At 67.0% G+C, this 57,161-nt stretch carries 50 protein-coding genes (1 of these 50 only partly in view); 26 read left to right on the forward strand and 24 right to left on the reverse strand.

The genetic code is table 11. The features are described 5' to 3' along the window. Positions 1-100: 100 nt before the first annotated feature. From efeO (PM1_RS30695) to PM1_RS30735, 9 genes are all read right to left on the reverse strand, one after another. On the reverse strand, positions 101-928 hold the full coding sequence (efeO, locus tag PM1_RS30695; RefSeq protein WP_009614341.1) for an iron uptake system protein EfeO: 828 nt from the start codon (positions 926-928) through the stop codon (positions 101-103). 29 nt (positions 929-957) lie between these two features. Continuing rightward, on the reverse strand, positions 958-2,235 hold the full coding sequence (gene efeB, locus PM1_RS30700; protein WP_009614338.1) for an iron uptake transporter deferrochelatase/peroxidase subunit: 1,278 nt from the start codon (positions 2,233-2,235) through the stop codon (positions 958-960). A 15-nt stretch (positions 2,236-2,250) separates the two neighbouring features. Next, complete coding sequence (efeO, locus tag PM1_RS30705; protein WP_009614337.1) at positions 2,251-3,438, reverse strand: iron uptake system protein EfeO; 1,188 nt, start codon at positions 3,436-3,438, stop codon at positions 2,251-2,253. After that, on the reverse strand, positions 3,435-4,265 hold the full coding sequence (efeU, locus tag PM1_RS30710) for an iron uptake transporter permease EfeU (RefSeq protein ID WP_009614336.1): 831 nt from the start codon (positions 4,263-4,265) through the stop codon (positions 3,435-3,437). The genes efeO (PM1_RS30705) and efeU overlap by 4 nt, the downstream gene beginning before the upstream one ends. 701 nt (positions 4,266-4,966) lie before the next feature. Continuing rightward, positions 4,967-5,896, reverse strand: coding sequence for an alpha/beta hydrolase (locus PM1_RS30715; RefSeq protein ID WP_009614335.1), 930 nt, complete (start codon positions 5,894-5,896; stop codon positions 4,967-4,969). Between the two features lie 2 nt (positions 5,897-5,898). Then, positions 5,899-6,369: a thioesterase family protein gene (locus PM1_RS30720; protein WP_009614333.1), complete on the reverse strand. Its 471-nt coding sequence runs from the start codon at positions 6,367-6,369 to the stop codon at positions 5,899-5,901. 222 nt (positions 6,370-6,591) lie between these two features. After that, positions 6,592-7,557: an L-carnitine dehydrogenase gene (locus PM1_RS30725; RefSeq protein WP_009614331.1), complete on the reverse strand. Its 966-nt coding sequence runs from the start codon at positions 7,555-7,557 to the stop codon at positions 6,592-6,594. Between the two features lie 109 nt (positions 7,558-7,666). Then, positions 7,667-8,554, reverse strand: a complete 888-nt coding sequence (locus tag PM1_RS30730) for a 3-keto-5-aminohexanoate cleavage protein (protein ID WP_009614330.1) — start codon at positions 8,552-8,554, stop codon at positions 7,667-7,669. A 74-nt stretch (positions 8,555-8,628) separates the two neighbouring features. Then, positions 8,629-9,567 (reverse strand): choline ABC transporter substrate-binding protein, encoded by a 939-nt coding sequence (locus PM1_RS30735; RefSeq protein WP_009614328.1) that lies wholly within the window; start codon positions 9,565-9,567, stop codon positions 8,629-8,631. A gap of 209 nt (positions 9,568-9,776) precedes the next feature. Between PM1_RS30735 and PM1_RS30740 the strand changes: the two genes are divergently transcribed. Continuing rightward, positions 9,777-10,769, forward strand: a complete 993-nt coding sequence (locus tag PM1_RS30740; RefSeq protein ID WP_009614326.1) for a GlxA family transcriptional regulator — start codon at positions 9,777-9,779, stop codon at positions 10,767-10,769. 293 nt (positions 10,770-11,062) lie between these two features. Further along, the gene (locus tag PM1_RS30745) at positions 11,063-11,533 is read left to right on the forward strand and encodes a nuclear transport factor 2 family protein (RefSeq protein ID WP_009614325.1); all 471 of its coding nucleotides are present in this window, start codon (positions 11,063-11,065) and stop codon (positions 11,531-11,533) included. Between the two features lie 46 nt (positions 11,534-11,579). Here PM1_RS30745 and PM1_RS30750 read toward each other — a convergent pair whose 3' ends face one another. The 3 genes from PM1_RS30750 to PM1_RS30760 form a co-directional block, all read right to left on the reverse strand. Next, positions 11,580-12,413 (reverse strand): ABC transporter ATP-binding protein, encoded by an 834-nt coding sequence (locus PM1_RS30750; protein ID WP_009614324.1) that lies wholly within the window; start codon positions 12,411-12,413, stop codon positions 11,580-11,582. After that, positions 12,401-13,207 (reverse strand): ABC transporter permease, encoded by an 807-nt coding sequence (locus PM1_RS30755; protein WP_009614323.1) that lies wholly within the window; start codon positions 13,205-13,207, stop codon positions 12,401-12,403. Before PM1_RS30755 ends, PM1_RS30750 begins: the two co-directional genes overlap by 13 nt. A gap of 91 nt (positions 13,208-13,298) precedes the next feature. Beyond that, entirely contained in the window at positions 13,299-14,282 is a 984-nt protein-coding gene (locus tag PM1_RS30760; protein ID WP_009614322.1) for an ABC transporter substrate-binding protein, read from the reverse strand. A gap of 546 nt (positions 14,283-14,828) precedes the next feature. Here PM1_RS30760 and PM1_RS30765 point away from each other — a divergent pair. The 3 genes from PM1_RS30765 (at position 14,829) to PM1_RS30775 (ending at position 17,128) form a co-directional block, all read left to right on the forward strand. Beyond that, positions 14,829-15,533 (forward strand): sulfotransferase family 2 domain-containing protein, encoded by a 705-nt coding sequence (locus PM1_RS30765; RefSeq protein WP_009614317.1) that lies wholly within the window; start codon positions 14,829-14,831, stop codon positions 15,531-15,533. Further along, a complete protein-coding gene (gene cysC, locus PM1_RS30770; RefSeq protein ID WP_009614315.1) occupies positions 15,526-16,137 on the forward strand; it encodes an adenylyl-sulfate kinase in 612 nt (203 codons plus the stop codon). The genes PM1_RS30765 and cysC overlap by 8 nt, the downstream gene beginning before the upstream one ends. Positions 16,138-16,210: 73 nt before the next feature. After that, positions 16,211-17,128: an AEC family transporter gene (locus tag PM1_RS30775; RefSeq protein WP_009614312.1), complete on the forward strand. Its 918-nt coding sequence runs from the start codon at positions 16,211-16,213 to the stop codon at positions 17,126-17,128. 456 nt (positions 17,129-17,584) lie between these two features. Here the strand turns inward: PM1_RS30775 and PM1_RS30780 are convergent, their stop codons facing one another. After that, positions 17,585-18,421, reverse strand: a complete 837-nt coding sequence (locus tag PM1_RS30780) for an outer membrane protein OmpK (RefSeq protein ID WP_009614309.1) — start codon at positions 18,419-18,421, stop codon at positions 17,585-17,587. A 456-nt stretch (positions 18,422-18,877) separates the two neighbouring features. Beyond that, positions 18,878-20,494, reverse strand: a complete 1,617-nt coding sequence (locus PM1_RS30785) for a gamma-glutamyltransferase family protein (RefSeq protein ID WP_009614307.1) — start codon at positions 20,492-20,494, stop codon at positions 18,878-18,880. 77 nt (positions 20,495-20,571) lie between these two features. Between PM1_RS30785 and PM1_RS30790 the strand changes: the two genes are divergently transcribed. The 6 genes from PM1_RS30790 to PM1_RS30815 all read left to right on the forward strand — a co-directional run bounded on the left by PM1_RS30790 (position 20,572) and on the right by PM1_RS30815 (position 27,065). Further along, positions 20,572-21,369 carry an AraC family transcriptional regulator gene (locus PM1_RS30790; RefSeq protein ID WP_024128863.1) on the forward strand — a complete coding sequence of 266 codons (798 nt, stop codon included), beginning with the start codon at positions 20,572-20,574 and terminating at the stop codon, positions 21,367-21,369. A gap of 537 nt (positions 21,370-21,906) precedes the next feature. Next, positions 21,907-23,214, forward strand: a complete 1,308-nt coding sequence (locus PM1_RS30795) for an MFS transporter (RefSeq protein ID WP_009614303.1) — start codon at positions 21,907-21,909, stop codon at positions 23,212-23,214. A 242-nt stretch (positions 23,215-23,456) separates the two neighbouring features. Further along, positions 23,457-24,035 carry an ABC transporter ATP-binding protein gene (locus PM1_RS30800; protein ID WP_024128864.1) on the forward strand — a complete coding sequence of 193 codons (579 nt, stop codon included), beginning with the start codon at positions 23,457-23,459 and terminating at the stop codon, positions 24,033-24,035. Further along, on the forward strand, positions 24,032-24,832 hold the full coding sequence (locus PM1_RS30805; protein ID WP_009614300.1) for an ABC transporter permease: 801 nt from the start codon (positions 24,032-24,034) through the stop codon (positions 24,830-24,832). The genes PM1_RS30800 and PM1_RS30805 overlap by 4 nt, the downstream gene beginning before the upstream one ends. A 41-nt stretch (positions 24,833-24,873) precedes the next feature. Continuing rightward, the gene (locus PM1_RS30810) at positions 24,874-25,557 is read left to right on the forward strand and encodes an SDR family oxidoreductase (protein WP_009614298.1); all 684 of its coding nucleotides are present in this window, start codon (positions 24,874-24,876) and stop codon (positions 25,555-25,557) included. 155 nt (positions 25,558-25,712) lie between these two features. Further along, positions 25,713-27,065: an 8-oxoguanine deaminase gene (locus PM1_RS30815; RefSeq protein WP_009614295.1), complete on the forward strand. Its 1,353-nt coding sequence runs from the start codon at positions 25,713-25,715 to the stop codon at positions 27,063-27,065. 384 nt (positions 27,066-27,449) lie between these two features. Here PM1_RS30815 and argE read toward each other — a convergent pair whose 3' ends face one another. The 5 genes from argE to PM1_RS30840 all read right to left on the reverse strand — a co-directional run bounded on the left by argE (position 27,450) and on the right by PM1_RS30840 (position 32,387). Next, positions 27,450-28,601, reverse strand: a complete 1,152-nt coding sequence (argE, locus tag PM1_RS30820; protein WP_009614293.1) for an acetylornithine deacetylase — start codon at positions 28,599-28,601, stop codon at positions 27,450-27,452. 64 nt (positions 28,602-28,665) lie between these two features. Continuing rightward, entirely contained in the window at positions 28,666-29,340 is a 675-nt protein-coding gene (locus PM1_RS30825) for a DUF1028 domain-containing protein (protein ID WP_009614292.1), read from the reverse strand. Between the two features lie 10 nt (positions 29,341-29,350). After that, positions 29,351-29,773, reverse strand: a complete 423-nt coding sequence (locus tag PM1_RS30830; RefSeq protein WP_009614291.1) for a RidA family protein — start codon at positions 29,771-29,773, stop codon at positions 29,351-29,353. 3 nt (positions 29,774-29,776) lie between these two features. Then, the gene (locus PM1_RS30835; RefSeq protein ID WP_009614290.1) at positions 29,777-31,126 is read right to left on the reverse strand and encodes a flavin-containing monooxygenase; all 1,350 of its coding nucleotides are present in this window, start codon (positions 31,124-31,126) and stop codon (positions 29,777-29,779) included. Positions 31,127-31,466: 340 nt separating this feature from the next. Next, positions 31,467-32,387: a LysR family transcriptional regulator gene (locus tag PM1_RS30840; protein ID WP_009614289.1), complete on the reverse strand. Its 921-nt coding sequence runs from the start codon at positions 32,385-32,387 to the stop codon at positions 31,467-31,469. Positions 32,388-32,524: 137 nt separating this feature from the next. On the opposite strand from PM1_RS30840, the gene PM1_RS30845 reads away from it, so the two are divergent. The 6 genes from PM1_RS30845 to PM1_RS30870 all read left to right on the forward strand — a co-directional run bounded on the left by PM1_RS30845 (position 32,525) and on the right by PM1_RS30870 (position 40,003). Then, positions 32,525-33,871, forward strand: coding sequence for an aspartate aminotransferase family protein (locus PM1_RS30845; RefSeq protein ID WP_009614288.1), 1,347 nt, complete (start codon positions 32,525-32,527; stop codon positions 33,869-33,871). Next, entirely contained in the window at positions 33,872-34,165 is a 294-nt protein-coding gene (locus PM1_RS30850) for a cupin domain-containing protein (protein ID WP_009614286.1), read from the forward strand. It begins immediately after the preceding gene. A gap of 179 nt (positions 34,166-34,344) precedes the next feature. Beyond that, positions 34,345-35,841 carry a CoA-acylating methylmalonate-semialdehyde dehydrogenase gene (locus tag PM1_RS30855; RefSeq protein ID WP_009614285.1) on the forward strand — a complete coding sequence of 499 codons (1,497 nt, stop codon included), beginning with the start codon at positions 34,345-34,347 and terminating at the stop codon, positions 35,839-35,841. A 528-nt stretch (positions 35,842-36,369) separates the two neighbouring features. Beyond that, a complete protein-coding gene (locus tag PM1_RS30860) occupies positions 36,370-37,932 on the forward strand; it encodes a CARDB domain-containing protein (protein ID WP_009614283.1) in 1,563 nt (520 codons plus the stop codon). A 482-nt stretch (positions 37,933-38,414) separates the two neighbouring features. Next, entirely contained in the window at positions 38,415-38,702 is a 288-nt protein-coding gene (locus PM1_RS30865) for a helix-turn-helix domain-containing protein (protein ID WP_009614281.1), read from the forward strand. Next, positions 38,702-40,003 carry a HipA domain-containing protein gene (locus PM1_RS30870; protein ID WP_009614279.1) on the forward strand — a complete coding sequence of 434 codons (1,302 nt, stop codon included), beginning with the start codon at positions 38,702-38,704 and terminating at the stop codon, positions 40,001-40,003. The genes PM1_RS30865 and PM1_RS30870 overlap by 1 nt, the downstream gene beginning before the upstream one ends. Positions 40,004-40,387: 384 nt before the next feature. Here the strand turns inward: PM1_RS30870 and PM1_RS30875 are convergent, their stop codons facing one another. From PM1_RS30875 to gbcB, 4 genes are all read right to left on the reverse strand, one after another. Beyond that, positions 40,388-40,708 carry a DUF2845 domain-containing protein gene (locus PM1_RS30875; RefSeq protein WP_009614277.1) on the reverse strand — a complete coding sequence of 107 codons (321 nt, stop codon included), beginning with the start codon at positions 40,706-40,708 and terminating at the stop codon, positions 40,388-40,390. Between the two features lie 64 nt (positions 40,709-40,772). After that, positions 40,773-41,555 carry an NYN domain-containing protein gene (locus tag PM1_RS30880; RefSeq protein WP_009614275.1) on the reverse strand — a complete coding sequence of 261 codons (783 nt, stop codon included), beginning with the start codon at positions 41,553-41,555 and terminating at the stop codon, positions 40,773-40,775. Positions 41,556-41,615: 60 nt separating this feature from the next. After that, the gene (locus PM1_RS30885; RefSeq protein WP_009614273.1) at positions 41,616-42,902 is read right to left on the reverse strand and encodes an NAD(P)/FAD-dependent oxidoreductase; all 1,287 of its coding nucleotides are present in this window, start codon (positions 42,900-42,902) and stop codon (positions 41,616-41,618) included. 315 nt (positions 42,903-43,217) lie between these two features. Beyond that, positions 43,218-44,321, reverse strand: a complete 1,104-nt coding sequence (gbcB, locus tag PM1_RS30890) for a glycine-betaine demethylase subunit GbcB (protein ID WP_009614271.1) — start codon at positions 44,319-44,321, stop codon at positions 43,218-43,220. 447 nt (positions 44,322-44,768) lie between these two features. Between gbcB and gbcA the strand changes: the two genes are divergently transcribed. The 9 genes from gbcA to PM1_RS30935 all read left to right on the forward strand — a co-directional run bounded on the left by gbcA (position 44,769) and on the right by PM1_RS30935 (position 55,759). Continuing rightward, a complete protein-coding gene (gbcA, locus tag PM1_RS30895; protein WP_009614269.1) occupies positions 44,769-46,058 on the forward strand; it encodes a glycine-betaine demethylase subunit GbcA in 1,290 nt (429 codons plus the stop codon). Positions 46,059-46,777: 719 nt separating this feature from the next. Then, positions 46,778-47,755 (forward strand): dipeptidase, encoded by a 978-nt coding sequence (locus PM1_RS30900; protein ID WP_009614267.1) that lies wholly within the window; start codon positions 46,778-46,780, stop codon positions 47,753-47,755. A 105-nt stretch (positions 47,756-47,860) separates the two neighbouring features. Further along, positions 47,861-48,391 (forward strand): DUF5943 domain-containing protein, encoded by a 531-nt coding sequence (locus PM1_RS30905; RefSeq protein ID WP_009614265.1) that lies wholly within the window; start codon positions 47,861-47,863, stop codon positions 48,389-48,391. Between the two features lie 74 nt (positions 48,392-48,465). Then, positions 48,466-50,526, forward strand: a complete 2,061-nt coding sequence (gene dgcA / locus PM1_RS30910) for a dimethylglycine demethylation protein DgcA (RefSeq protein WP_009614264.1) — start codon at positions 48,466-48,468, stop codon at positions 50,524-50,526. A 103-nt stretch (positions 50,527-50,629) separates the two neighbouring features. Then, positions 50,630-52,597 (forward strand): dimethylglycine demethylation protein DgcB, encoded by a 1,968-nt coding sequence (dgcB, locus tag PM1_RS30915; RefSeq protein ID WP_009614262.1) that lies wholly within the window; start codon positions 50,630-50,632, stop codon positions 52,595-52,597. Between the two features lie 289 nt (positions 52,598-52,886). Further along, entirely contained in the window at positions 52,887-54,119 is a 1,233-nt protein-coding gene (etfA, locus tag PM1_RS30920) for an electron transfer flavoprotein subunit alpha (RefSeq protein ID WP_009614254.1), read from the forward strand. A gap of 78 nt (positions 54,120-54,197) precedes the next feature. Continuing rightward, complete coding sequence (gene etfB, locus PM1_RS30925; RefSeq protein WP_009614253.1) at positions 54,198-54,971, forward strand: electron transfer flavoprotein subunit beta; 774 nt, start codon at positions 54,198-54,200, stop codon at positions 54,969-54,971. A 261-nt stretch (positions 54,972-55,232) separates the two neighbouring features. Further along, entirely contained in the window at positions 55,233-55,463 is a 231-nt protein-coding gene (locus PM1_RS30930) for a hypothetical protein (protein ID WP_009614252.1), read from the forward strand. Then, the gene (locus PM1_RS30935) at positions 55,460-55,759 is read left to right on the forward strand and encodes a cell division protein ZapA (RefSeq protein ID WP_009614251.1); all 300 of its coding nucleotides are present in this window, start codon (positions 55,460-55,462) and stop codon (positions 55,757-55,759) included. Before PM1_RS30930 ends, PM1_RS30935 begins: the two co-directional genes overlap by 4 nt. Before the next feature lie 482 nt (positions 55,760-56,241). On the opposite strand, the gene PM1_RS30940 is transcribed toward PM1_RS30935, so the two are convergent. Next, a protein-coding gene (locus PM1_RS30940; protein WP_009614250.1) for an aspartate ammonia-lyase crosses the window boundary here: on the reverse strand, positions 56,242-57,161 show its 3' portion. It continues 505 nt past the right edge of the window; the window shows 920 of its 1,425 coding nt (coding positions 506-1,425); the start codon falls outside the window, past its right edge; its stop codon occupies positions 56,242-56,244.

Here is a 57,161-nt window from a genome sequence, read left to right on the forward strand (position 1 = left end):
TCTCGGAACAGCGCCGGCCGGGCGCAAGCACCCGGCCGGCGGAGTGTCCTTCACAGGCAAGAGCAGGTCGTTTTCCGACCGGGACGGCCCGCGACCGGCTTTAGTTCAGGCCGAGCTTGCCGCGCAGGGTCGAAAGGTCCTCGGCCAGGGTGTTGACCGGCCCGGCCAGGGCCTTGCGGTCCTTGGCGCTGAGCTTGTCGTAGGTCTGGTAGCCGCCGTCCCTGGTCTTGTACTTGGCGAGGATGCCGTCGACCGTGGCGAAGTTCTTCTCCACCTTGGCGACGAAGGCCGGGTCCTGCTTGGCCAGTTGCGAGCGGAACAGTTCGACGATCTTCTTGGCGCCGTCGACGTTGCCCTGGAAGTCGTACAGGTCGGTGTGGCTGTAGCGATCTTCCTCGCCGCTGACCTTGGTCGCGGCCACTTCCTCCATCAGCGCGGCGGCGCCGCCGACCACCTTCTCCGGCGGGAAGGGCAGGCCTTCCACGCGCTTGCGCAGCTCGTGCACGTCGGCCATCAGCTTGTCGGCCAGCGGGCCCAGGCCTTCGGTGCTGTTCTTGCTGAACAGGCCGTACTCGATGCGGTGGAAACCGGTGAAGTCCGGGGCGTCGACCTTCTTCTCGTGGTCGTCCTCGCGGGAGTCGATGGCGCTGTCCAGGTCGCTGAACAGCTCGGCCACCGGTTCGATCGACTCATAGAACACGCGGGTCGGCGCGTAGAGCTTCTTCGCCGTGGCCAGGTCGCCCTGCTTCACCGCGTCGGTGAACTGCTGGGTGCGCTTGACCAGCTCGTCGAGGTTGTCGGTGACATAGAGCTTGTAGTCGGCGATGGGGCCGACCAGGTCCAGCGGCGAGCCGGTGGCGGCGAAGGTGGCCAGCGGCGCGGCGAGCAGGCCGAGGCTGAACAGCAGGGCGAGGGAGGTGCGTTTCATGTCCGGTGGCTCCAGTGCGTTGTCGTTGTTCAGGCCAGCAGGCTGCGGCCGAGGAAGTCGTCCGGCCCGGTGACCCCGGGCAGGACGAAGAAGTAGCCGCCGCCTTGCGGCTTCAGGTATTCCTCCAGCGGCTCGCCGTTCAGGCGCGTCTGCACGGCGATGAAGCCGCGCGCCAGGTCCGCCTGGTAGCAGATGAACAGCAGGCCCATGTCCAACTGGCCGTTGCTGGCCGCGCCGTTGGAGTAGTTGAACGGCCGGCGCAGGATGAGGTTGGCCTGGCTCTGCGCGGTGCGCGGGTTGGCCAGGCGGATGTGGGCGTCCAGCGGCGTGCGCTTGCCCTCGGTGTCGCGGGCGTAGTCCGGCACGTCGGTTTCCACCCGGCCGTCGTGGGGCGCGCCGCTGGCCTTGATCCGGCCGATGATGCTTTCCTGCTCCTGCAGCGGCGTGCGGTCCCAGCGTTCGACGAAGTTGCGGATGATGCGCACCGCCTGGTAGCTGCCGCCCGCCGCCCAGGCCGGCTCGCCGCTGCCGGGCTGCACCCAGACGATGCGGCGCATGGCCGCCTCGTCGCTGGAGTCGGGGTTGGCCGAGCCGTCGCGGAAGCCCAGGAAGTTGCGCGCGCTTTCGGTGGGCTGGCCGGGGCGGCTGGGCTGCACCGGCACGCTGCCTTCCTGCTTCCAGCGCACCAGCAGCAGGTCCGGGGTGTTCTTCACGATGTCGCGCAGCGCGTGGATGTTGGTGTCCGGGGTGTTGGCGCAGAACTGCAGGCACAGGTCGCCGTGGCAGCGCGCCGGGTCCAGGGCGTCGTTGGGGAAGCCGGCCATGGGTTGCAGGTGGCGTGGCTTGCGCGCCGCCAGGCCGAAGCGCTCGTCGAACAGCGAATCGCCCACCGAGACGGTGACGGTCAGGTTGTCCGGGATCACCACCGGGCCGAGGATGCCCGAGTCCAGCGGCGGCAGCTTGGGGTCGACCTGTTGCACCGCTCCGCCGGCCATGAGGAAGCGGATGCGCTCGTCGAGCACCCGGAACAGCCGCTCCAGGCCGGCGCGGTCGCTGGCCAGCACGTCGAAGGCGACGATCATCCCGGCCGCCGGGCGCGGCGTGACTATGCCCGGCTGGTGGCGGCCGAACCAGGCGTTGCGCTCCTGGGTGCGTTCGCTGGCCGGCGCGTGGGTGACGGCCGCGGTGTCGGCGGCCCGCGCCGGGCCCGCCAGGCTGGCGCCGGCCAGGGCCACGCCGGCGGCGCCGAGGCCGAGCAGCACGCGGCGGCGTTGGGCGTTGGCGGGGCTGTCGTCGTTACTGTGCATCGGTACTTCCTCTGATCAGGGTTGGGCCAGGCCCAGGGCCGGCGCCACGGCGTCCAGCGCCTCGGCCAGGCGGGTGGCCGCGGCGGCCAGCTGCTGGCGCTGGGAGGCCGTGACCTGGTCGTAGGGCCTGCCGGCCAGTGGCGCGAGGCCGGTGTCGAGCGCCGCGGCGGCGGCGTCCAGGCGCGCGGGCAGTTCGGGGGCCTTGCGTTGCAGCAGCGGGCGCAACAGGTCGATGACCTTGCGCGCGCCTTCCAGGTTGGCGGCGAAGCCGGCCAGGTCGCTGTGGCTGTAGCGTTCCTCGTCGCCGTTCACGCGTTGCTCGGCCAGGTTGCGCAGCAGCCGCGCGGCGTTGTCGGAGAGCTGTTCGGGCGGCAGCGACTGGGCCATGAGGGCGTCCTTCAGGGCGGCGACGTCGGCCTGCAGTTGCGTGGCGACCGGCGCCAGGCCGGCGGTCGAGTTCTGGGCGAACAGGCCGTACTCGATGCGGTGGAAGCCGCCGAAGGCCGGGTCTTGCTCGCGCTGTTCGAAGGCGTCGGCGCGCGGGGCGATGCGGTTGTCCAGCTCGGCCAGGCGCTGGGCGCTGGCGGCGATGCGCTGGTAGGCGGCGCGGCCTTCCAGGTAATGCGTGCGCGCGGCGGCGAGGTCGTTGGTGGCCAGGGCCTGGCGCAGGGCGTCCAGGGCGCGTTGCAACTGGCGCAGCTGGCCGGCCAGGTAGACGCGGTATTCGGCCAGCGGGGCGACGAAGTCCAGCAGCGGCGAGCGCGCCTGCCGGGCGGCGCTGGCGGCCGCGCTGGGGGTGACGTGCAGGCTGCCGTGGGGGTTGCTGAGCAGGCCGCAGGTGACCTGGTAGTCGCCGGGGGCGAGGTAGGCCGAGAGCGACTGGCTCATGCCCGGGGCGATGTTCTCGCGTTCCTCCACCACCATCACGCCGTCGAGGATTTCCCACTCCACCGCGCGGTCGGAGCGGTTGAGGATGCGGAAGCGCGCCTGCCCTGCCGGCACGCTCAGGACGTTGGGCTGGCAGCCGTGGGGCAGCACCGTGACCTGCACTTCGTCGTTTTCCAGCTTGGCCTGGTGGGCGTGGCGCGCGGCGTAGTAGAAGGCCGCCGCGCCGAGCACGGCCAGCGCCGCCGAGGCCGCCACCGCGGCGTTGAGCAGCAGGCGGCGGGCGCCCACCGGCGGCTGGGGTTCCGGCAGGCTCATTCGGCGGTGCTCCGGGCAGGGGCCGCGGGGCGCGGCGGCAGGAAGAACAGCGTCAGGCTCAGCGCCAGGTAGGCCAGCCAGGCGCCGAGGGTGCTCAGGGTGGGGCTCTGCTGGTAGCCGAACAGCCCGGCCAGCAGCGAGCCCAGGGCGCCGTCCTCGGGCAGGCTGGCGCCGCTGTCCCACAGGGGCGCCTGCAGCAGGTTCCAGACCCCGGCCTCGTGCAGCGAGCGCACCGCGTTGGCGAGGATGCCGGCGGCCACCACCAGGATGAACAGCCCGGTCCAGCGGAAGAAGCGCGCCAGGTTCAGGCGCACGCCGCCGCTGTAGATGCCGTAGCCCAGGGCCACCGCCAGCGCCAGGCCGAGCAGCGCCCCCAGCGGCGCCCCGGGGCCCTCGCTCTGCTGGAACACGGCGAGCAGGAAGAACACCGTCTCCAGGCCCTCGCGGGCCACGGCGAGGAACACCATGGCGATCAGCGCATAACCCTGGTGGCGGGAGTGGAAGGCGTGGTCCAGCGCGGCCTGCAGCTCGCCCTTGATGGAGCGCGCCATCTTGCGCATCCAGAACACCATGGAGGTGAGGATGGCCACCGCGGCCAGGCCCACCAGGGCCTCGAACAGTTCCTGCTGCTTCTGCGGGAACTCGGCGCTGGCCAGCTCCAGCCCGGCGCCGACGAACAGCGCCAGGGCGGCGGCGAGGAACACCCCGATCCACACCGCCGGCATCCAGTGCGCGCGCCCGGTGCGGCGCAGGTAGCTGGCGATGATGCCGACGATGAGCGCGGCCTCCATGCCCTCGCGGAGCATGATCAGGAAGGGGACCAGCATGGTTTCACCTGGGGCAGGGCCGCGCGGCGCGGGGGTCGGCGGCGGCTGAGAATGCAAACAAGAAGGATTCTCGATGTCGTCGCCTTAAGGATTGCTTAAGGGGCCGTGCCTAGTTTCGTTGCCTGTCCGCGGCGGATACGCGCACGTCGTTTTCGGCAAACCCGAAGTTGGCGAAGCAGCCACACTGGAGCCATGCCGCTGCGGTCGATACCGAAGTAGGTGCTTGTCACACTGGGAGCCTTGACGGCTCGCTTTCGTCCCCTGTCGCGCGTCGGGCGCGGCGGGGGATTTTTTTTGTTCGTCCTGGTTGGCTTTTCGTAGGAGCGAGCTTGCTCGCGAATGGCGTTCTGCCGGTCAGGTTCGGTGCATATCCTGAAGAACGCCCTCTCCCTAACCCTCTCCCTGAAGGGAGAGGGGACCGTTGGGCAGATGCTGATGTTCTGGAGTCAGCCGGCTAGCACTGTGATTGCCGGTTGAAACCAAGCCTTCTCTCGGCACGGACAAGCCCCCTCTCCCTTCAGGGAGAGGGTTGGGGAGAGGGAGCGGAGTCAAACCGAGGCACCCAGGCCACCTGGAAACTCCGTTCGCGAGCAAGCTCGCTCCTACGAAAAGCGGAAAAGCGGAAAAGCGGAAAAGCGGAAAAGCGGAAAAGCGGAAAAGCGGAAAAGCGGAAAAGCGGAAAAGCGAAAAACCGCCTGCGCTCAATCCAGACGCCGGGCCAGCGCCTCGAACAGTGCCTCGTACAACCTATCCACCTCCGCCAGCTCCCGCGCCCGCAAGCAGCCATGGACCAACCCCGGCCCGGGAAAATAGTCCACCTCCACCCCATCCCTGCGCAGCCGCTCGGCATAGCGCCGCCCGTCATCCCGCAACGGATCGAACTCGGCCACACCCACGAACGCCGGTGCCAACCCAGCGAAATCATGGGCCCGCAAAGGCAAGGCGAGAGGCCGATGCCGTTGCAATGGATCAGGCAAATAGGCATCGATGCACGCCCGCATGTCAGCCGCGGACAACAACGGCGCATCCGCACACTCGACTCGCGAATCCGTAGCCTCGTCACCCAGCGCCGGATAGACCAGCACCTGAACCCGCGGCTGCGGCTCGCCCGCGTCGCGCAGGGCCAGGCACAGGGCCGCGGCCAGGTTGCCGCCGGCGCTGTCGCCGGCTACCGCCAGACGGGTGCGGTCGAGGGGTTCGTCCAGCGCGCCGTCGCGCAGGGCGCGCCAGGCTGCCAGGCTGTCCTGCAGGGCGGCGGGGAAGGGGTGTTCCGGGGCCAGCCGGTAGTCCACCGCCAGCACCAGCAGGCCCAGGCGGGCGGCCAGTTCGGCGCAGAAGAAGGCGTGGGAGTCGAGGTCGCCGAGCATCCAGCCGCCGCCGTGGAGGAACAGCAGCGCCGCCCAGCCCGTTGCCGGCGGTGTGCCCGCCGGGCGGAACAGGCGCAGCGGCGGCAGGCCGGCCAGGGCCAGGTCGCTCACCCGCAGGCCCGGCGGGCGCGGCGGGGTGAAGGCGGCGGCCATGCGCGAGTAGGCCTTGCGCTGCGCCGCCAGGGACGGATCGGCGCTGGCGAAGGCGCGGGTACGCGCGACGAAGTCCGCCATGCCTGCGGACAGCGGGTACTCGCGCGCCATGCTCAGCCCGGCAGGCCGATCACCCGGCCGACGTGCGCCGGCCGCGGCAGGGAGCGGTGCGCCTCGGCCAGGGCCAGCACGCGCTCCAGCACCACGCCCTCGAAGGGCGCCGAGCGCGGGCCGTCCAGGCTCACGTGCAGCAGCATCTGTTCGCTGGCCGCCAGCGGTTCGTCCTCGCCGGGGCGGTGCAGCGTGTGGTGCACGTGCAGGCGCTTGCGGTCGTGGGCCAGCAGTTGGGTGCGCACTTCCACCGGCTCGCCCTGCTTCACTTCGTGCAGGTAGTTCAGGTGCACCTCCAGGGTGAACAGCGAGTGGCCGCTGGCCTCGCGGCCGGCGCTGTCCAGGCCCAGGTGGTCCATCAGGGCGTCGGTGGCGTAGCTGAAGATCAGCAGGTAGTAGGCGTCGCGCAGGTGGCCGTTGTAGTCGGTCCACTCGGCCAGTACCGGGGTTTCGTAGGTTTTCAGGGTGGGCATGGGTGCGCTTCCGAAAGAGCCCCTCTCCCCAGCCCTCTCTCTGAAGGGAGAGGGCCATTCGGAGCGGGCGGATAGACAGGGTAGAACCTGATCAGGATTTCGCGAGCTAGAGCAGAACAAGGCGAAAACAGGCGGGGACGCGGAGTTTACTTGCCGTAAATGAGCAGTCACCGCCTGTTTTTAACGCAGTTATGCCGACGCGCAGCAAATCCTGGCAGGTTCTTAGTCGACGAAGGCGAAGCCGTGGCGTGCCTTGGTGTCCTTGATGGCGCCGAGCACTGCCAGCAGGCAGTCGTCGCGGTAGCGCTCCAGCTCGGCGATGCTGCGGTTGCCCTGCTGCTCGGCGGTGCCTTCGACCACCTTGTCGATCAGCGATTCGGTCAGCTCCGGCGCCGGCAGGTAGGTCCAGGGCAGTTGCAGGGCCGGGCCGAACTGGGCCATGAAGTGGCGCATCCCGGCGTTGCCGCCGGCCAGGGTGTAGGTCAGGAAGGTGCCCATGAACGACCAGCGCAGGCCGGCGCCGAAGCGGATGGCGTCGTCGATCTCGCCGGTGCTGGCGACGCCGTCGTTGACCAGGTGCAGGGCCTCGCGCCAGAGCGCTTCGAGCAGGCGGTCGGCGATGAAGCCGGGGACTTCCTTGCGCACGTGCAGCGGGCGCATGCCCAGGCTGCGATACACCGCGATGGCTGCCTGGATGGCCGCCGGGTCGGTCTTCTGCCCGCCCACCACTTCCACCAGCGGCAGCAGGTACACCGGGTTGAACGGGTGGCCGACCACGCAGCGCCCGGGGTGCGTGGCGTCGGCGTAGAACTCGCTGGGCAGCAGGCCCGAGGTGCTGGAGCCGATCAGCGCGTTGGGCTTGGCGGCGGCGCTGATCCTGGCGTGCAGCTCGCACTTCAGGTCCAGGCGCTCGGGGGCGCTTTCCTGGATGAAGTCGGCGTCGCGCACGCATTCCTCGATGGTGTCGACGAACTTCAGGCGTTCCTGGGACGCGCCGGGCACCAGCCCGGCCTTCTGCAGCGCCGGCCAGGCGTTGGCCACGCGCTGGCGCAGGGCGGCCTCGGCGCCCGGCGCCGGGTCCCAGGCGACCACGTCGAGGCCATGGGCCAGGGCGCGGGCGATCCAGCCGCTGCCGATGACGCCGCTGCCGAGGGCGGCGAAGGTCTTGATTTCGGTGATGTAGGACATGAAGGGCTCCAGCGGGAAAGGGGGATGGCCTGTAGGCGCGAGCTTGCTCGCGAACCGGGTCCGCTGCGGAGCCGTTCGCGAGCAAGCTCGCTCCTACGAAAAGCGGGTTTCAGGGGCGGGGCTTGAGGTTCATCTTCTTGCGCCCCTCGGCCGGGGTCAGGGCGCGGCCGCCGAGGCGTTCGATGATCTCGATGGCGCGTTCCACCAGGCTGCCGTTGCTGGCGTGTACGCCGCGGTCCAGCCAGATGTTGTCTTCCAGGCCCACCCGCACGTTGCCGCCCAGCAGCATGGCCTGGGCGACCATGGGCATCTGCGAGCGGCCGATGCCGAAGCCGGCCCAGGTGAGGCCCTCGGGGATGTTGTCGGCCATGGCCTTCATGGTGGTGGTGTCGGCCGGCGCGCCCCACGGGATGCCCAGGCAGATCTGGATCAGCGGGTCTTCCAGCAGGCCTTCCTTGAGCATCTGCTTGGCGAACCACAGGTGGCCGGTGTCGAAGATTTCCAGCTCGGCCTTCACCCCCAGTTCGGTGATGCGCTTGGCGCCGGCGCGCAGCTGGGCCGGGGTGGAGACGTAGATGAAGTCGCCGTCGCCGAAGTTCAGGGTGCCGCAGTCCAGGGTGCAGATCTCCGGCAGCAGCGCCTCGACGTGGGCCAGGCGTTCCAGCGGGCCGACCAGGTCGGTGCCGGCGCCGAACTCCAGGGGCTGCTCGCCCTTGCCGATCTCCAGGTCGCCGCCCATGCCGGCGGTGAGGTTGATGATGACGTCGGTGTCGCTTTCGCGGATGCGCTCCACCACCTCGCGGTAGAGGTTCACGTCGCGGCTGGGCTTGCCGGTCTGCGGGTCGCGCACGTGGCAGTGGGCCACGGTGGCGCCGGCCTTGGCCGCCTCGATGGCGGCGGCGGCGATTTCCTTGGGGGTGACGGGAATGGCCGGGTGCTTGCCGACGGTGTCGCCGGCGCCGGTCACCGCGCAGGTGACTATGACTTCATGGTTCACGGTGGTGTCCTTTCTTCAGGCGTACGGGGGCCCTGCGCGGCGGGCACGCCGCGCAAGGGTGGGGCGTTATTGGCTTACTTCAGGCTGGCGACGAAGGCCGGTTCTGCCGGCTTGCCGTCGAAGGTGGTCACCCCAGCGAGCCAGGCCTTGAGCTGGTCGGGATGGGCCTTGAGCCAGGCGCGGGCGGCGTCCAGCGGCTGGCTGCGGTCGAGGATGGGCTCCATCACCTGGCTGACTTCCTGGCTGCTGAAGCGCAGGTTGTGCAGCAGCTTGGCGACGTTGCCGCACTGCGCCTGGTAGCCGGCGGCGGTCATGATGGAGACGGTGGCGGCGCCTTCGTTGGGGCCGAACACGTCGTCGCTGCCGGTGAGGTATTTCATGTCGATCTGCAGGTTCATCGGGTGCGGTTTCCAGCCGAAGAACACCACCCACTGCTGGCGCTTGATGGCGCGCTTGACCGCGGTGAGCATGCCGGCCTCGCTGGACTCGACGACCTGGAAGCCCTTCAGGCCGAACTTGTCCTTGGCGATCATGTCCGCGGTGATGCGGTTGGAGCCGCTGCCCGGCTCGATCAGGTAGATCTTGTTGTCCAGCTTGTCGCGGAACTTGGCGATGTCGGCGAAGGTCTTCAGGCCGCCGTCGTAGACGTAGGTGGGCACCGCGTAGGTGGATTGCGCATCGCCCAGGGTGGCCGGGGTGATGACTTCGATCTGCTGCTTGTCCAGGTAGGGCTTGGCCACCGGCTGCATGGTCGGCTGCCAGTAGCCGAGGAAGACGTCGAGCTGCTTGTCGGCCATGCCGGCCAGGATGATCTGCTGCGAGGCGCTGGTCTGCTTGACCTTGTAGCCCAGGCCGTCGAGCAGGGCCTCGGCCACGGCGCTGCTGGCCACCACGTCGGTCCAGTTCACCGAGCCCATGCGCACGTTCTGGCACGACGCCGGCTCGGCGGCCCAGGCGCTGCTGACCAGGGTGAACAGCGCGGCGCAGGCGCCCGCTTTGATCGATAGCTTCATGACTTCTCCTCAAGGCCTTTGCGGCAATGGTTATCGTTGTTGTGTCATGGCCCCGCGCGGCGGTGGCTGGTGTTCAAATTACGCAGGGCCTGCGACGGAAAATCGCACTCCGGCGACCTGCACTTGCACGCTGGCGACCTCGGCCATTGCCAGGGCCGGACAAATGTTCCATACCGGTGGATCGCCGCCCGAATCACCTGGATGAGGCCATGTCGAACGACTTCTGGTTCCTCCTGCTGCCCGGTTTTTCCCTGATGGGGTTCATCTCCGCCGTGGAGCCGCTGCGCGTCGCCAACCGCTTCCGCGGCGGGTTCTACCGCTGGCACCTGCTGAGCGTCGACGGCGGCCCGGTGCTGGCCAGCAGCGGCATGTCGATGAACGCCGACGGCGCCCTGGAAGCCCTGGGCCGCGGCGACACCTTGTTCGTGGTGGCCGGCTTCGACCCGCTGCAGGCCTGCACCCCGGCGCTGCTGCACTGGCTGCGCCGCCTCGACCGCGAGGGCGTGACCCTCGGCGGCATCGACACCGGCAGCTTCGTCCTCGCCGAGGCCGGCCTGCTCGACCGCCATCGCTGCACGCTGCACTGGGAGGCGCTGGACGCCTTCCGGGAGACTTATCCACAGTTGCAGGCGACCCAGGAGCTGTTCGAGATCGACGGCTCGCGCATCACCTCCGCCGGCGGCACGGCGTCCATCGACCTGATGCTCGACCTGATCGCCCGCGCCCAGGGCCCGGAGCTGGCGGTGCAGGTTTCCGAGCAGTTCGTGGTCGGGCGCATCCGCACCCGCCAGGATCACCAGCGCCTGCAACTGGCGACGCGCTACGGGGTGACCAACAAGAAGCTGATCCAGGTGCTGGGCGAGATGGAAAGGCACACCGAGCCGCCGCTCTCCACCCTGGACCTGGCCGAGCGCATCCAGGTCACCCGCCGCCAGTTGGAGCGCCTGTTCCGCCTGCACCTGAACGATACGCCGTCGAACTTCTACCTCGGCTTGCGCCTGGACAAGGCCCGGCAGCTGTTGCGGCAGACGGAGATGAGCGTGCTGGAGGTGGGGTTGGCCTGTGGGTTCGAGTCGCCTTCGTATCTGTCGCGCAGTTATCGGGCCAGGTTCGGGGTTTGTCCGCGGGAGGATCGGGGGGTGTTTGCGGGTGGGGCTTCGGTGAGTGTTTCCAAGAGCCCCTCTCCCCAGCCCTCTCCCTGAAGGGAGAGGGGGCAGTCTGTGCCGAGAAAGGATTTGGTATTAGTCGGACACTCGGTACAAGCCGGCTAACACCGAAATATCAGCGCACTCCGAACGGTCCCCTCTCCCTTCAGGGAGAGGGTTAGGGAGAGGGCGCTCTCCAGGACGAGCACCGAAGCCCCAGGTGAGCACCGTTCGCGAGCTCCTACGAAAAGCCGTTCGGCGCCTTGGCAACATCCGTGGGATGCCTGTCATTCCTCCACAGCCACCCCAGGCGCACCATGACCGGAACCCCCACCCCAGGAGCCCCCATCATGAGCGAAGCCCGCCCACCCCTGCCGCCCTTCACCCGCGAGACCGCCATCCAGAAGGTGCGCGCCGCCGAGGATGGCTGGAACAGCCGCGACCCGCAGCGCGTGTCCCTGGCCTACAGCCCGGACAGCAGCTGGCGCAACCGCTCCACCTTCATCCGCGGCCGCATGCAGATCGTCGAGTTCCTCACCGGCAAGTGGCGCCGCGAACTGGACTACCGGTTGATCAAGGAACTCTGGGCCTTCACCGGCGAGCGCATCGCCGTGCGCTTCGCCTACGAGTGGCACGACGACTCGGGCAACTGGTTCCGCTCCTACGGCAACGAGAACTGGGCCTTCGACGAGCAGGGCCTGATGGTCGAACGCCATGCCAGCATCAACGACCTGCCCATCAGCGAGGACGAGCGGCTGTTCCGCTGGCCGCTGGGCCGGCGCCCGGACGATCACCCGTCGCTGAGCGATCTCGGACTCTGAGCCGGCCGCGGGAGCGAGGCGGGCGCCCCGCCCCCGCGGTGGGCTTTCAGTGCGCCTCTTCCAGGTCGTCGTGGAGCAGCCCGAGGATTTCGCGCTTCATCTCGATGAACGGGCGGTCCATCACCATGTCCAGCGAGCGCGGGCGCTCGATGGGCACGTCGAGGATGCGCTTGATGCGCCCCGGGCGGGCGCCCATGACGTAGACGCGGTCGCCCAGCAGGATGGCTTCGTCGATGTCGTGGGTGACGAACACCACGGTCTTCTTGCTGTGGTCCCACACGCGCAGCAGCAGCTTCTGCATCTGCATGCGCGTCTGGCTGTCGAGGGCGCCGAAGGGCTCGTCCATCAGCAGGATCTGCGGGTCGTTGGCCAGCGCACGGGCGATGGCCACGCGCTGCATCATGCCGCCGGAGAGCTGCTTGGGGTAGTTGCCGGCGAAGTTGGCCAGGCCCACTTCGTTGAGGTAATAGTCGACGATCTCCTTGCGCTCGGCGGCCGGCAGGCCGCGGCGCTTCAGGCCGAACTCGACGTTCTCGCGCACGGTCAGCCAGGGGAACAGGGTGTAGCTCTGGAACACCATGCCGCGGTCGGCGCCGGGGCCGTCGACGCGCTGGCCGCCGACGTAGATGTCGCCCTCGGTGGGCTCGGACAGCCCGGCGGTGAGGTACAGCAGGCTCGACTTGCCGCAGCCGGAGGGGCCGACGATCACCGCGAACTGCTGGTCCGGCACCTCGAAGGAGACCTTCTCCAGCGCGGCGAAGGTGCCGCCCTCGGGGGTGCGGTAGCGCAGGCTGACCTGGTCCACGCGCAGCCGCGCCGGCTGCGCCCCTTGTGCGGCCGGTGCCGCGTCGTTGCGTTGCATGGCTGCTACTGCGCCCATGAGGCCACCTTCAGTCGGAGGATGCGGAAGAGTTGGTCGGTGATCAGCCCGAGCAGGCCGATGATGGCGATGGCCAGGAAGATCACGTCCACCTGGAAGCCGCGCATGGCCTTGAGGCTGATGTAGCCCAGGCCGCTGGAGGCGGCGACCAGCTCGGCCACCACCAGGTAGGTCCAGGCCCAGCCCATGGTCACCCGCAGGGTGTCCAGCACGCCGGGCAGCGAGGCCGGGCCGAGCACGTGCAGCACCACGTCGCGGCGCGTGCAGCCCAGGGTGTATGAGGCGTTGACCAGGTCCTTGGCGACGCCGCGGGAGACGTCGGCGATCATCACCAGTTGCTGGAAGAACACGCCGAAGATGATCACCGTGACGCGCTGCTCGATGCCGATGCCGATCCACAGGATGAACAGCGGCACGAAGGAGGTCACCGGCAGGTAGCGGATGAAGTTCACCAGCGGTTCGAGGAAGGCCTGGACGATGCGGAAGCTGCCCATCAGCAGGCCCAGGGGCACGGCCACCAGGGACGAGACCAGGAAGCCGATCATCACCACCTCGACGCTGGCCAGCACGTGGGTGCCCAGGGTGCCGTCGCGGCCCAGGCGCACGGCGGCGTCCAGTACCGCGCCGGGGCTGGGCAGGAACATCGCCGGCACCACGCCGCCGTAGGAGAGCAGGGCCCAGAGGCCGAACACCAGCAGCCAGCACAGGGCGCTGGCGGACCACACCAGGCGCACCGGCAGCTCGACCTTGGGCGTCAGGCAGCGGTTGAGCCAGGATTTATTCGGACGTGACATCGTGGATTACCTCCATGCGGACGGCCGCAAGCCTTCCGCCAGGATGCTGTGGAACGGGGATGGGGAGGGGCGGGCGCGCGGCCCGCCGGGTTCACTGGGCGACGAAGCGGGTGTCCACCAGGTCGTCGTAGCTGACCTGGAAGGTCTTGCCCTGCAGTTGCGTCCAGGTCTCGTTGGCCAGGCCGATGATGTCCTTGATGTCGCCGGCCTTGCCGGGGGCGCCGAGGAGCTTCTCGCTCATGGCCTCGTCATAGAAGCGCACGCCCTTGGCCGCCTCGGCCAGGTCCTTGGGGTCGGACAGGTAGCCGCCGACGCCCTTGGCCATGATGGCGTAGGCCTCCTGCGGGTGCTCCTTGGTGTACTGCACGGCCTTGTACAGGCCCTTGACCAGGGCCTTGACGTCGTCGGGCTGCTTGTCGATGACGTCGCAGTTCAGCGCCACCACGTCGACGATCACCCCGGGGGTGCTGGTGCTGTCCACCAGCACCTTGCCCTGCTGCTTCTGGCGCACCATCGACAGGTGCGGCTCCCAGGTCACCGCGGCGGGGATGCGCCCGGCGATGAAGGCGGTGGCGGCATCGTCGGCGGTCATGTTCTGCACCTTGATGTCGCTCATGCTCATGCCGGCGTTCTTCAGCAGGTACGACAGCCAGAACTGCGACACCGAGCCTTCGTTGACCGCCACTTCCTGGCCCTTGAGCTGGGCCAGGCTGGTGACGTCCTTGCCCACCAGCACGCCGTCGCCGCCATGGCTGTCGTCCAGCGCGGCCACGGCCTTGAAGCAGAACTGCGGGCGGTACTTGAGGATTTCGTCGATGGTCGAGGCGGAGCCGGAGAGCTTGCCGGAGGCCTGGGCGGCCATGTACATCGCCGCTTCCTCGATGGGGGTGAGCTGCAGGTCCAGGCCCTGCTCCTTGAAGTAGCCCAGGTCGCGGGCCAGGTACAGGGTGCCGTAGCCGACCCAGGTGGTATGGCCGATGGACAGGGTGCCGGCCTGGGCCGTCGCGGCGGCGCCGGCGAGCAGCCCGGCGAGGGCGAGGGGACGGGTGAAACGCGCAAGCAAGGACTTGTTCATGAAGCACTCCCACAGCCTGTTGGGCTTGTTATTGGATAACTGCGGCAGTGGCCAGATGGCCGGAGGTTTCACAGCGAAGCGGAACGTGCGCGGCGATGGGCTCTGTGGCCCCTGGGCCCGAAAGGCGGGCGGCACGTGACAGGGCGGATGGTGGCGGAAGCGGGAGGCTCGGAAAATTATTAAATATGTCGTTGCGACATAAGAAAAAGCTGCCTTTCGCCGCCGGGGCCCGGGCTTGCCGCGTTCGTGGCGCCTCGACCGGCGGCGGGCTGCCAGTCACTTCCTCAGGGATTTCCTACGCTTTGTGCATCCTTTTCGCCGTGGGCGCCGCGCCGGGCCGGGAATAGACTCCCCCGGCCGTCGGAAACCGCCCCGGATGGACCTGCAAGCCACAAGGCCCACGTCGCCGTGTATCGGAAACCTTACCTTCTTGACCAACACGGAATAATCGCCAGACACGGGCCTGTTAAGGTTTCCTTAAGGCCGGGGCCCTCCCGCCGTCCAAGGAAAACCACCGGAGCGACCCTCCGGCGTTCGAGAGTCCCCATGCTGCAACGCTACTTCTGGAAGCTGCTGCCCAAGGTCCAGCGCAACTTCCTGCTCAGCCGCCTGCCGGTGCAGGAACGCCAGATCGTCAACAAGGCGATGTCCGGCAACGCCCATTTCCCCGCGTATTTCCGCGAGCGCCGCTGCCTGTTCGTGCACGTGCCCAAGTGCGCCGGCAGCAGCCTCTGCGCGGCGCTGTTCGACGGCGGGCGCCCCGGCCACCTGCCTCTGTACTGGTACGAGCAGCAGTTCCCCGGCGAATACGCCGAAAGCTTCAAGTTCAGCTTCGTCCGCGACCCGCTGGAGCGCGCCTACTCGGCCTATGCCTACCTGCGCGGCAACCAGCTGCCGCAGCGCGACCGGGCGGCGCACCAGCTGGTCTGCCAGTTCCGCGACTTCGACGACTTCGTCGACCGCTGGCTGCACCCGGACAACCTCCAGCGCCAGCTGCATTTCGTGCCGCAGGTGGCCTTCCTCTGTGATTCCCTCGGCCACCTGGGGCTGGACTTCATCGGCCGCCAGGAGAACCTGGAAGCGGACTTCCAGACGCTGTGCGAGCACCTGGGCATCAGCGGCCAGCTGCCCCACCTGAACGCCTCGCGGCAACGCCAGGCCGGCCCGGCCCGGGACTTCTGCAGCACTCGCACGCGGCGCCTGGTGCGCCGCGCCTATCAACGCGACTACCAACTGCTTGGCTATGAGTGACCTCAAAGTACCCCTGTTCCCCGTCACCGGCAGCGTGCGCCGCGAAGCCCGCGCCGCGCTCAAGGGCCAGCGCCCCTGCTGCATCTGGCTGACCGGCCTGTCCGGCTCGGGCAAGTCGAGCCTGGCCAACGCCCTGGAGCTGGCCCTGCACCGCGAGCGCGTGCACAGCTTCCTGCTCGATGGCGACCAGGTCCGCGGCGGCCTGTGCAGCGACCTGGACATGAGCCCCGAGGGCCGCCGCGAGAACATCCGCCGCCTGGCCCATGCCGCGCGGCTGATGACCGAGGCCGGGCTGGTGGTGATAGTCGCCGCCATCTCGCCGTTCCGCGCCGAGCGCGATGCCGCCCGCGCGCTGTTCCCGGCCGACGAGTTCCTTAGCGTCTACCTCAGCACGCCGCTGCGGACCTGCGCCGAGCGCGACCCCAAGGGCCTGTACAAGGCCGCCCGGGAAGGCCGCCTGCGCAACTTCACCGGCATCGACAGCCCCTACGAGCCGCCGCTGGACGCCGACTTCGAAGTGGACGCCACCGACACCTCCACCGACGAGGCCTGCCGTAGGCTGCTCGGGCTGGTCCTGCAGCGCTGCCGCCCCGGTCCGGCCTGAGTTCCGGGCCCGGCTTGCCGTCGCCGCGCGCGGCTGGGCAAGATGGGCGCCCAACCACCGCCGCGGGGTATCCGTGTCCGTACTCTTCGAGGCCCTCTGGCCGCTCTTCGCGCTCATCGTCGGCGGCTACCTGCTGCGCCGCCGCGGCTTCCCCGGCGAGGCCTTCTGGCCGGCGGCCGAACGCCTGAACTACTTCATCCTGTTCCCCGCGCTGCTGTTCGCCAGCCTGGCCAAGGCGCCGCTGCGCGACCCGGGGCTGGGCCGCCTGGCCCTGGCGGTGGCCCTGGGCCTGGGCGGCGCCTGGCTGGCGCTGCTGGCCAGCCGGCGCCTGCGCGCCTGGAGCGCGCCGCGCTTCGGCGCCATCGCCCAGGGCGTGCTGCGCTTCAACACCTACCTGGGCCTGGCCGCGGTGGGCAGCCTGTACGGCAAGGAAGGCCTGACCCTGGCGGCGCTGATGCTGGCGCTGATGGTGCCGACGGTGAACCTGATGTCGGTCTGGGCGCTGACCGCCGAACGCGGCATCAGCGCCCGCGCGCTGCTGCTGCCGATCCTGAAGAACCCGCTGATCCTCGCCTGCGCCGCCGGCGCCCTGGTCAACCTGGCCGGCCTGGAACTGGGCGGCGGCAGCGCCCGGCTGTTCGACCTGCTGGCGGTGGCCAGCCTGCCGCTGGGCCTGCTCTGCGTGGGCGCCGCGCTGCAACCGAAGGAACTGCGCGCGGAACTGCCGGTGCTGCTGGGCAGCTGCGCCACGCGCCTGCTGGCGATGCCCGCGCTGGCCTTCGCCTGCGCCCAGCTGCTCGGCCTGGCGCCGCTGGAGTCGGCGGTGTTCGTGCTGTTCTTCGCCTTGCCGACGGCGCCCACGGCCTATGTGCTGACGCGGCAATTGGGTGGGGATAGTCACCTGATGGCGGGGATCATCACGCTGCAGACGTTGCTGGCGGGGGGGAGTTTGTTGCTGGTGATGGGAGTGGTGCAAGCGCTGGCGGGGTGACGCTGTGGGGGCTTCTCGTAGGAGCGAGCTCGCTCGCGAACAGCGTTTCCCGGTGGCCTCGGTGTTGCAGTTTGACTCCGCAACCCTCTCCCCAGCCCTCGGCTGCGCGCCCCGCCCTGAAGGGAGAGGGGGCTTGTCCGTGCCGAGAGGAGTAATGGTTTCAGCCGGAAACCTGCGGTGTTGCCGGCTGACTCCAGAACACCCAAGCACTCCGAACGGTCCCCTCTCCCTTCAGGGAGAGGGGGCTAGTCTGTGCCGAGAGGAGGAATGGTTTCAGCCGGAAACCTTCGGTGTTGCCGGCTGACTCCAGAACATCAGCATCTGCCCAACGGTCCCCTCTCCCTTCAGGGAGAGGGTTAGGGAGAGGGCGCTCTTCAGGCCAGGCACCGAAGCCACCTGGAAACACCGTTCGCGAGCAAGCTCGCTCCTACAGAATAGAAAAGCGCCCAGCCCCAATCAGAAGTGGTACTTCACCAACAAACTGGTGGTGTTCTGGTCGGTGGTGAAGAACTGCGAATCCTTGATCCCGTACTTGTCGGACCAGTAGTCGTACTCCACGCCCACGTACAGGTGCTTGGCCTCGTAGCCCATGGCCTTGCCCAGGTCGTACTTGATCTGCGGGTTGAAGTGCAGGTTGGCGTGGTAGTCGCTCTGGCCGCGTTCGCTGGCGCTGGCGCTCTTGTTGTTGACCACCCAGTCCATGAAGCCGTCGAAGAGGATGTCGGAGTTGCCCACCGGGATGGTCACGGCCCAGGCCGGGGTGATCTGCCAGGCGCCGGAGGGTACGCGGTTGCCGTCGGGCTTGCGGTAGTAGAAGTTCAGCTGGAAGTAGTCGAAGCCGGGCAGGGCCAGGTCGAAGCCCGGGCCGATCAGGTAGGCCTCGGTGTCGCCTTCGCCGAATTCGTAGGTGGTGGCCAGCAGCACGTCCTTGATCGGGCCCAGCGACAGGTCGGCGCCGGTGATCTTGCCGAACGACAGGCGCGGGCTGAACTCGCCGTAGTAGGTGTTCTTGCCGTTCTGGCTGTCTTCCTTGCCGTTGTAGTTGATCTGGTCGACGAAGAACCAGATGTCGCCCCAGGTCCAGGCGCTCGCGCTCTCGAAGGTGAAGGTCTGCTGGATCGGCGGGTTGACCTTGAAGTTCTTGCCCCACAGGTAGGTCAGGCTTTCGTTATGCCAGATCAGCGGGCCGTCGTTGCTGGCCGGCGCGGGGGTGAGGTCTTCGCCGCCGGCCATGGCCTGGCCGGTAGCCAGCAGCCCGCCGGCGAGCAGCAGGGATGCGAGGGTGCGAGTCATGTGGTGCTCCTAGGTTTTGAAGTGCTGCGATCTAGTTGGAATTCTGAACCTGTCCACTCGGTCAGGCTTGGCCTGCCTATGCAAGATCGGGGCCAACGCCGGGCGCGGGCCGGGTTTTCTTTTCGGTTTCGGGAAAAGCCATGCTTTTTCATAGGCCTGCGTCGCGGCCGGCGAAGGCCTGGGATCGGGCAAAAACCTGACTCACGGGACAGGTCGTGCCTTCGCACAGGGCAGCGCAGCGTGCCGAAGCGCCATTTTGGCGAGCATGGGCAGGGCTTATTGAATACACATTTTCTTTGAGTTGAATGGAATCAATTCAAAATATGTATACAAATTTGCTGTGAAGAATCTACACAAGTGCCCCGGCGGCCACCTTGCGGGCGGCCGCGGCCTTTCCGGGCGCGGATGATGCCAGAGCTGCGCCGCGCAAGCACCTCCGCCGGCCCGACGGCAGTCTCACCAGGCGGCGATCTGCCCGTCGGTGCGCGGCTCGGTGCCGCCGCAGAGCACGCCGCTGCGCGGGTCGCGCAGGATGATCTGGCCGCGCCCGTAGCTGCTCAGGTCGTGGGCCACTTCCACGTGGTGGCCGCGGCGGCTGAGCACCGCCGCCAGGCTGCGCGGCGCGCCGTGCTCGATGCCGATGCGCTTGTCGCCCAGCCACTGCCAGCGCGGGGCGTCCAGCGCGGCCTGGGGGTTGAGGCCGAAGTCCACCAGGTTCATCACCATCTGTACGTGGCCCTGGGGCTGCATGTAGGCGCCCATCACGCCGAACGGGCCCAGGGGTACGCCGCCCTTGCTGAGGAAGCCGGGGATGATGGTGTGGAAGGTCTTCTTGCCCGGGGCCAGGGCGTTGACGTGCGCGGCGTCGAGGCTGAACTCGGCGCCGCGGTTCTGCAGGGCGATGCCGGTGCCGGGCACCACCACGCCGGAGCCGAAGCCGTGGTAGTTGCTCTGGATGAACGACACCAGGTTGCCCTCGCCGTCGCCCGTGGCGAGGTACACGGTGCCGCCGGCCCGTGGCTTGCCCGGGTGCGGTTCCAGGGCGCGCTCGCCGATCAGCGCGCGGCGGCTGGCGGCGTAGTCGTCGCTGAGCAGGTCGGCGACGCTGAAGCGCATGGCGTCCGGCTGGCCGATGTAGGCGCGGCCGTCGGCGTAGGCCAGCTTCATGGCCTCCAGCTGGCGGTGCCAGGTGTCCGGGCTGTCGCGTTCGCCGAATTCGAAGCCCTTGAGGATGTTCAGCGCCATCAGCGCCACCAGGCCCTGGCCGGCCGGGGGGATTTCCCAGACGTCGTAGCCGCGGTAGTTCAGCGCGATGGGCTCGACCCACTGGGCGCGGTAGCCGGCCAGGTCGGCCTCGTCCAGGTAGCCGCCGCTGGCCCGGGCGTGGGCGGCGATGCGCTGGGCCAGGGCGCCGCGGTAGAAGCTCTCGCAGCGGCTTTGCGCCAGTTCGCGCAAGGTCTGCGCCTGGCCGGGGTTGCGGAAGATTTCCCCGGCGCGCGGGGCGCGGCCGTCGATGAGGAATTCGTCGAACCAGGCCGCCAGTTCCGGGTGCGCGTCGCGCACCCCGCGGAACTTGTCCAGGCCGCTCTGCCAGAGGCCGGCGATCACCGGCGAGACCGGGAAGCCCTGCTCGGCCAGTTCGATGGCCGGCGCCAGCAGCTCGGCGAAGGGCAGCCGGCCGAAGCGCGCCGACAGCTCGGCCCAGGCCGCCGGGCAGCCCGGCACTGTCACCGGCGTCCAGCCGTACAGCGGCATGCGCGCGTGGCCGGTGCCGCGCAGCGTGCCGATGTCCAGCGCCCCGGGCGCGTAGCCGGCGGCGTCCAGGCCGTGCAGCCTGTCCTTTACCCACACCAGGGCGAAGGCATCGCCGCCGATGCCGCAACCGGTGGGCTCCACCACCGTCAGCGCCGCCGCCGTGGCCACCGCGGCGTCCACCGCGTTGCCGCCGCGCTTGAGCATGTCCAGCCCGACCTGCGCCGCCAGCGGCTGCGAGGTGGCCACCATGCCGCGCCGGGCGTATACCAGCGAGCGTTGCGAAGCGTAGGGATATTCCTGGGCGGAGAAATTCAGCATGGGCGGGCTCCGTTGACGGCTTGAGGCGGCAGGGTAGCCCTGCCAGGCTCTGTCCACTAGCGATACAAAGCCAAAGCATAGCGATGAACGGACAGCACCCCCATCTGCAACGCGCGATTCCCACGCTCGACGACCTGCCGCGGCCGGTCTACGCGCGCGCCGAAAGCCTGCGCGCCGGCTCCTGGACCGGCCGCCACCACCACGCCTGGGTGCAACTGTCCTACGCCATCAGCGGGGTGCTCGGCGTGCACACCGCCGAGGGCAGCTTCTTCGCCCCGCCGCAGCGGGCCATCTGGATACCGGCGTACCTGGAGCACGAGGTGGTCACCTCCGGCCGCGCGGAGATGCGCAGCCTGTACCTGAGCGCCGAGGCCTGCGCCTGGGCGGAGCCACGCTGCCGGGTGCTGGAGGTGACGCCGCTGGCCCGCGAGCTGATCAAGAGCTTCTGCGAGCTGCCGGTGGATTATCCACAGGGCGACAGCCCCGAGCAGCGCCTGGTGAACGTGCTGCTGGACCAGCTGCGCACCCTGCCGGAGGTCGCCTTCTCCCTGCCCATGCCCCAGGAGCCGCGGCTGCTGCAGCTGTGCCAGGCGCTGATCGAACAGCCCAGCACCAGCCTCACCCTGGGCGACTGGGCGCAACGCCTGGGCACCTCGGAAAAGACCCTCTCGCGCCTGTTCCAGCGCGAGACCGGCATGAGTTTCCGCCTCTGGCGCCAACGCCAGCGGCTGCTGGGTTCGCTGGGGGTGCTGGAGGATGGCGCCAGCGTGACCGCTGCGGCGCTGGATTGTGGCTATGACTCCACTTCGGCCTATATAGCCGCGTTCAAGGGGTTGTTCGGCTTTACGCCGGGGGAGTTGTTCAAGCAGCGTTGAGCCGCTGCGGTCTGCGCTTCCTGTAGGAGCGAGCTTGCTCGCGAACGGCGTTTCCAGGCGGCCTCGGTGTTTTGGTTTGACTCCGCAACCCTCTCCCCAGCCCTCTCCCTGAAGGGAGAGGGGGTTTGTCCGTGCCGAGAGGAGGTGTGGTTTCATCCTGATGCCCGCGGAGTAGCCGGCTAACGCCGAAACATCAGCGCACGCCGAACGGTCCCCTCTCCCTTCAGGGAGAGGGTTAGGGAGAGGGCGCTCTTCAGGACAAACACCGAAGCCCCGGCAGACCACCATTCGCGAGCCATCTCGCCCCAACGAAAAGCCACTCCAAATAAGCGGATTTCCGCTCACCCACCCCCGCCCATCGGCATCCAACCGCCTGCCCACGCTGTACGAAAACCCCGTAATCCCTTGCCCCACGCGGCTTTGCGCCCTTGGCACGTTGCCTGCTATCGCCCTCCCCACTGCGCCGCACCTCGCGGCGCGCCGGTGCCGGTTTCGTGGTCCGCGCACCCGACGACAACAACGACAAGAGGATTACCCATGGATAGCGCAAGCGCCGTCTCCGCTTCTGCCGCGCCCCGTACGACCTCCCAGCGCATCAAGTCGATCTTCAGCGGCTCGGTGGGCAACCTGGTGGAGTGGTACGACTGGTACGTCTACGCCGCCTTCTCGCTGTACTTCGCCAAGGCCTTCTTCCCCCAGGGCGACATGACCGCCCAGCTGCTCAACACCGCCGCGATCTTCGCCGTGGGCTTCCTGATGCGCCCGATAGGCGGCTGGCTGATGGGCATCTACGCCGACCGCAAGGGCCGCAAGGCCGCGCTGCTGGCCTCGGTGCTGCTGATGTGCTTCGGCTCGCTGATCATCGCCCTGACCCCCAGCTACGAGACCATCGGCGTCGGCGCGCCCATCCTGCTGGTGCTCGCGCGCCTGCTGCAGGGCCTGTCGGTCGGCGGCGAATACGGCACCTCGGCCACCTACCTCAGCGAGATGGCCAACAAGGAACAACGCGGCTTCTTCTCCAGCTTCCAGTACGTGACGCTGATCTCCGGCCAGCTCATCGCCCTGGCGGTGCTCATCGTGCTGCAGCAGACCCTGACCGTCGAACAGCTGGAAAGCTGGGGCTGGCGCGTGCCCTTCTTTATCGGCGCGCTGTGCGCGGTGACCGCCATGTTCCTGCGTCGCGGCATGGAAGAGACCGAGTCCTTCGCCAAGAAGAAGGAAGAGCCCAAGGAAAGCCTGATGCGCACCCTGCTGCGCCATCCCAAGGAAGTCCTCACCGTGGTCGGCCTGACCATGGGCGGCACCCTGGCCTTCTACACCTACACCACGTACATGCAGAAGTACCTGGTGAACACCGTGGGCATGAGCAAGACCGACTCGACCATGATCTCGGCCGCCACCCTGTTCCTGTTCATGCTGCTGCAGCCCATCGTCGGCGCGCTGTCGGACAAGATCGGCCGGCGCCCGATCCTGATCGCCTTCGGCGTGCTGGGCACCGTCTTCACCTACCCGATCCTCAGCACCCTGCACAGCATCGACACCTGGTGGGGCGCGTTCTTCCTGATCATGGCGGCGCTGGTGATCGTCAGCGGCTACACCTCGATCAACGCCGTGGTGAAGGCCGAGCTGTTCCCCACCGAGATCCGCGCCCTGGGCGTGGGCCTGCCCTACGCGCTGACCGTGTCGATCTTCGGCGGTACCGCCGAGTACGTGGCGCTGTGGTTCAAGAGCATCGGCATGGAGAGCGGCTTCTACTGGTACGTCACCGGCTGCATCGCCTGCTCGCTGCTGGTCTACGTGACCATGAAGGACACCCGGACGCATTCGAAGATCACTACCGACTGATAGGGCGCGTGCCCTGGCCCCGGGGTTGCTCCGGGGCGTTTTATCCACGAGGCCCGGCATTTGCTGGGCCTCGTCGTTTTCGGGTCGCCTGGGTTGGGCTTATGGGGGGCGGGGAGATGGGTGAAGCGGCGGATAACCGCGAACGGTTATACGCCCTACGTTATGCTCGGCGGCGTACTTCTTGACGACGCGAGTTCATGAGCGTTTTGGATATTCCCTTTGGGCCTCTGCGGGCCTGCGGCTTGCGCGGGGCGCTGAGCGGGCCGTTCGACCTCGACCTGGCGCCCGGTCGCTGTACGGTGCTCAGCGGCCCTTCGGGCATCGGCAAGAGCCTGTTGTTGCGCATGCTCGCCGACCTCGACCCCAACCAGGGCCAGGTCAGCCTGGCCGGGGTGGCGCGCGAGCGTATGCCGGCCAGCGCCTGGCGGCGGCTGGTCACCTATGTGGCGGCGGAATCCGGTTGGTGGGAGGAGGGCGTCGCCGCGCACTTCGCCGACCTCGACGCCGTGCGGGCGCTGCTGCCGCGGGTGCGTCTCGACCCGGCGCTGCTGCAGGCGCGGGTGGCGCAGTTATCCACAGGCGAGCGCCAGCGCCTGGCCCTGCTGCGCGCGGTGGTGCAGCGGCCGCGCTTCCTGCTGCTGGACGAACCCACGGCGGCGCTGGACGCGGCCAGCCGCGAGGGCGTCGAGCAACTGCTGCAGGACCTGAAGGCCGAAGGCCTGGGCCTGCTGGTGGTCAGCCACGATGCCGGGCAGGCGCGGCGCCTGGCGGACGTCCACCTGCAGCTCGACGAACACGGCCTGGGCGAGGTGCAACCATGACGCCGCTGCAGCTCGGCCTGCCGGAACTGGCCCTGGCGGCGCTGCTGATAGTGGCCGCCGCCGCGCTGTCCTGGGCGCTGCGCCTGGGCCTGCAGCGCACCCTGCTGGTCAGCGCCGTGCGCCTGGTGGTGCAACTGGTGCTGGTGGGGCTGTTCCTGCGCCAGGTGTTCGCCCTGTCCTCGCCCTGGCTGACCGCCGGGGTGGTGCTGGCGATGCTCGCCGCGGCCAGCTTCGAGGTCGGCTCGCGGCAGCGCCGCCGGCTGGCCGGGTTCTGGCACCTGGGCATCGGCGGCAGCAGCGTCGGCATCGCCACCCTGGGCATCGCGCTCTTCGCCCTGGCCGGCAGCCTGCGGCCGCAGCCGTGGTACGACGCGCGGCACGCCATCCCGTTGGTGGGCATCATCCTCGGCACCGCGATGAACGCCGCCAGCCTGGCGCTGAACCAGGTGTTCGCCAGCGTCACCCGCGAGCGCGCCGCCATCGAGGCGCACCTGGCCCTGGGCGCCGACCGCTACACCGCGCTTGGCGGGGTGCTGCGCCGCGCGCTCTACACCGGGTTGATCCCCACCCTGAACCAGATGGCCGCCGCCGGCATCATCACCCTGCCGGGGATCATGACCGGGCAGATTCTCGCCGGCATGGACCCGCTGGACGCCGCGCGCTACCAGATACTGCTGATGTTCCTGCTGGTCGGCGCCGGCTTCGCCGCGGCCCTGGGCGCCGTGTACCTGTCGGCCTGGCGGCTCACCGACGAGCGCGACCGCCTGCGCCTGGACCGCCTGCGCGGCGAGGATTGAGCGGGTATGCTGGGGCTTTTCCATCCCGAGGGGAGAGCCCCATGAGCACTGCCAATTCCGCCCTGATCATCGGCGCCTCCCGCGGCCTCGGCCTGGGCCTGGTGAACCAGCTGCTGGCGCGCGGCTGGGAGGTCACCGCCACCGTGCGCGACGCTGCCAACGCCGGCGTGCTGGACAGCCTGCCGGTGCGCGTCGAATCCCTGGTGCTGGACGACGCGGCCTCCCAGGACCGCCTCGCCCAAACCTTGGCCGGGCAGCGCTTCGACCTGGTCTACATCAACGCCGGCATCTACGGCCCGGCGCACCAGTCTGCGCTGGACGCCAGCCTGATGGAGGTCGGCGAGCTGTTCATGGTCAACGCCGTGGCCCCGCTGCGCCTGGCCGAGCGCCTGCTGCCGCTGCTGGAGCCGCAGCGCGGGGTGCTGGCCTTCATGACCTCGGAACTGGGCAGCGTGGCCGGCAACGAATCCGGCGGCATGGGGCTGTACCGGGCGAGCAAGGCGGCGCTGAACTCGCTGACCCGCAGCCTGGTCGCCGGGCTGGGTGAAACCGGCCTGACGGTGCTCAACCTGCACCCCGGCTGGGTACGCACCGATATGGGCGGCGAGGCTGCGCCGCTGGACGTGGAAACCAGCGCCGCCGGGCTCATCGACCAGGTCGAGGCCTACGCCGGGCGCGGCGGCCAGCACTACCTGGACTACCAGGGGACGACGATCGACTGGTGACGGATGCCGGCGGCGGCGTTACCATGCGCCGACGCCTGACCTGCGGGTCAAGGCGCACCTGGATCAGCAGACAGGGTGAACACTGAGCTGGCTTCCCGTACAACCGGGAGCCGGCTCGCCTCGGGCGGCGGCTCCGCAACTCAGAGGATTCACCCATGTCATCCCCCCGCCTGTGGCTGCGCAACCCCCTCGCCATCTTCACCGCCAACGGCCTCGATGCCCGTGGCGGCCTGGTCGTGCAGGACGGTCGCATCGTCGAACTGCTCGCCCTTGGCCAGCAACCCTCGCAACCCTGCGAGCAGGTGTTCGACGCCAGCCAGCACGTGCTGCTGCCCGGCCTGATCAACACCCACCACCACTTCTACCAGACTCTCACCCGCGCCTGGGCGCCGGTGGTCAACCAGCCGCTGTTCCCCTGGCTGAAGACCCTCTATCCGGTGTGGGCGCGGCTGACCCCGGACCAACTGGCGCTGGCCACCAAGGTGGCCCTGGCTGAACTGCTGCTGTCCGGCTGCACCACCGCGGCGGACCACCACTACCTGTTCCCCGACGGCCTGGAGCAGGCCATAGACGTGCAGGCCGGGGTGGTCGCCGAACTGGGCATGCGCGCCATGCTCACCCGCGGCTCCATGAGCCTGGGCGAGGCCGATGGCGGTTTGCCGCCGCAGCAGACGGTGCAGCGCGCCGAAGACATCCTCGCCGACAGCGAACGGCTGATCCGCGACTACCACCAGCGCGGCGACGGCGCCCAGGTGCAGATCGCCCTGGCGCCCTGCTCGCCGTTCTCGGTGACCCCGGAAATCATGCGCGCCAGCGCCGAGCTGGCCGAACACCACGACGTGCGCCTGCACACCCACCTGGCCGAAACCCTCGACGAGGAAGACTTCTGCCTAGAGCGCTTCGGCCAGCGCACCGTGGACTACCTCGACAGCGTCGGCTGGCTCGGCCCGCGCACCTGGCTGGCCCACGGCATCCACTTCAACGACGAGGAAATAAAGCGCCTGGGCGAAGCCGGCACCGGCATCTGCCACTGCCCCAGCTCGAACATGCGCCTGGCCTCGGGCATCTGCCCCACCGTGGCGCTGGAAGCCGCCGGCGCGCCGGTGGGTATCGGCGTGGACGGCTCGGCCTCCAACGACGCTTCGAACATGATTCTCGAAGCGCGCCAGGCCCTGTACATCCAGCGCCTGCGCTACGGTGCGGAAGAGATCACCCCGGAGCGGGCGCTGGGTTGGGCCACCAAGGGGTCGGCGAAGCTGCTGGGCCGCAGCGACATCGGCGAGCTGGCGCCGGGCAAGCAGGCGGACCTGGCGCTGTTCAAGCTGGATGAGCTGCGGTTTTCCGGGAGCCATGATCCGATTTCGGCGCTGTTGCTGTGTGGGGCGGACAAGGCGGACAGAGTGATGGTCGGGGGGAATTGGCGGGTGGTGGATGGCGAGGTGGAGGGCCTGGACCTCAAGGGCCTGATCGCCTCGCACACCCAGGCAGCACGGAAGCTGATCGGCTGACTGGCTTTTCGTAGGAGCGAGCTTGCTCGCGAACGAGGCCAACCGGGGGTGCGGTGCATGCCCTGAAGAGCCCCTCTCCCCAGCCCTCTCCCTGAAGGGAGAGGGGGCTAGTCCGTGCCGAGAAGAGGAATGGTTTCAGCCGGAAACCTTCGGCGTTGCCGGCTAACTCCAGAACACCCTGCCCTGCCCAACGGCTCCTCTTCCTTGAGAGAGAGGGGGCCTGTCCGTGCCGAGAGGTGGCATGGTCTCAGCCTGAGACTTTCGGCGTTGCCGGCTAACTCCTATACATCCGCGTCTGCCCAACGGTCCCCTCTCCCTTCAGGGAGAGGGTTAGGGAGAGGGCGCTCTCAAACCCGCGCACCAACCCACCCAGCAAGACACCAATCAAGCCTTCATCCACTCCACCAACCGCCCCAACATCCCATCACAAGCCGCCAACTGCTCCTCACTCACGAACTCATCCGGCTTATGCCCCTGGTCCATGCTCCCCGGCCCGCACACCACCGTCGGAATGCCCGCCTGATCGAACAACCCGCCCTCGGTGCCAAAAGCCACCGTGGAAAACTCATCCGACCCACTGAGCCGCGCCAACAACTGCGCCACCTCGCTCTGCGGATCGGTAGCCAGCGCCGGATACGCCGACAACTCGCTGAAGCGGATATCCGCCTCCGCCTTCACCGCGCGCATCTTCGGCAGCAGCTCGGTTTCGGCATAGTCGCGCAGTTGCTCGGCGACCTGCTGCGGATCGTCGCTGGGCAGGGCGCGGACCTCGAAGTCGAACTGGCATTCGGCCGGGACTATGTTCAGCGCGCGGCCGCCGCCGATCACCCCGGTCTGCACCGTGGAGTAGGGCGGGTCGAAGCGCGGGTCGTGGCGCTCCGGCGCGGCCAGGCGGGTGCCGATCTCGCCCAGGCGGTTGATCAGCTTCGCCGCGTATTCGATGGCGTTCACCCCCTGCGGGGCGTAGGCCGAGTGGCAGGCCGCGCCGTGCACCTGGCAGCGCATGGCCAGCTTGCCCTTGTGGCCGAGCACCGGCTTGAGCTCGGTGGGCTCGCCGATGATGCAGGCGATGGGCTTGTGCTCGCGGCGCGCAAGGTCCGCCAGCAGCGAGCGCACGCCCAGGCAGCCGACCTCCTCGTCGTAGGAGAAGGCCAGGTGCAGCGGCACGCGCAAAGGCTGGGCGAGGAAGGCCGGCACGGCGGCCAGCACGCAGGCGATGTAGCCCTTCATGTCGGCCGTACCGCGGCCGTACAGGCGGCCGTCGTTCTCGGTCAGCTCGAAGGGCGGGACGCTCCAGTTCTGGCCGTCCACCGGCACCACATCGGTATGCCCGGACAGGCACACGCCGCCGCGGTCGAGCGGGCCGAGGGTGGCGAACAGGTTGGCCTTGCCGCCGGCCTCGTCGAAGAACAGCTCGCTGTCCACGCCCAGGCCGGCCAGGTAGTCCTGGATGTACTTGATCAGCGCCAGGTTGGAATTACGGCTGACGGTGTCGAAGGCGATCAGCCTGGCGAGGATGTCACGGCTGGAAAGCATGCAATGTCTCCGTAGGATGGGTTAGCCGCGAAGCGGCGTAACCCATCGATTGGCGTCGATGCGCTTACTCGTCGCCGGGCACGCCGTAGCTCGGCGCCTTGGTCGGGTCCAGCGCGCGGGTGATGTAGTCCTGCATCTGCGGCTTGTAGGCTACCCAGAGTTTTTCCAGTTCGTCGATCGGCGCCTCGTCGGCCCAGTCCACGCGCAGGTCGACCATCGGCCAGACCAGGTCGCCCACCACCTTCAGCGCCGCCGAATGCACCGGCCCGGCTTCGCCGCCGGCGGCCATGGCCGCCTGCATCGCCGCCAGCAGGCGTTCGGCCAGGCAGCCGTCGGCGGCCTCGAAGGCCTTGGTCATGGCTTCGATCACCGCGGTGGACGACAGCAGGTTGCCCGCCGCCACGCAGTTCTCGCCGGCCACCGCGTGGTTCACGCCCAGCGCCTCGCTGCCGGTGAACAGCGCCACCTGGCCGTGCTGGTCGATCACCGTCACCTGGCGGTACTCGCTGTAGCCGTTGCTCGACAATGCTTGGTCCAGCGCGGCGGCGGGCGCCAGGCCCGCTTCCAGGCGGTCGAGGATCTGCGGGCCCAGGGCCGGCAGGGTCACGTTCTGCGTGGCCACCGCGCCGACGCCGGCGCGCACCCAGGGGCAACGCGCGCCGACGGCGATGCTCGACGAGCTGATGGCGATGCCCAACTGGCCGGTTTCGGCGCAACGGCCGACGATGGAGAAGGTCATGGGCCGCTCCTTATTGTTCCCAGTCGTCCGGAATCACCGCGATCACGTCGATCTCCATCAGCCACTGCGGCTGGCCCAGGGCCGAGACCACCAGGCCGGTGGAGATCGGGAACACGCCCTTGAGCCATTTGCCGACCACCTGGTAGACCGGCTCGCGGTAGCGCGGGTCGATGATGTAGGTGGTGGTCTTGACGATGTGCGACAGGTCGCTGCCGGCTTCTTCCAGCAGCTGCTTGACGTTCTTCATCGCCTGCTCGGCCTGCGCCGCCGGGTCGCCCAGGCCCACCAGGTTGCCGGCGAAATCGGTGCCGACCTGGCCGCGCACGTACACGGTGTTGCCGGCGCGCACGGCCTGGCAGAGGTCGTTGTCCAGGGACTGGTTCGGGTAGGTGTCCTTGGTGTTGAACATGCGGATGCGGGTGTGGGTAGGCATCACTTACTCCCAGGAAGCGGCTTTTTTGGCTTGCGATTCGGCGGAGGCCTCGCGCTGCGAGGCGTCCTGGTATTCGACGTATTTGCGTTGCGTGGCGATGTGCCCGGCGATGTGCTTGGCGTCGTGCCACACGCCCCAGATGAACGACGAGCCCCGGCGCGACAGCCACGGCAGGCCGACGAAGTACACGCCCGGCTCGCGCGACACGCCGCGCTGGTGCTTGGGCTTGCCCTTGTCGTCGAAGGCGTCCACCTGCAGCCAGTTGAAGTCCACGGCATAGCCGGTGGCCCAGATGATCGAGGTGATGCCGGCCGCGGCCAGGTCCAGCTCCAGGATCGGGTTGCGGATGCACTCGGCGTCCGGGTAGACGCGGCGCGCTTCCGGCTCTTCCGGCAGGTCCAGGCCGTTGCGCTCGATGTAGGCGTCGGCGGCGTCCAGCAGGTCGAGGTAGTTCTGGTCGCCCGCCTGCAGGTTCTTCACCAGGTCTTCCTGGAAGCTCACCTTGCCGCCTTCGAAGGCCTTGGTCAGGCCGACCAGGGTGATGCCCTCGTTGGCCAGGCGGCGGAAGTCGATGGTCTCGCCGCCACGGGCGCCGCTTACGGCGATGGTCACGTGCTCGCGGCCGGGCTGCACTTCCTCGGCGTCCCACAGGCCGAGCACGCCCAGCCACCAGACGAAGTCGCGGTTGCGGTAGGAGCGCGGCGGGCGGTCATGGGCGCCCACCGAGAGGAACACCCGCTTGCCGGCGCGGTTCAGCTCGTCGGCGATCTGCACGCCGGAGGAGCCGGCGCCCACCACCAGCACGGCGCCTTCGGGCAACTGCTGCGGGTTGTAGTACTGGGCCGAGTGGATCTGCTGGATGCGCTCGTCCTTCGGCGCGATGGCCGGGATCACCGGGCGCTGGAACGGGCCGGTGGCGGAAACGATGCGCAGCGCCTGCAGGGTGCCTTCGGAGGTTTCCACGGTGAAGCCGGGGCGGCCTTCGTTGCGGGTCACCTTCTTCACTTCCACGCCGGTGCGGATGGGCGCGTTGAACTGCTTGGCGTAGGCGACGAAGTAGTCCGCCACCTGCTCCTTGTGCGGGAACTCGTCGGGGCCGACGGAGAATTCCATGTTCGGGAAGCGGTCGTGCCAGGCCGGGCCGTTGGCCACCAGCGAATCCCAGCGGCCGGTGCGCCAGGCTTCGGCGATGCGGCTCTTCTCCAGCACGATGTGCGGCACGCCCTGGGCGGTCAGGTGCTCGCTCATGGCCACGCCGGCCTGCCCGGCGCCCACCACGAGGGTGTCGGTTTCAATGCCATCGAGCGATTTGCCGGCGGGCTTGCCGAAGGCGGTCTGGTTCGGATCGGCCATGGGGTGACTCCTCGGACTCTGATCGTTGTTGTTCTGCGGTCGCGACTGTCCACCGCGTGTTGGCCGCATTCTGTTCAGACCCGGGCATTAGCGAAATTATGATTTTTGTAGTCGCAGGCTAGGGAAAAGCTGTGGGCCCGCGAGCCACGGGCCGCGCGGGGCGGCGGGGAGGGGGTATAGGTTTTTGCGTGGCAGGGGCGACAAATTCGATTCGTGCGCATTGGGGGGCAGTCGTAGGATGGGTTGAGCGAAGCGATACCCATCACCGTGGCCGCATGGGTTTCGCAGGCTCAACCCATCCTACGCAGAGCGCCTCGGCGCAGCCGGCAAGGGCTTTGAATCAACGGCTCTCCGCCACCGCCTCCAGAAACCGCTCCAGCACCAGGTTCGGCCGCCGTCCCTTGCGCGTCACCACCGTCAGCGGGATGTCGTAGTGGAAGCGCTCCGGGCGCAGCGCGCGCATGCGGCCCTGGGCCACCCAGTCGGCGGCGTAGTGGTCGGGCAGGTAGCCGATGTAGCTGCCGGTGAGGATCAGGAAGGCCATGCCCTCGCGGTCCGAGGCGTTGGCGCTGGCGTTCAGCTCCTGGTGGCGCTCCTGGGCCTCGGCGGGGATGCGGTAGCTGGGCGCCACCGCGTCGCAGGCGTGGATTTCCGCCACCGTGATGCCCGCGTCCTCGCGCTCGAACAGCGGGTGCTCGCGGCTGCAGAACAGCAGCGACCGTTCGTCGTACAGCGGCGAGTACTCCAGCCCCGACAGCGGGCTGATGAGCGGCACCACGCCTATATGCAGGCGGCCGTCGAGCACGCCCAGCTCGATCTCGTTGGGCGTAGTCATGCCGATGTTGATGCGCACTCCCGGGCCGCTCGCCTTGAGCGCGCGCAGGGCGTGGGTGATGCGCATCTGCGGCAGGGTCACCAGGTTGTTGATGATGCCGATGTTCAGCTCGCCGCGCAGGTGCTGGTGCAGCTCGTTGACCTCGGCGCGGAAGCCCTCCAGCGCCGCCAGCAGCGACTGGGTGGCGCGGTACACCTCGCGGCCCTCGTCGGTCAGCGCGAAGCCGGCGCGGCCGCGCTGGCACAGGCGCATGCCCAGGCGCTTCTCCAGGTCGCCCATGTGCAGGCTGATGGCCGAGCGGCTGATGCCCAGGGTGCTTTCCGCGGCGGAAAAGCTGCCGCACTCGACTATGGTCTTGAAGATGCGCAGCAGGCGGATTTCGAAATCGCTGACCTGGCCCAGGGACGGGCTGCGGGTTTTCGCCATTTTTGTTTTACCGAATCGAAACTGAACGTGAGAAGAATAGGCTTTAACTCACGTTAAGTCAGGCCCAATCTTGAGCCATCGCAGCAGGCGTGACGCGGCCTGCGCGCCCAACAAGACAGTCGTCGAGGACGAGTTCCATGAACCAGCAAGTGAACGTAGCGCCGTCGGCCGCCGCCGACCTGAACCTGAAGGCCCACTGGATGCCCTTCAGCGCCAACCGCAACTTCCACAAGGACCCGCGCATCATCGTGGCCGCCGAAGGCAGCTGGCTGGTGGACGACAAGGGCCGGCGCATCTACGACAGCCTGTCCGGCCTGTGGACCTGCGGCGCCGGTCACTCGCGCAAGGAAATCGCCGACGCGGTGGCCAAGCAGATCGGCACCCTCGACTACTCCCCGGGCTTCCAGTACGGCCACCCGCTGTCCTTCCAGCTGGCCGAGAAGATCGCCCAGATGACCCCCGGCACCCTGAACCACGTGTTCTTCACCGGCTCCGGTTCCGAGTGCGCCGACACCTCGATCAAGATGGCCCGCGCCTACTGGCGCATCAAGGGCCAGGCGCAGAAGACCAAGCTCATCGGCCGCGCCCGTGGCTACCACGGCGTGAACGTCGCCGGCACCTCCCTGGGCGGCATCGGCGGCAACCGCAAGATGTTCGGCCCGCTGATGGACGTCGACCACCTGCCGCACACCCTGCAGCCGGGCATGGCCTTCACCAGGGGCGCGGCCGAGACCGGCGGCGTCGAGCTGGCCAACGAACTGCTGAAGCTGATCGAACTGCACGACGCTTCGAACATCGCCGCGGTGATCGTCGAGCCGATGTCCGGCTCCGCCGGCGTGATCGTGCCGCCGAAGGGCTACCTGCAGCGCCTGCGGGAAATCTGCGACGCCAACAACATCCTGCTGATCTTCGACGAAGTCATCACCGCCTTCGGCCGCATGGGCAAGGCCACCGGCGCCGAATACTTCGGCGTGACCCCGGACATCATGAACGTCGCCAAGCAGGTCACCAACGGCGCCGTGCCCATGGGCGCGGTGATCGCCAGCAGCGAAATCTACGACACCTTCATGAACCAGAACCTGCCGGAGTACGCGGTGGAGTTCGGCCATGGCTACACCTACTCCGCGCACCCGGTCGCCTGCGCCGCCGGCATCGCCGCGCTGGACCTGCTGCAGAAGGAAAACCTGATCCAGCAGTCCGCCGAGCTGGCGCCGCACTTCGAAAAAGCCCTGCACGGCCTCAAGGGCGCGAAGAACGTCATCGACATCCGCAACTGCGGGCTGGCCGGCGCCATCCAGATCGCCGCCCGCGACGGCGACGCCATCGTGCGCCCGTTCGAAGCCAGCATGAAGCTGTGGAAGGAAGGCTTCTACGTGCGCTTCGGCGGCGACACCCTGCAGTTCGGGCCGACCTTCAACGCCAAGCCCGAAGACCTCGACCGCCTGTTCGACGCGGTCGGCGAAGCGCTGAACGGGGTGGCGTAAGTGAGCGAGCGTCCCAAGGCCGTGCCGACGGTGCAGATCGACAACGACAAGGTCCTGGTCACCGAGTGGCGCTTCGCCCCGGGAGCGGAGACTGGCTGGCACCGCCACGGCATGGAATACGTGGTGGTCCCGGTGACCGGCGGCGAACTGCTGCTGGAAACCCCCGAGGGCGAGCGGCGCGCGCCGCTGGTCCTGGGCCAGAGCTACACCCGCCAGATCGGCACCGAGCACAACGTGATCAACCCCTGCGACCACGAAGTGGCCTTCATCGAGATCGAGCTCAAGCAACACTGAGCCCGCGGGCCCGCGCGTAGGCATGCCGGTTCGGCCGGGCTTACCCTGGCCGTCCCGGCGAGCCTCGCGGCCCACCCAACACACCGAACAATCCCCCTCTCCCGCTTGCGGGAGAGGGCTGGGGAGAGGGGCTCTTCAAGCTCCCGCCCTCCACCCACTCAGCGAGAAGAGACAAGACGATGACCATCATCAAGCACCTGATCGGCGGCGAGCTGATCGCCGACACCGGCCGCACCGCCGACGTCTTCAACCCGTCCACCGGCGAGGCCGTGCGCAAGGTCCCGCTGGCCGACCGCGAAACCATGCAGCAGGCCATCGACGCCGCCAAGGCAGCCTTCCCGGCTTGGCGCAACACTCCGCCGGCCAAGCGCGCCCAGGTGCTGTTCCGCTTCAAGCAACTGCTGGAAGCCAACGAAGAGCGCATCGTCAAACTGATCAGCGAAGAACACGGCAAGACCATCGAAGACGCCGCCGGTGAACTCAAGCGCGGCATCGAGAACGTCGAATACGCCACCGCCGCCCCGGAAATCCTCAAGGGCGAGTACAGCCGCAACGTCGGCCCGAACATCGACGCCTGGAGCGACTTCCAGCCCATCGGCGTGGTCGCCGGCATCACCCCGTTCAACTTCCCGGCCATGGTCCCGCTGTGGATGTACCCGCTGGCCATCGCCTGCGGCAATACCTTCATCCTCAAGCCGTCCGAGCGCGACCCCAGCTCCACCCTGCTGATCGCCGAACTGTTCCACGAAGCCGGCCTGCCCAAGGGCGTGCTGAACGTGGTGCACGGCGACAAGGGCGCGGTGGACGCGCTGATCGAAGCCCCGGAAGTGAAGGCCCTGAGCTTCGTCGGCTCGACCCCGATCGCCGAATACATCTACAGCGAAGGCACCAAGCGCGGCAAACGCGTGCAGGCCCTGGGCGGCGCCAAGAACCACGCCGTGCTGATGCCCGACGCCGACCTGGACAACGCCGTCAACGCGCTGATGGGCGCCGCCTACGGCTCCTGCGGCGAGCGCTGCATGGCCATCTCGGTAGCGGTGTGCGTGGGCGACCAGATCGCCGACGCCCTGGTGCAGAAGCTGGTTCCGCAGATCAAAGGCCTGAAGATCGGCGCCGGCACCTCCTGCGGCCTGGACATGGGCCCGCTGGTCACCGGCGCTGCCCGCGACAAGGTCACCGGCTACATCGACACCGGCGTGGCCCAGGGCGCCGAACTGGTAGTGGACGGCCGCGGCTACAAGGTCGCCGGCCACGAGAACGGCTTCTTCCTCGGCGGCACCCTGTTCGACCGCGTGACCCCGGAAATGACCATCTACAAGGAAGAGATCTTCGGCCCGGTCCTGTGCATCGTCCGCGTGAACAGCCTGGAAGAAGCCATGCAGCTGATCAACGACCACGAATACGGCAACGGCACCTGCATCTTCACCCGCGACGGCGAAGCCGCCCGCCTGTTCTGCGACGAGATCGAAGTGGGCATGGTCGGCGTCAACGTCCCGCTGCCGGTCCCGGTGGCCTACCACAGCTTCGGCGGCTGGAAGCGCTCCCTGTTCGGCGACCTCCACGCCTACGGCCCGGACGGCGTGCGCTTCTACACCAAGCGCAAGGCCATCACCCAGCGCTGGCCGCAGCGCAAGAGCCACGAGGCGGCGCAGTTCGCGTTCCCCAGCAATAGCTGATTGGGATTAGCGGCAAGAGAAAAGCCGGTCGAAAGACCGGCTTTTTTATTTTCTGGTCTCTCTCCGTTCAAGCTGAATCCAATCTAGTTGAGCTTTTGTAGGAGAGATGGACTTGTAGTGTGTGAAAAAACTCCATTCTATTTTGGCTGTGCACGGGTGCCAAAAGACATATCAACGTGCAATGCCGGTTCATCAAGGTTTATTGCAGTGTTTTGTAGTGTCTTGCGGAAAATAGATTGGTGCTGCCAAAAAGTTGGCGTATAAAAACTCACTACTCGAATATCTCCAGTAGGAACTTATGAATCGATCGGTGATCGGGGTTTTATAATTGGATTTATTCTTTCTTGAACTTTAGGAGGTGGGGTTATCAAATAGTTAGGCAATCTGTCAGGTTTGTTAATGGAACGAATTGTTCGTTATCTAAAAGTCCGGCAATTTTCATGAACTCCATTTTTTAGCGCTCGTGGGATAATTCTCTGGGAGTTCTTTTGCGCGTGATTATTGTCGCGAAGCATGTGAGGATAAATAATGAAGAGACTTATGACGGTTTACCTTATGAGCAGTATGCTAGTCATGTTGGGCCAGACCAGTGCTTTTGCTCAGGTTTATACCATTAATCATATTTATACTAATTCAAATCTCCCCTTGGAGATGACAGATGCGAAACGAGCGGATCTGGAGTTGTTGCGGATCTCTGGTATAAATACGATTTCCATATCAGGATACTCGGCTGCGGAGATAAGTAATAAGCTGGTTGTGGCCAGACGTGATGCCGCGCTTTCAAAGTTCAATTATATTTTAGATTTCGCAGGGCCTCTGCACGACACTTGGACGTATAAACTTCCAGATGTCTGTAGCCCAGGTGGATCCTATCTGACGGATGAGAACAAGGCACTCATCCGGGATATTGTTGAGCTGGCGCGGAAGAATGCGGACAAGGTGGTAGGCTATTACACATTTGATGAGCCAGTATTGACTCAGAGGAAGAGCGGAAAAGGAATTTGTAAGGAATATCAGACGCTGGTCCGGAAATACCTGCGCTCACTGGATGACGATGCTGTGAATCGTCCTGTATTTCTCGCCAATACCTCTTGGAATTTAACTGATACCGATTTCGCCAAAAGTATGAGCAATGATGCTCAGGATGTCATGTTCTGGGAAGAATATGATCTCAACCAAGCAGTCCTCACGGATGGATTTCAAAAGCTAAAGCGCAACAATTTTACCAAGCCACTGATGCATACCTTCCCGGCATACAACATTTCTTCTTGCACGGCGGAGGACCTGAAGGGGGCTGGGCAGAATGCACTGGAGGGAGCAATAACCAGTGTTTATGGTAACTCGCCGCTGGCAACGAGAGGTATTTCCTACTTTTCCTACTGGCCAGGGAAGAAGCCGGACTTCAATTATGCCGCAGATAATTGCCCGAGCATTATGAGGTCTGTTACCGAGCATATAAGATCCCTCGCCGATCTGGTGGCCACCCGTATCGACATAGACCCGGAAACTCCCGTTGTTGGTCAGCCGGTCAAGATGAGTGTGGAGGTGAAAAATGTTGGCTCTAGGGCGACCGGTTCTCAGATTCTTGGCGTTGTAATGCTGGTGGATGATGTATGCCCGAGTACGGGGTGCTATTGGGGGATACTTGACCAAACTTTGCTGCCGGGTCAGTCGCGTATGGTGAAAATAAATGGAAACGGTAATTGGCTCGCCACAGCCGGTAACCACAAAATTACAGCCTGGGTAGAGGAAAGCCGTAATCTGATCGAAGCCAATCGAGACAATAACTTCCTGAACAAGGAAGTAACTGTTTACGCTCCACCGACGATGACACTCGATGTGAGTCCTCGACAGATCAAGGCAGGACAGACAGTGACTCGTGTATGGACATCACAGAACACGACTTCCTGCTATAGCAAGACAGGTACCCCCTTGCTACATCCGGAGCTTGGGAAACAGCTCCGATCTATGCTTCGAATACTTATCAGATTTCCTGCCGTGGTCCTGGTGGTTCGGTCACTCAGTCGGCGGACGTTACCGTCATTCCTTGAAGTGGAATTTTCATCGAGTAAGGCCGAGGCCACAAGCTAAGTATTGGTGTAGAGGTAGAGGGTATGAGCCGGTCGAATGGCCGGCTTTGCTCACGACCTGGAACAGACCATTGGCGATGTGTGGCGATCATGGGCCACTATCCTCCGCCATCACCGAGTCATGTCGTGGGGAAGATGCGTAGAAATCTACAGCCGATGCGGTTCTGCTCATGCGGAATGGTCGTAGGCGGGCTTGGGTACGCCCTCTTTTCACATCCATAACACCCCTGTCAATTCGCTAGCACCAACTTTTTCCCCCTCCATATCAGCATTGCCTTGGCGCATTGGTTTTCGGCGAGTGCTCGTTACGGAGGGGATGATGTCTTGGGTCAGCCAACTGTCAGGGAATTCGAGATTAATCCTTACGGTCATGCGGGTTATCTTGAGTATCCCTGTTAGACAGCTAAAATCCTCGCAACTGTGAGGATTTTTCTGCTCATCGTTCTGATTGTGGCGGAATCCTCACAATCATGAGGATTCTCCATGAAGATCGATATCGACTCACCTGCCACCCTCGGACTGCTGGTGCGAGCAAGCCGCAAGGCCATGAACCTGCGTCAGGACGATGCCGCCGGCAGCATTGGCGTGAGCGAGAACTTCCTCGGCAAGGTCGAGCGCGGTGCGGAGCGTGTGCAGTGGGGCAAGCTGTTCCAGGTGCTGCAGGAGCTTGGCCTGCAGGTCTGCGTCGAGGTGCCGGAGGAGTATGCGGACTCGACCCGGGCGCAGCTGCAACGGCTTATCCACAAGGCAGAGAGCGGTAAGGAGGACTGATGGCCCGGCAGTTGGATGCCTGGATCAACCAGACCCGCGTCGGCGCCTTGGAGGAGAACAACGGCGTCTGGGCGTTCACCTATTCCCGCGAGTGGCTGGATACGCCCGAGGCCTATCCGTTGTGCCCGGGGCTACCACTTCGTGGCGAGCCTCATGTGGATGGTGCGAGCCAGCGCCCGGTGCAGTGGTATTTCGACAATCTGCTCCCGGAGGAGGGCCAGCGTCGCCTGTTGGCGGGTGCGGTGCGCCTGGCGGAGGCGGATGCCTTTGGCCTGCTGGAGCACTTCGGCGCAGAGTCGGCGGGGTCGCTCACCTTGCTGCCGCCGGGGCAATCGCCGGCTCCTGGCGAGTTGCGTGCATTGCCCGATGCGGAGCTGTCCCGGCGTATCGAGCAGATGCCCCAGATGCCGCTGGCCGAACGCGCGGCCAAGCGCATGTCGCTGGCGGGGGCGCAGCACAAGGTTGCCGTCGTCTTCGATGGGCGGGATCTGTTCGAGCCGGTTGGCAGCACGCCTTCTACGCATATCCTCAAGCCCGATCATCCGGACCCGGCTTGGGCGCATTCGGTGGTCAACGAGTGGTTCGTCATGACACTGGCCGCGCGCATCGGGCTGGAGGTACCCGCTGTGCATCGGCGCTATGTGCCGCAGCCGGTGTATCTGGTGCAGCGTTTCGACCGCCGTCAGGCGGAGGGCGACTGGGAGCGCCTGCATTGCATCGATGCCTGTCAGTTGCTCGGCCTGGACCGCGCCTTCAAGTACAACCAGGGCAGCATCGAGCGCCTGCGCGAGATCGCCAGCGATAGCCGGCCTTCGGTGAGGGCGCGCCTGGGCTTGTTCCGCTGGCTGGTATTCAACGTGCTGGTGGGCAACGAGGATGCGCACCTGAAGAACCTGAGCCTGCTGGTCACGCGCCGGGGGTTCAGCCTGGCGCCTTTCTACGATCTGCTTTGCACGGCTGTCTACGGGACTCGGGCATTCGAGCAGGAGCGCTGGCCGCAGCAGGCCGCGATGGCTTGGCCGATTCTCGGTATCGATCGCCTGCAACAGATCGATGGGGCGCTGCTGGTGGCCGCCGGAGAGGCCATGGGCATCAAGCCGGCTACGGCGCGCGAGCATGTGGCAAGGCTCACCAGGGCAGTGCGGGAGCGGGCGCAGGCGCTGTTGGCGGAGGTCGAGCGGGAGAACCAGGAACTGTCGGCCGCTCGTCCTGAACTGCGTCCTACGCTGGCCGGTGAGCTTCGCTTGCTGCGGGCCGTGGTGACGATTGTCATTGCGGAAATGGCGGCGCGGTTGGGGTAAGGGCGGTTCGCTGTCTTGCAGGCTGCGCCGAGGCGCTTTTCGTAGGATGGGTTGAGCCTGCGAAACCCATGCTGTCGTGGTGATGGGTATCGCTTCGCTCGACACATCCTACGGTGTCGTGTTTGCCGGTGGGGTAGGAGCAACTGTCTTGCGCCGAGGCGCTCTTCGTAGGATGGGTTGAGCCTTGGCGAAACCCATGCGGTCGTGGTGATGGGTATCGCTTCGCTCAACACCATCCTACGCGGCGTCATATTTGCCGGTGGGGTAGGAGCAACTGTCTTGCGCCGGGGCGCTTTTCGTAGGATGGGTTGAGCCTTGGCGAAACCCATGCGGTCGTGGTGATGGGTATCGCTTCGCTCAACCCATCCTACGAAGAGCTGGGGTTCAGCGGAACTCGGTGCCGATCAGCATCAGGATGCCTTCGCGGAAGCGCAGTACGCGGGTGGCGCCGTTCTGTGGGGGATAGGTCCAGACTTCGAAGGTCGGCCCGCCGGGGATGAACCTGCCATCCGGGCCGCGGCGGGGTGGGAGGGGGCCTATCACTTCGCGTTTCGCCGGCGCGCCGCACTTCTCCAGCACCACGTCCATCTTGTCGCCTTCGTTGATCAGCTGCGTGCCGCAGCGCAGCGTCGAGGCCTGGGCGCTGGTGCTCAGGGCCAGGCCGAGCAGCAGGGCGGCGAAGAGGCTGCGGGGTAGGGCGGTCATGGTTTTCCTCCTCGATGACCGCCTTAGCATACCGGTTCGCTCCGGCCCGGGCCTTTGACGCGGCTCACTTGCGCACGTTGCGCGCGTACAGGTCCTTGCCGCCGCTGTTGCTGCCGCCGCGGGCCTGGAGTTCGAAGCGCTTGGGGTGGCCCTTGATCAGGTCGCTGAGTTTCTTGAAGCCGTACAGCCGTGGGTCGAAGGCGGGGCGCAGTTTGCTGATGTTCTGGCCGAGGGCGCCGAGCTGCACCCAGTCTTCCTCGTCGTCGGCGATGTCGTCGAGCACCTTGGCGATGAAGTCCAGCGGCACGCGCTGGGGCTTGGGCTTGGCGGCGGGGGCCTTGGGTTCCTGGGGCTGGCCGGTTTCGGTAGGTTCGGCCGGGGTCACCGGGTCGGCGCGGAGGATTTCGGTGTAGATGAACTTGTCGCAGGCGCGCACGAAGGGGTCGGGCGTCTTGCTCTCGCCGAAGCCGTAGACCATCAGGCCTTCCTCGCGCAGGCGGGCGGCCAGGCGGGTGAAGTCGCTGTCGCTGGAGACCAGGCAGAAGCCGTCGAAGCGGCGGGTGTAGAGCAGGTCCATGGCGTCGATGATCAGCGCGCTGTCGGTGGCGTTCTTGCCCTTGGTGTAGGCGAACTGCTGGATCGGCTGGATGGAGTGGTCGAGCAGCACCTGCTTCCACTTGCCCAGTTGCGGCTGCGTCCAGTCGCCGTAGATGCGCTTGACGCTGGCCACGCCGTACTTGGCGATTTCCTCGAACAGGCCCTCGACGATGGCGGCGGGGGCGTTGTCGGCGTCGATCAGCACGGCCAGGTGCGTCTGCTGGCGGTTGGGGGTGGTCTTGATTGCCATGGGGGCTCCGATCTGGAAATTTGCATCGACCTTAGACCGGCAGCGCTCCGGGCACCAGCCCTAGCCGTTGAGACGGCGGCTATCGAAGGCGTCGCGGGCCTCGTAGACGCTGTAGGTGGCCTGGGCGGCGAGCAGGCCGGCGAGGCCGAAGGCGTGGGTCAGGCCGAAGCGGGCGAAGCCGGGCGGCACCGCCCTGGCGCCGCTGATGGCGTCGGCGAGCACTTCGCCGGCCACGGTGGTCGGCGCCATGCCGTGGCCGCCGAAGCCGATGGCGTGCCAGATGCCGGCTTCGTCCTGGCCGATCTGCGCCATCTGGTGGCGGCCGTAGCTCATCAGGCCGCCCCAGGTGTAGTCCACCTTCACCTCGGCCAGCTGTGGATAAACCAGCGTCAGGTCGCGTTTGAGCAGGGCGGCGATGGCTTCCGGGCCGCGATCGAGGATGGAGATGCGCCCGCCCCAGAGGATGCGGCTGTCGGCCAGCGGGCGGTAGTAGTCGAAGGCGAAGCGGGTGTCGTAGACCGCGGCCTGGCAGGCGATGGCGTCCCGCAGGCGCTCGCCCAGGGGCTCGGTGGCGATGACGTAGGTGGCGATGGGCAGCACGGCGCGCTCGATGGGCCGGTACAGGCCGCGGGCGTAGCCGCCGCCGCAGAACACCACCTGTTCGGCGTGCACTTCGCCGCCGGCGGTGCGCACGACGAAGCGGCCGTCGCGTTTTTCGATGCCCAGGGCTGGTGAGCCTTCGTGGATGCGCACGCCCAGGCCGGCGGCGGCGCGGGCCACGCCGCGCACGTATTTCAGCGGGTGGAAGTGGAAGGCGTTGCGTTCCAGCAGGCCGCCGAAGTAGCGCTCGGTCTTGAGTTGTTCGCGGAGTGCGCCGGGGGCGATGGGTTCCCAGTCCACGCCGTAGGCTTCCTTCATCAGGCGCCGGGGCTTTTCCAGGCGCGAGGGGTCGTTGAACCAGTTGGCGAGGATCACGCCCTGGTCCACCAGGTCGCAGTCGATGGCGTACTGGCGCGCGCGTTGGCGGATCAGGTCAACGGCTTCGAGAGTCAGGTGGTAGAGCCGCCGCGCCTGCTCGGCGCCGAGAGTGGCGAGCAGGTCGGCGTTGCCCAGGCTGTAGCCGCCGAAGACGAAGCCGCCGTTGCGGCCCGAGGCGCCGTGGCCCACGTAGTGCGATTCCAGCAGCGCCACATCGGTGATGCCGCGTTCGGCCAGGCCCAGGGCGGTGTTAAGGCCGGCGAGGCCACCGCCGAGGATGCACACGCGGGTGTCGAGGCGGCCGGTCTGGGTGGGGTAGGTCGGCTTTGCGGAGGTGGCTTCGTAGTAGGTCTGGGTGAAGGTGGGCATGGCGGACTCGTCCCTTGAGTTGTTGAACGAGTGTTTAGCCTTGGGACGGGGAGGGCAATTGAAAAATCTTCGGGTTGGGATTCCTTGGGGGACTGGAGTGCAAGGGGTTTAGAGCGCCCTCTCCCCAACCCTCTCCCTGAAGGGAGAGGGGGCTTGTCAGTGCCGAGAAAGGATTTGGTATCAGCCGGGTGCTCGGTACAAGCCGGCTAACGCCGAAACATCAGCGCGTTCCGAACGGTCCCCTCTCCCTTCAGGGAGAGGGTTAGGGAGAGGGAGCGAGGTCGAACCATCGCTCCGCGGCCTACCCGAGCGCACTCAATACTCGATCACCACATCCCCCTTCGGCACGCTGCAGCACGACAGGATGTAACCCTCGGCCACATCCTCGTCGGTAATACCGCCGTTGTGCTCCATCTCCACTTCGCCCGAGCGCTTCATCACCTTGCAGGTGCCGCAGATGCCCATGCCGCAGGCCTTGGGGATGTGCAGGCCGAGCTTGGCGGCGGCGGCGTGGACGGTTTCGCCGGGGCCCACGCGGATGCTCTTGCCGGTTTCGCAGAATTCCACGTTGTTCAGGTCGGCGGCGGGGATTTCCGGGGCCTCGGCGGCTTCGGCGGCCAGCTCCTTCACTTCCTCGCGGACTTCCGGCGGCGTCGGGCCGAAGGCTTCCTCGTGGTAGCGCGACATGTCGTAGCCTTCGGCTTCGAGCAGGCGCTTGATCGCGTGCATGTAGGGCGTGGGGCCGCAGCAGAAGACTTCGCGTTCGAGGAAGTCCGGGGCTATCAGCTGCAGCATGGCCTTGTTCAGGAAGCCGCGGTAGCCGGCCCAGGCCTCGCCCATCTCGTACTTCTCGCAGATCAGGTGGACCTTGAAGTTGGCGATGCGCGAGGCCATGTGGTCCAGCTCGCGGTGGTAGATGATGTCTTTCGGCGTGCGCGCGCTGTGCACGAAGACCATGTCGACCGAGCCGTTGGTGTCGAAGAACCAGCGCGCCATGGACATCACCGGGGTGATGCCGACGCCGCCGGAGAGGAACAGCGCCTTGTCGGTGGGGAAGTCGATGGCGTTGAAGTTGCCCACCGGGCCGTGCACCGGGACGACGTCGCCTTCCTTGAGGTTGTCGTGCAGCCAGTTGGAAACCTTGCCGCCGGGCACCCGCTTGATGGTGATGGAGAAGCTGTAGGGCACCGAGGGCGAGCTGGAGATGGTGTAGGAACGCATGATCGGCTGACCGTCGATCTCCAGCTCCAGGGTGACGAACTGCCCGGGCTTGAAGAAGAACAGGATCGGCTGGTCGGCCATGAAGCAGAAGGTGCGTACGTCCCAGGTCTCCTGGATGGCCTTGACGCAGCGCACCAGGTGGCGGCCGTTGGTCCAGGTCTGGGTGTTCACCGGGTTGAGGAAGTTGCTCGTCGACATGGTGTCTCTCCGCGCACGCAGGCCGTTTCCCGGCCGAATGGGGCAGCGCCGGGCGGGGACGCTCGCCCCGGCCTTTTCGGCATGCCTGATGGGGCCGATTGTGCGCACGCCCCGTTCCCCCCACTTACCTGCCAGCGACATTTGCATGCTTATCGCGACCTGCCGCCTGGGGCGGGGGCTGCCAGGTCGGAAACGGATGCGGTCGTGTCGCCCATGGATAAGGCACCGCAAAGGCTCGGACGCACACTGCCCCCAGCCGAAACGAAGGTAATCCACCAGAGCGCCTGACCTTCACGCCCGCCGCCGCGGGCCCCGCCCATCGGCAGGGCGGGATTCCGGAGCCACCGGAGTGCCGAAGGCCGTGAACGCCACCTTGCGTAGCGTCGAACCGTATCAGCCACCCAATTTCGCCGCCGCCGATCCCCGGCGCGGCATGAGGACCAACCGATGGACGTCACTACCACCCTGAGTCTGGGCGATCCGCTGGAACCGGCCCGCAAGGCCACCGCCGAGATGCTGCGCACCCGCGACCATTCCTTCTCGCTGCCGCAGCCGTTCTACAACGACGAGCGCCTGTTCAAGCTCGACATGCAGGAGATCTTCCAGAAGGAATGGCTGATCGCCGGCATGACCTGCGAGATCCCCGCCAAGGGCAACTTCCTCACCCTGCAGATCGGCGACAACCCGGTCATCGTGCTGCGCGGCGCCGAGGGCAAGATCCACGCCTTCCACAACGTCTGCCGCCACCGCGGCTCGCGCCTGTGCGTGAGCGACAAGGGCAAGGTGGCCAAGCTGGTGTGCCCCTACCACCAGTGGACCTACGAGCTGGACGGCCGCCTGCTGTTCGCCGGCACCGAGATGGGCGCCGACTTCGACATGAAGGACTACAGCCTCAAGCCTGTGAACGTGAAGACCGCCGGCGGCTACATCTTCATTTCCCTGGCCGAGAACCCGCCGGCCATCGATGACTTCCTGCGTACGCTCGAGCACTACATGGAGCCGTACGACATGGAGAACACCAAGGTCGCCGTGCAGACCACCATCCGCGAAGCGGCCAACTGGAAGCTGGTGCTCGAGAACAACCGCGAGTGCTACCACTGCAACGGCTCGCACCCGGAGCTGCTGAAGACCCTGCTGGAGTGGGACGACGTCACCGACCCGCGCGCGAGCCAGGCGTTCAAGGACCAGGTGGCCGCCTGCACCAAGGCCTGGGACGAGGAGAAGATCCCCTACGCCCACGCCAGCTTCGGCCTGCGCAACCGCATCGTGCGCATGCCGCTGCTCGACGGCACCGTGTCCATGACCATGGACGGCAAGCAGGGCAGCAAGAAGCTGATGGGCCGCATCAAGAACCCGGACCTGGGCTCGATGCGCATCCTCCACCTGCCGCATTCCTGGAACCACTGCATGGGCGACCACCTGATCGTCTTCACCGTGTGGCCGATCAGCGCGCAGGAAACCGTCGTCACCACCAAGTGGCTGGTGCACAAGGACGCGGTGGAAGGCGTGGACTACGACGTGCAGCGCCTGCGCGAAGTGTGGGACGCCACCAACGACCAGGACCGCCGCCTGGCCGAGGAAAACCAGCGCGGCATCAACTCCACCGCCTACCAGCCGGGCCCGTACTCCAAGACCTACGAGTTCGGCGTGATCAACTTCCTCGACTGGTACAGCGAGCGCATGCTCAACAACCTCGGCGAAGAGTCCGCCCACGCGCGGCTGGTCGCCCACGAGTAAACCCAGGACCACCCGGCGCCCCCTTCACTGGGGGCGCCTGCATTTCGGAGGGGAGAGCGTGGATAGTCTGCTGTTCTATGGCAGTTCGGTGGTGGTCGGCGGGTTGATGGTGTGGAACCTGGTGGCTTGCTGGCGGAATCGTTGAGGGCTCGGCGCTTTTCGTAGGAGCGAGCTTGCTCGCGAACAGTGCTCCCCGGCGGCTCTGGTGTGTTGGGTTGACTCCGCTCCCTCTCCCCAGCCCTCTCCCTGAAGGGAGAGGGGGCTAGGCCGTGCCGAGAGAAGTGATGGTTTCAGCCGGAAACCGACGGAGCTGCCGGCTGACTCCAGAACCCCAGCCCTGCCCAACGGTCCCCTCTCCCTTCAGGGAGAGGGTTAGGGAGAGGGCGCTCTTTCATCCTGCGCCAATTCCTTCCGGCAAACTCCATTCGCGAGCAAGCTCGCTCCTACGAAAAGCCATCGTCCCGCGAAACAGCCATCGTCCCGCGAAAAGCCATCCCCCTCATTCCCCCAGGCTCTCTAAACCGCCCCCCTCATACCCATATGCCCACCCGCGACGCCTTCGGTGTCGCGCATGTCGCCGGCTTGACGCTTTCGGTACGACCCTGGTCGTTTTCGAACCGGGCCGCCCCGCCACCCGGGGATATGCTGCCCCCAAAGCGCTGGCACAAGCCCCGGCGCGCCAAGCCTGACAAGCCTTGCCTGATATAGAGAGACGCCAGATGAGCCCAGCCGAACTTCACGCCGACAGCATCGTCATCGATGGCCTGATCATCGCCAAGTGGAACCGCGAACTCTTCGAGGACATGCGCAAGGGCGGCCTGACCGCCGCGAACTGCACCGTGTCCGTGTGGGAGGGCTTCCAGGCCACGGTGAACAACATCGTCGCCAGCAACAAGCTGATCCGCGAGAACGCCGACCTGGTCATCCCGGTGCGCAGCACCGCCGACATCCGCCGCGCCAAGCAGCTGGGCAAGACCGGCATCCTCTACGGCTTCCAGAACGCCCACGCGTTCGAGGACCAGATCGGCTACGTCGAGGTGTTCAAGCAGCTGGGCGTGGGCATCGTGCAGATGTGCTACAACACCCAGAACCTGGTCGGCACCGGCTGCTACGAGCGCGACGGCGGGCTCTCCGGCTTCGGCCGCGAGATCGTCGCCGAGATGAACCGCGTTGGCGTGATGTGCGACCTGTCCCACGTCGGCAGCAAGACCAGCGAGGAAGTCATCCTCGAATCGAAAAAGCCGGTCTGCTACTCCCACTGCCTGCCCTCGGGCCTGAAAGAGCACCCGCGCAACAAGTCCGACGAGGAACTGAAGTTCATCGCCGACCATGGCGGCTTCGTCGGCGTGACCATGTTCACGCCGTTCCTGGCCAAGGGCGTGGATGCCACCATCGACGACTACGCCGAGGCCATCGAGTACGTGATGAACATCGTCGGCGAGGATGCCATCGGCATCGGCACCGATTTCACCCAGGGCCATGGCCAGGACTTCTTCGAGTACCTGACCCACGACAAGGGCTACGCCCGCCGCCTGACGCGCTTCGGCACCATCATCAACCCGCTGGGCATCCGCACCGTGGGCGAGTTCCCCAACCTCACCGAGACCCTGCTCAAGCGCGGCATGCCCGAGCGCGTGGTGCGCAAGGTCATGGGCGAGAACTGGGTGCGCGTCCTGGCGGACGTCTGGGGCGAGTGAGCCCGGGCCGCCGACTTCCTTCGTAGGGTGGGTGGCGCGCAGCGATACCCACCATGCCGGCACCCTGCCGGCCAAGATCATCAACCGGATTCCGAGAACCGAACCATGGCCAAACACGCCCCCGAACTGCCCATCGAAGTCGACAGCGAAACCGGCGTCTGGACCACCGACGCCCTGCCGATGCTCTACGTGCCGCGGCACTTCTTCGTCAACAACCACATGGGCATCGAGGAAGAGCTGGGCGCCGAGCGCTATGCCGAAATCCTCTACAAGGCCGGCTACAAGTCCGCCTGGCACTGGTGCGAGAAAGAGGCCGAATGCCACGGCATCGAAGGCGTGGCGGTGTTCGAGCACTACATGAAGCGCCTGTCGCAGCGCGGCTGGGGCCTGTTCCAGATCGAGCAGATCGACCTCGATAAGGGCACCGCCCAGGTGCGCCTGAAGCACTCCGCCTTCGTGTACGTGTACGGCAAGGTCAACCGCAAGGTCGACTACATGTTCACCGGCTGGTTCGCCGGCGCCATGGACCAGATTCTCCAGGCCCGCGGCAGCAGCATCCGCACCGTGGCCGAGCAGGTCTACAGCGGCTCGGAAGACGGCCACGACGACGGCCTGTTCATCGTCAAGCCGCTCTGATCCACGACTTCGGCACAGGCGGCCCGCCGGCCGCCACCACAACAAGAAACCTCTGATCCCGTGAGGATGCCGCAATGGCTTTCGAGGCAATGTTCCAGCCGATCCAGATCGGCAAGCTGACCATCCGCAACCGCGTGCTCTCCACCGCCCACGCCGAGGTCTACGCCACCGACGGCGGCATGACCACCGAGCGCTACGTGAAGTACTACGAGGAGAAGGCCAAGGGCGGCATCGGCCTGGCCATCTGCGGCGGTTCCTCGGTGGTCGCCATCGACAGCCCGCAGGAGTGGTGGAGCTCGGTGAACCTGTCCACCGACCGCATCATCCCGCACTTCCAGAACCTGGCCGAGGCCATGCACAAGCATGGGGCCAAGATCATGATCCAGATTACCCACATGGGCCGCCGCTCGCGCTGGGACGGCTTCAACTGGCCGACGCTGATGTCGCCCTCGGGCATCCGCGAGCCGGTGCACCGCGCCACCTGCAAGACCATCGAGCCGGAAGAGATCTGGCGGGTGATCGGCAACTACGCGCAGGCCGCGCGCCGGGCGAAGGAAGGCGGCCTGGACGGCGTCGAGCTGTCCGCCGTGCACCAGCACATGATCGACCAGTTCTGGAGCCCGCGCGTCAACAAGCGCACCGACGAATGGGGCGGCACCTTCGAGGGCCGCATGAAGTTCGGCCTGGAAGTGCTCAAGGCCGTGCGCAAAGAGGTCGGTGACGACTTCTGCGTCGGCATGCGCATCTGCGGCGACGAGTTTCACCCCGACGGCCTGTCCCACGAGGACATGAAGCAGATCGCCAAGTACTACAGCGACACCGGCATGCTCGACTTCATCGGCGTGGTCGGCTCCGGCTGCGACACCCACAACACCCTGGCCAACGTCATCCCCAACATGACCTACCCGCCGGAGCCCTTCCTGCACCTGGCGGCGGGCATCAAGGAAGTGGTCAACGTGCCGGTGCTGCACGCGCAGAACATCAAGGACCCGAACCAGGCCACGCGCATCCTCGAAGGCGGCTACGTGGACATGGTCGGCATGACCCGCGCGCACATCGCCGACCCGCACCTGATCGCCAAGATCAAGATGGGCCAGGTTGACCAGATCAAGCAGTGCGTCGGCGCCAACTACTGCATCGACCGCCAGTACCAGGGCCTGGACGTGCTGTGCATCCAGAACGCCGCCACCAGCCGCGAATACATGGGCGTGCCGCACATCATCGAGAAGACCACCGGCGTGAAGCGCAAGGTCGTGGTCGTCGGTGGCGGCCCGGCCGGGATGGAGGCCGCGCGGGTAGCGGCCGAGCGCGGGCACGACGTGACCCTGTTCGAGAAGAAGGACCAGCTCGGCGGGCAGATCACCACCGCCTCGAAAGCGCCGCAGCGCGACCAGATCGCCGGCATCACCCGCTGGTACCAGCTGGAGCTGGCGCGCCTGGGCATCGACCTGCGCCTGGGCACCGCGGCGGACGCTGACACCATCCTCGACCTGCGCCCGGACGTGGTGGTGCTGGCCAACGGCGGCCACCCGTTCCTCGAACAGAACGAACACTGGGGCGCCGCCGAGGGCCTGGTGGTGAGCAGCTGGGACATCCTCGACGGCAAGGTGGCGCCCGGCAAGAACGTGCTGGTCTACGACACCATCTGCGAGTTCAGCGGCATGTCGGTGGCCGACTTCCTCGCCGACAAGGGCGCGCTGGTGGAAATCGTCACCGACGACATCAAGCCCGGCGTGGCCATCGGCGGCACCACCTTCCCCACCTACTACCGCAGCATGTACCCCAAGGAAGTGATCATGACCGGCGACCTGATGCTGGAAAAGGTCTACCGCGAGGGCGACAAGCTGGTGGCGGTGCTGGAGAACGAATACACCGGCGCGAAAGAGGAGCGGGTGGTCGACCAGGTGGTGGTGGAGAACGGCGTGCGCCCGGACGAGAGCCTGTACTACGCGCTCAAGCAGGGCTCGCGCAACAAGGGCCAGATCGACGTCGAGGCGCTGTTCGCGATCAAGCCGCAGCCGTGCCTGAGCGAGCCGGGCGACGGCTACCTGCTGTTCCGCATCGGCGACTGCGTGGCCCAGCGCAACACCCACGCGGCGATCTACGACGCGCTGCGGTTGTGCAAGGACTTTTAAAGAAGCTTGAAGCTGGAGGCTTGAAGCTGGAAGCGAAGGGCGGCCCGAACCGCTTCCAGCTTCCAGCTTCCAGCTTCCGGCTCCCCCAACCGGGTGAGCTGCAATGCTGAATATCATTCTTCCCCTCCTGCTCTTCGCCGCCCTGGCCCTCGCCGTGCTGGGCGCCGTGAAGCGCTTCGCCATGTGGCGCCGCGGGCGGCCCGCGCCGGTCGACTGGCTCGGCGGCCTGCTGGCCATGCCGCGGCGCTACCTGGTGGACCTGCACCATGTGGTCGAGCGCGACAAGTACATGTCCAGGACCCACGTGGCCACCGCCGGCGGCTTCGTCCTGGCGGCGCTGCTGGCCATCGTCGTGCACGGCTTCGGCCTGCACAGCCGGATCCTCGGCTTCGCCCTGCTGGCGGCCACGGCGCTGATGTTCGGCGGCGCGCTGTTCGTCGCCAAGCGCCGCCTCGACCCGCCGTCGCGGCTGTCGAAGGGCCCGTGGATGCGCCTGCCGAAGAGCCTGTTGATGTTCTCGGCGAGCTTCTTCATCGCCACGCTGCCCGTGGCCGGGATTCTTCCTGAAGGTTTCGGTGGCTGGCTCCTGGCGGCCATCCTCGCCATCGGCGTGGCCTGGGGCGTGTCCGAGCTGTTCTTCGGCATGACCTGGGGTGGGCCGATGAAGCACGCCTTCGCCGGCGCCCTGCACCTGGCCTGGCACCGCCGCGCCGAGCGCTTCGCTGGCGGCCGCTCCACCGGCCTGAAAGCCCTCGACCTCAGCGACCCCATGGCCCCGCTGGGCGTGGAAAAACCCACCGACTTCACCTGGAACCAGTTGCTCGGCTTCGACGCCTGCGTGCAGTGCGGCAAGTGCGAGGCCATGTGCCCGGCCTTCGCCGCCGGCCAGCCGCTGAACCCGAAGAAGCTGATCCAGGACATGGTCATCGGCCTGGCCGGCGGCAACGATGCCAAGTTCGCCGGCTCGCCCTATCCCGGAAAGCCGCTCGGCGAACACAGCGGCGGCCCGCACCTGCCCATAGTCGCGCTGGAAGGCAAGGCCCTGGTGGATGCCGAGACGCTGTGGTCGTGCACCACCTGCCGCGCCTGCGTCGAGGAATGCCCGATGATGATCGAGCACGTCGACGCCATCGTCGACATGCGCCGCCACCTCACCCTGGAAAAGGGCGCCACCCCGAACAAGGGCGCCGAGGTGCTGGAGAACCTGATCGCCACCGACAACCCCGGCGGCTTCGCCCCCGGTGGCCGGCTGAACTGGGCGGCCGACCTGAACCTGCCGCTGATGAGCGAGCAGAAGCAGGCCGACGTGCTGTTCTGGGTCGGCGACGGCGCCTTCGACATGCGCAACCAGCGCACCCTGCGCGCCTTCGTGAAGATCCTCAAGGCGGCGAAAGTCGACTTCGCCGTGCTCGGCCTGGAAGAACGCGACAGCGGCGACGTGGCCCGCCGCCTGGGCGACGAGGCGACCTTCCAGAGCCTGGCCAAACGCAATATCGCCACCCTGGCGCAGTACCGCTTCAAGCGCATCGTCAGCTGCGACCCGCACAGCTTCCATGTGCTGAAGAACGAATATGGCGCCCTGGGCGGCAGCTACGACGTGCTGCACCACAGCACCTTCATCGACGAGCTGGTGAAGAGCGGCGCGCTGCAGCTGGGCCAGAGCAAGGCCGACAGCGTGACCTACCACGACCCCTGCTACCTGGGCCGCTACAACGGCGAGTACGAAGCACCACGCGCTGTGCTCAAGGCCATCGGCATCGAGGTGAAGGAGATGCAACGCTCCGGCTTCCGCTCGCGCTGCTGCGGCGGTGGCGGCGGCGCGCCGATCACCGACATCCCCGGCAAGCAGCGGATTCCGGACATGCGCATGGTCGACATCAAGGAGACCGGCGCCGAGCTGGTGGCCGTGGGTTGCCCGCAGTGCACCGCGATGCTCGAAGGCGTGGTGGCGCCGCGGCCGGAGATCAGGGACATCGCCGAGCTGGTGGCGGAGGTGCTGATCGAGAGCGCGGAGGCGCCGGCAAAAAAGCCGGCGGCGGTTAAGCGGGAAGAAGTGGTGGGGGTGCATTGATGATTCGGACGACTTCAGGCCTTGGCCGTGTGCCGGCGGTGAGTCCGCAGGCCCTCTCCCTAACCCTCTCCCTGAAGGGAGAGGGGACCGTCTCTGCCACGGCGAATATCGGCTTTAGCCGGGTTGCCCGCTGCGCCATTACTTACAGGGAAGCTCGGGTAGCTCCCTCTCCCTTCGGAGCGGGGCGCGCAGCCAGGGCGGGGGGAGAGGGCGGCCCGGGCCTCGATGCCAGCCCGTTCGCGAGCAAGCTCGCTCCTACGAAAAGCCCAGGCTCCCTGGAGGTCCAAGCATGAGCGACATCATCCGCCGCGACCCACGCGCCGAGTGGATCGCCCGCAACCGCCTGCACCCGCTGCACGCGGCCATGCAGTCCGCCCAGGGTGGCGAGGTGCGCTGGATGGGCCCCAACGGCCTGATCCGCAAGAACCTCCACGCCGTTGGCTTCATCGGTCCCAACGGCGTCAAGCGCATCGACCGCTCCGGCGGCCAGCAGGGCACAGTCGGCAAGCGCTCCAGTGCGCCGGAAGTGGTGCAGCTGCCGCTGCAGGTCATCGAGCAACCGGCGTTCTACATCGCCGTGGTGCCGGACATGGTCGGCGGCCGCCTCTCCAGCCACGATCGCGACCTGCTGGGCCTGGCCCGCAAGCTCGCCGGCGACGCGGGCGCGGTGCTGGCCATCGTCTTCGGCGAACATAAGGAAAGCGCCTTCGACACCGCCGGCGTCGACCGCCTGCTGCAGGTCGAGGGCGACGAATACGAAGGCTACGCCCCGGAACAGCGGGTGCTGGCACTGCGCGCCGTGGACGGCCAGTTCGTGCCGCGCCACTGGCTGCTGCCCGACAGCCGCACCGGTGGCGGCGAACTGGGCCGGCGCCTGGCCGCCAGCCTTGGCGAGCGCCCGGCCACCCGCGTCTGGCAGGCCGAAGGCGAGCGCTGCATCGGCCGCGCCGGCGCCGGCCAGCAGGACCTGCAGCGGCCGCTGGCGCGCCTGATCCTGGCCGCCGCCGAGTGCGCCGAGCCGGTCAGCGAGACGCGCCACGAGGCCTGCCCGGTCGCCCTGGAAGGCGGCGTGGCGCGCAACCTGCCGCGCATCGAGGACCTCGGCCCGGTGGCCGTGGACCCGGCGCAGATTCCCATGGCCGAGGCCGAATTCATCCTCTCCGGCGGCAACGGCGTGCGCGACTGGGAGCTGTTCCACCGCGCCGCCGCGGCCCTGGGCGCCACCGAAGGCGCCTCGCGGGTGGCGGTGGACGACGGCCACATGCCGCGCAACCGCCAGGTCGGCGCCACCGGCACCTGGGTCACCGCACGCGTCTACCTCGCCGTCGGCATCTCCGGCGCCATCCAGCACCTGCAAGGCATCGGCGCCTGCGACAAGGTGGTGGCGGTGAACATGGACCCCGGCTGCGACATGATCAAACGCGCCGACCTTTCGGTGATCGGCGATTCCACGGCGATTCTGCAGGCGCTGATCCGCCTGGCCGAGGAGTACCGCCAGGGAGGGGCTCGCGATGCGGCTTGAGAGCGGCTGCAGGCGACAGGCTGCAGGCCGCAGGCAAGTGCGCAACATGGTGCTGGCCCTTATTCATAGGTACGAACAATGACCGACCTGAACATCGTCACCCTGGTCTCCATCGGCGCCCACCCGGCCTCCGGCCGCGCCCGCCGCGCCGAGCAGGATGCCCGCGCCGTCGAACTGGGCCTGCGCCTGGCCGGCAAGCGCCTGCAGGTGCTGCACGCCGGCAACCCGCAGGAAGAGGCGCTGCGCAGCTACCTGGGCATGGGCCTGGACGAGCTGGCGGTGCTGGAACAACCAGCCGGCGCCGACGCCTTGCCGGCGCTGGTCGACTACCTCGGCGGCGCCGGCGCGCAACTGGTGCTCACCGGCAGCCAGGCCGAGACCGGCGAAGGCTCCGGCATGCTGCCGTTCCTGCTCGCCGAACGCCTGGGCTGGCCGCTGGTGGTGGGCCTGGCCGAGGTGGAGAAGGTCGAGGGCGGCAGCGCCCAGGTGCTGCAGGCCCTGCCGCGCGGCCAGCGGCGCCGGCTGAAGGTGCGCCTGCCCTTCGTCGCCAGCGTCGACAACGCCGCCCCGGTGGCGCGCCAGAGCGCCTTCGGCCCGGCCCGCCGTGGCTTCATCGAGGCCCACGAGGTGGAGGTCGTCGAGGACGACCTGCTCGCCGCCGGCAGCCTGCAACCGGCGCGCCCGCGGCCCAAGCGGCTCAAGGTGATCAAGGCCAAGACCGGCGCCGAACGCATGAAGGCCGCTACCGCCAAGGCCTCCGGCGGCACCGGCCAGGTGCTCAAGGACCTGTCCCCGGAGGCGGGCGCCGAAGCCATCTTCAAGCTGCTGCGCGAGGAAGGCGTGATCCGCTGAACTTGCCGACCGCGTCGATGCGCTCTTCGTAGGATGGGTTGAGCTTGCGATACCCATCGCCATGGTCTGATGGGTATCGCTTCGCTCAACCCATCCTACGGAGGTTCGTCGCGCGATCAACCTGCTGAAATGGCACGAAATTCAGCGTCTAAGCTATTGAATTGACAGCATACTTTCCGTCAGGAAAGCGTGTATTTCCCTGGCCGCACAGGCGACTTTTCTTTATCCTCCGCGACCTTTACCACGGCCTCGGAGACTCCCATGCTCGACAGCACTATCGAACAGCTCGAACAACTGGTGGCTGAGCTGCTGCAGCAGAACAAGCAACTGGCCGACGACAACGCCCAACTGCGCGACAGCCTCGGCAAGGCCAGCGAAGACAACGACGCCCTGCAACTGCAGCTGATGGAGCAGGAAGAGAAGCACAACGCCACCGCCGTGCGCCTGCAGGCCCTGGTCCGCCGCGTCAGCGACAGCCGCGCCAGCGCATGAGCGACGACGGCGTGCGCGTCCTGCGCATCCTCGGCCGCGACTACAGCGTCAAGGCGCCGGCCGGCGAGGAGCGCGCCCTGCAGGAGGCCGCCGCCCTGTTGCAGGCGGAGATCGCCGCCGCCAAGCAGAAATTCCCCTACGTCACCAGCAACGAGCTGTTGCTGCTCAGTGCCTTGAACCTGTGCGCCCGCCAACTGGCGCCGCGCGGGGAGGCTGAAGAGGGTGACGAACGTGCGGTGGAGCGTCTTGCGGCGCTCAATCGGCGTATTCGTGCGCATTTGCAGGCGCAGGATTGATCTTTGCCCTGGGCCTTGGTGCTCGGGAATAGAGCCCCTCTCCCCCCGCCCTCTCCCTGAAGGGAGAGGGGGCCAGGCCGTGCCGAGAGAAGATATGGTTTCACTCTGAAACCCACGGAGCCGCCGGCTGACTCAGGAGTATCCAAGCACTCCGAACAGTCCCCTCTCCCTTCAGGGAGAGGGTTAGGGAGAGGGCGCTCTTTCTCACCGGCCAGCACCGTTCGCGAGCAAGCTCGCTCCTACGAAAAGTAGCAGCCACCCCCCAAACCCCAGGCAAAAAAAAAGGGACACCACAATCCGTGGCGTCCCTATGAATGGAGAGAGGGCTGAATATCCTCTCGACCGGTGAGACGTGGCGCTGCGGGCAAGCCCGTCGCGCCGGGCATAAAAGAAGGGACGGGGGATAGCCCATCCCTGAAGGGTGAGAGGCGGGTACTGCCCCTCGACCGGTGAGTCGTGCCCGGCTCGCGCCGGGCGGTGGATCAGGCGCGCAGCGGGATCAGGCGCGGGGCGATCATGTTTTCCGGGCGCAGGATGTCGGCCAGGGTGGCCTCGTCCAGCAGCTTCTCCTCGCGCACCAGCTCCAGCACGCCGCGGCCGGTTTCCAGCGCCACCTTGGCGATGCGGGTGGCGTTCTCGTAGCCGATGTACGGGTTCAGCGCGGTGACCAGGCCGATGCTGTGCTCCACCAACTGGTGGCAGCGTTCGACGTTGGCGGTGATGCCGGTGATGCAGTGCTCGCGCAGCATGTCCATGGCGCGTTGCAGCAGGCGGATCGAGTCGAAGATCTTGTAGGCGATCAGCGGCTCCATCACGTTCAGCTGCAGCTGGCCGCCCTCGGCGGCGATGGTCAGCGCCAGGTCGTTGCCCATGATCTCGAAGGCGCACATGTTCACCGCCTCCGGGATCACCGGGTTGACCTTGCCCGGCATGATCGAGCTGCCCGGCTGGCGCGGCGGCAGGTTGATCTCGTTGATGCCGGTGCGCGGGCCGCTGGAGAGCAGGCGCAGGTCGTTGCAGATCTTCGACAGCTTGACCGCGGTGCGCTTGAGCATGCCGGAGAACAGCACGAAGGCGCCCATGTCCGAGGTGGCCTCGATCAGGTCGGCGGCCGGCTTCAGCGGCTGGCCGCTGATGGCGGCCAGGCGTTCCACGGCCAGGTGCTGGTAGCCGGGGTCGGCGTTGATGCCGGTGCCGATGGCGGTGCCGCCGAGGTTCACTTCGGTCAGCAGTTCCGGGGCCAGGCGGCGCAGGCGGTCGAGGTCTTCGCCCAGGGTGGTGGCGAAGGCGTGGAATTCCTGGCCGAGGGTCATGGGCACCGCGTCCTGCAGCTGGGTGCGGCCCATCTTCAGGACGTTGGCGAACTCCTCGCCCTTGGCGGCGAAGGCCTGGATCAGGCTGT

The sequence above is a fragment of the Pseudomonas sp. M1 genome (genome assembly GCF_022760135.1).
Lineage (GTDB): Bacteria > Pseudomonadota > Gammaproteobacteria > Pseudomonadales > Pseudomonadaceae > Pseudomonas > Pseudomonas citronellolis.

Coding starts and splice junctions, on each gene's coding strand:
- efeO (WP_009614341.1), bottom strand. CDS start 928: ATGAAACGCACCTCCCTCGCCCTGCTGTTCAGCCTCGGCCTGCTCGCC.
- efeB (WP_009614338.1), bottom strand. CDS start 2,235: ATGCACAGTAACGACGACAGCCCCGCCAACGCCCAACGCCGCCGCGTG.
- efeO (WP_009614337.1), bottom strand. CDS start 3,438: ATGAGCCTGCCGGAACCCCAGCCGCCGGTGGGCGCCCGCCGCCTGCTG.
- efeU (WP_009614336.1), bottom strand. CDS start 4,265: ATGCTGGTCCCCTTCCTGATCATGCTCCGCGAGGGCATGGAGGCCGCG.
- PM1_RS30715 (WP_009614335.1), bottom strand. CDS start 5,896: ATGGCGCGCGAGTACCCGCTGTCCGCAGGCATGGCGGACTTCGTCGCG.
- PM1_RS30720 (WP_009614333.1), bottom strand. CDS start 6,369: ATGCCCACCCTGAAAACCTACGAAACCCCGGTACTGGCCGAGTGGACC.
- PM1_RS30725 (WP_009614331.1), bottom strand. CDS start 7,557: ATGTCCTACATCACCGAAATCAAGACCTTCGCCGCCCTCGGCAGCGGC.
- PM1_RS30735 (WP_009614328.1), bottom strand. CDS start 9,567: ATGAAGCTATCGATCAAAGCGGGCGCCTGCGCCGCGCTGTTCACCCTG.
- PM1_RS30740 (WP_009614326.1), top strand. CDS start 9,777: ATGTCGAACGACTTCTGGTTCCTCCTGCTGCCCGGTTTTTCCCTGATG.
- PM1_RS30745 (WP_009614325.1), top strand. CDS start 11,063: ATGAGCGAAGCCCGCCCACCCCTGCCGCCCTTCACCCGCGAGACCGCC.
- PM1_RS30750 (WP_009614324.1), bottom strand. CDS start 12,413: ATGGGCGCAGTAGCAGCCATGCAACGCAACGACGCGGCACCGGCCGCA.
- PM1_RS30755 (WP_009614323.1), bottom strand. CDS start 13,207: ATGTCACGTCCGAATAAATCCTGGCTCAACCGCTGCCTGACGCCCAAG.
- PM1_RS30760 (WP_009614322.1), bottom strand. CDS start 14,282: ATGAACAAGTCCTTGCTTGCGCGTTTCACCCGTCCCCTCGCCCTCGCC.
- PM1_RS30765 (WP_009614317.1), top strand. CDS start 14,829: ATGCTGCAACGCTACTTCTGGAAGCTGCTGCCCAAGGTCCAGCGCAAC.
- cysC (WP_009614315.1), top strand. CDS start 15,526: ATGAGTGACCTCAAAGTACCCCTGTTCCCCGTCACCGGCAGCGTGCGC.
- PM1_RS30780 (WP_009614309.1), bottom strand. CDS start 18,421: ATGACTCGCACCCTCGCATCCCTGCTGCTCGCCGGCGGGCTGCTGGCT.
- PM1_RS30785 (WP_009614307.1), bottom strand. CDS start 20,494: ATGCTGAATTTCTCCGCCCAGGAATATCCCTACGCTTCGCAACGCTCG.
- PM1_RS30795 (WP_009614303.1), top strand. CDS start 21,907: ATGGATAGCGCAAGCGCCGTCTCCGCTTCTGCCGCGCCCCGTACGACC.
- PM1_RS30805 (WP_009614300.1), top strand. CDS start 24,032: ATGACGCCGCTGCAGCTCGGCCTGCCGGAACTGGCCCTGGCGGCGCTG.
- PM1_RS30810 (WP_009614298.1), top strand. CDS start 24,874: ATGAGCACTGCCAATTCCGCCCTGATCATCGGCGCCTCCCGCGGCCTC.
- PM1_RS30815 (WP_009614295.1), top strand. CDS start 25,713: ATGTCATCCCCCCGCCTGTGGCTGCGCAACCCCCTCGCCATCTTCACC.
- argE (WP_009614293.1), bottom strand. CDS start 28,601: ATGCTTTCCAGCCGTGACATCCTCGCCAGGCTGATCGCCTTCGACACC.
- PM1_RS30825 (WP_009614292.1), bottom strand. CDS start 29,340: ATGACCTTCTCCATCGTCGGCCGTTGCGCCGAAACCGGCCAGTTGGGC.
- PM1_RS30830 (WP_009614291.1), bottom strand. CDS start 29,773: ATGCCTACCCACACCCGCATCCGCATGTTCAACACCAAGGACACCTAC.
- PM1_RS30835 (WP_009614290.1), bottom strand. CDS start 31,126: ATGGCCGATCCGAACCAGACCGCCTTCGGCAAGCCCGCCGGCAAATCG.
- PM1_RS30840 (WP_009614289.1), bottom strand. CDS start 32,387: ATGGCGAAAACCCGCAGCCCGTCCCTGGGCCAGGTCAGCGATTTCGAA.
- PM1_RS30845 (WP_009614288.1), top strand. CDS start 32,525: ATGAACCAGCAAGTGAACGTAGCGCCGTCGGCCGCCGCCGACCTGAAC.
- PM1_RS30855 (WP_009614285.1), top strand. CDS start 34,345: ATGACCATCATCAAGCACCTGATCGGCGGCGAGCTGATCGCCGACACC.
- PM1_RS30860 (WP_009614283.1), top strand. CDS start 36,370: ATGAAGAGACTTATGACGGTTTACCTTATGAGCAGTATGCTAGTCATG.
- PM1_RS30865 (WP_009614281.1), top strand. CDS start 38,415: ATGAAGATCGATATCGACTCACCTGCCACCCTCGGACTGCTGGTGCGA.
- PM1_RS30870 (WP_009614279.1), top strand. CDS start 38,702: ATGGCCCGGCAGTTGGATGCCTGGATCAACCAGACCCGCGTCGGCGCC.
- PM1_RS30875 (WP_009614277.1), bottom strand. CDS start 40,708: ATGACCGCCCTACCCCGCAGCCTCTTCGCCGCCCTGCTGCTCGGCCTG.
- PM1_RS30880 (WP_009614275.1), bottom strand. CDS start 41,555: ATGGCAATCAAGACCACCCCCAACCGCCAGCAGACGCACCTGGCCGTG.
- PM1_RS30885 (WP_009614273.1), bottom strand. CDS start 42,902: ATGCCCACCTTCACCCAGACCTACTACGAAGCCACCTCCGCAAAGCCG.
- gbcB (WP_009614271.1), bottom strand. CDS start 44,321: ATGTCGACGAGCAACTTCCTCAACCCGGTGAACACCCAGACCTGGACC.
- gbcA (WP_009614269.1), top strand. CDS start 44,769: ATGGACGTCACTACCACCCTGAGTCTGGGCGATCCGCTGGAACCGGCC.
- PM1_RS30900 (WP_009614267.1), top strand. CDS start 46,778: ATGAGCCCAGCCGAACTTCACGCCGACAGCATCGTCATCGATGGCCTG.
- PM1_RS30905 (WP_009614265.1), top strand. CDS start 47,861: ATGGCCAAACACGCCCCCGAACTGCCCATCGAAGTCGACAGCGAAACC.
- dgcA (WP_009614264.1), top strand. CDS start 48,466: ATGGCTTTCGAGGCAATGTTCCAGCCGATCCAGATCGGCAAGCTGACC.
- dgcB (WP_009614262.1), top strand. CDS start 50,630: ATGCTGAATATCATTCTTCCCCTCCTGCTCTTCGCCGCCCTGGCCCTC.
- etfA (WP_009614254.1), top strand. CDS start 52,887: ATGAGCGACATCATCCGCCGCGACCCACGCGCCGAGTGGATCGCCCGC.
- etfB (WP_009614253.1), top strand. CDS start 54,198: ATGACCGACCTGAACATCGTCACCCTGGTCTCCATCGGCGCCCACCCG.
- PM1_RS30930 (WP_009614252.1), top strand. CDS start 55,233: ATGCTCGACAGCACTATCGAACAGCTCGAACAACTGGTGGCTGAGCTG.
- PM1_RS30935 (WP_009614251.1), top strand. CDS start 55,460: ATGAGCGACGACGGCGTGCGCGTCCTGCGCATCCTCGGCCGCGACTAC.